Raw genomic sequence first — 57671 nt, 5'->3', positions numbered from 1 at the left:
GCGGTCGCCTCGGCTGGGCGGCGGTCGCCTCGGCTAGGCGGCCAGACCGAGCCGGGGATGCCGCCGACCGGTACGCAGCCCGGAGCGGATCGTCCGGATGGTCTCGTACCGGCCGAGTCCGCTGCGCCGGGCGGCGTCGGCGAGTACGGCGGTGATGTCGCGGTCGTCGAGCAGGTCCAGCGCGGCGAGCTGCCCGAGGTGGTACGCCGCCCGGTAGAGCGTGCTGTTCCGGGTGCCGACGACCGCGGCGGCGACCGTGTCGGCCTCGGCGGCGAGCGCGACGGAGGCGTACCGGCCCGGGTGCCGGACCCGGTCGCCGCTGCCCGGGGCACTGCCGCCCGGGCCGCCGTCGGGGCCCGGAAGGCTGTCGAGGCCCGGGCGGGCCGGCGGCGCGGGCGGGAAGAGCAGCACGGTCAGCTCCGGCGGGCAGTCGGCGAGCGGCACCTCCGGCGGGCGGATCCAGCGGTAGTCCCGGCCGCTGGCGTGCCTGGACGGCGGGGCGACGACATAGCCGCCGGCCCCGCGCCAGTCGACCCCGGGCAGCAGCCCGGTCCGGTTGCCGGCGCCGGTCGGGCGCAGGTAGAGGTGCCAGCCGCCGGATCCGGTCCGGACCACCGGCCCGGTGATCCGCCGGTCCCGCACCAGGGCGCGCAGTGCGGCGACCCCGCCGGGCTGGTCGACGTCACAGACGTCGAACCGGTCACCGGTACGCAGCGCCAGGTTGGCGTCCGGCCACCGGGTCCACCACCGCCGGATCAGCTCCGGACGGGTACTGGCGTCGTGCAGGCCGTGCCGGAGCAGGCTGCGATGCCAGCGCGGATGCTTGCCGGGCCGGTCGCAGTCGGGCCGCCGGCAACTGCAACCGGTGCCGGTCGGGGAGTGCAGCGGCAGCACCGGAATCCCGGCGGCGGCGTACTCCAGGGCGGCGCGCAGCAGCGGTGACGTCCCGAGCGGTCCCATCCCGACCTCCTTGCCGGCCGGATACCCACCACCAGGATATTCGAACACCTGTCCTATCGACAGTGGTGCCCGCGACCGGAATTCTCGATGGGGCCGGGACGGTGCGATGTGGAACGCTTGCCGCCATGAATACGAACACACGCGTGTTGGGTCGCAGCGGCATCGAGGTGAGCGCACTCGGCCTCGGCTGCTGGGCCATCGGGGGCGTATGGCACCTGGGCGACCAGCCGCTGGGCTGGGGACAGGTGGACGACGACGAGTCGATCCGGGCGATCCGCCGCGGCCTCGACCTCGGCGTCACCTTCTTCGACACCGCCGACGTCTACGGCACCGGGCACAGCGAGCGGATCCTGGCCCGCGCCCTGGCCGGACACCGGGACGAGGTGGTGATCGCCACCAAGTGGGGGAACACCTACGACGAGTCGACCCGGCAGATGACCGGGACGGACGGGTCGCCGGACTACCTTCGCCGGGCGGTGACCGCCTCGCTGCGCCGGCTGGAGACCGACCGGATCGACCTCTACCAGCTACACCTCGGGGACCTTCCGCTCGACCAGGCCGCCGAACTGCTCGGCACCCTGGAGGAGCTGGTCGCCGAGGGCCGGATCCGGGCGTACGGCTGGAGCACCGACCTGCCCGACCGGGCCGCCGCCTGGGGTGCCGACGGCAAGCACTGCGCCGCCGTGCAGCACTCCTTCTCGGTGTTGCAGGACTCGCCCGAGGTGCTCGCCGTCTGCGAGCGCCACGACCTGGCCAGCATCAACCGGGGGCCGCTGGCGATGGGGCTGCTCTCCGGCAAGTTCACCGAGTCGACCAGGCTGGCCGCCGACGACGTACGCGGGCTCGCCCCCGCCTGGCTGGCCTGGTTCCGGGACGGCCGGCCGGCGCCGGAGTTCCTGGCCCGGGTGGCCGCCGTCCGGGACGTGCTCGCCTCGGACGGCCGTACCCTCGCCCAGGGCGCGCTCGGCTGGCTCTGGGCGCGCAGCGGCCGGACGGTGCCGATCCCCGGCTTCCGGACCGTCGCCCAGGTGGAGGAGAACGTCGAGGCGCTGGCCCACGGGCCGCTGCCGGCCGACCAGCTCGCCGAGGTCGAACGGCTGCTGCTCCCCACCCCCTGAACGCCCCGGGTGTAAGGAAGGGCCCCCGCTTATCGTTTTCTGTTGTAGCGGGGGCCCTTCCTTACACCTCAGCGGTTGCCGGTGGTGTGCTCTTTGCGGATCTGGTCGGCGAGGTGGCTCGGCATCGGCTCGTAGCGGGCGAAGGTGCGCCGGAAGGTGCCGCCGCCGGCGGTCATCGAGCGCAGTTCGACGGCGTACCGGAGCAGTTCGGTCGCCGGCACCTCGGCCCGGACCAGCGTGTGGTCGGTACCGCCCGGATCGGGTTCGGTGCCGAGCACCCGGCCGCGCCGGCCGGACATGTCGCTCATCACCGCCCCCACGTTGGCGTCCGGCACCCGGACCACCACCTCGTCGACCGGCTCCAGGAGGGTGACCTGGCCCTTCTCCGCCGCGTCCCGCAGCGCCAGCGAGCCGGCGGTCTGGAAGGCGGCGTCGGAGGAGTCGACGCTGTGCGCCTTGCCGTCCACCAGGGTCACCCGCAGGTCCACCACCGGACAGCCGGCGACGATGCCCCGGCCCATCTGGGTGCGTACCCCCTTCTCCACCGACGGGATGTAGTTGTGCGGCACCGCGCCGCCGACCACCCGGTCGGCGAACTCGAACCCCGCGCCCCGGGGCAGCGGCTCCACCTCGATGTCGCAGACCGCGTACTGGCCGTGCCCGCCGGACTGCTTGACGTGCCGGCCGTGCCCCTTCGAGGCGACCGCGAAGGTCTCCCGCAGCGCCACCCGCACCGGCTCGGTCTCCAGGTCCACCCCGCCGCCACGGAGCCGGTCGAGCACCACCTCGGCGTGTGCCTCGCCCATGCACCAGAGCACCAGCTGGTGGGTCTCCGGGTTGCGTTCCAGCCGCATCGTCGGGTCACCGGCGACCAGCCGGGCCAGGTTCTTGGCCAGCGCGTCCTCGTCGGCCCGGCTCTTCGCCACGATCGCCACCGGCAGTAGCGGCTCCGGCATCTCCCAGGGCGCGATCAGCAGCGGATGCTCCCTGCCGGAGAGGGTGTCGCCGGTCTCCGCCGTACCCGACTTGGTGATCGCGCAGATGTCGCCGGCCACGCAGTACGGCACCTCGCGCAGCGCGGCGCCGAGCGGGGCGTAGACGTGCGCGATCCGCTCGTCGGCGTCGTGGTCCGGGTGGCCGCGCTCGGCCATGCCGTGCCCGGAGACGTGCACCACCTGGTCCGGGCGGAGCGTGCCGGAGAAGACCCGGACCAGGGAGACCCGGCCGACGTGCCGGTCGATGGTGGTCTTGACCACCTCGGCCACCAGCGGGCCGTCGGGGTCGCAGGTCAGCGGCGGCTGCGCCGAACCGTCGACGCCGGTGACAGTCGGCAGGTCGTGCTCCAGCGGGGTCGGGAAGGCCGAGGTCAGCAGCTCCAGCAGGGCGTCGAGGCCGAGCCCGGTCTCCGCACAGACCGGCACCACCGGATAGAAGTGCCCCCGGGCCACCGCCTTCTCCAGGTCGTCGATCAGGACCTGGGTCTCGATCTCCTCGCCGCCGAGGTAGCGGTCCAGCAGGGTCTCGTCCTCGCTCTCCGCGATGATCCCCTCGATCAGCTCGTTGCGGGCGTCACCGATCGCCGGCAGGTGCTCGGGATCGGGGTCGCGGACCGCCGCCGGCAACCCGGTCGAGTAGTCGAAGACCCGGCGGGTGATCAGACCCATCAGGCCGACCACCCGCACACCGTCGTCGTCGAGCATCGGCAGGTAGAGCGGGAGTACGTTGTCGCCGAAAACCCGCTGGCAGAGCGCCACCGTCTCGTCCAGGTCGGCCCGCTGGTGGTCGAGCCGGGTCACCGCGACGGCCCGGGGCATCCCGACGGCGGCGCACTCCTGCCAGAGCGCGGCGGTCGCGCCGTCCATCCCGTCCACGGCCGAGACGACGAAGAGCGCGGCGTCGGCCGCCCGCAGCCCGGCGCGGAGTTCACCGACGAAGTCCGCGTAACCCGGGGTGTCCAGCAGGTTGACCTTGACGTCGTCGTGCACCAGCGGGGCGCAGGCCAGGCTGATCGAGCGCTGTTGGCGTACCGCCGCCGGGTCGTGGTCGCAGACCGTGGTGCCGTCGACGACCGCACCGGGCCGCGAGATCGTGCCGGTCGCCGCCAGCAGGGCGTCGACCAGCGTCGTCTTCCCCGCCCCGGAGTGCCCGACGAGCACCACGTTGCGGACCCTGCCGGGCTCGTCCACCACCGGCGCCGGGCCGGTGACCCCTTTCTCCGAACTCTTCTGCGCCATGGGGGCGCACCTCCCTAAGCCGGTGGTTGTGGCGACCGCCGCGCGCGACGGGGGAGCTGCCCTGGCGACTCCGCGGCGATATCCTCGGGTGGCCTGCCGTGCTGCCGGAGACGTGCCGGGTGACAGGTGAGCGACGTCACGTCCCCTGCTCAGATCTCACACCCGTACAAGTCGTGACACAAGCCTGCGGCGTGAACTAGGCGCCACCGGGCGTACCGTGGCCGTTCGCGGCCCGTTATGGTGGGACGGCCATGGCGAAGATCTTCCAGGTGTCGGCCCGGGCCGGCATGACCCGCGTTGTCGAACCGATCGCCCGGACCCTGCTGCGGGTCGGGGTGACGCCGAACGCCGTCACCGTCGCCGGGACGCTCGGGGTGGTGCTCGGATCGGTGCTGCTCGGCGCCCGCGGCTATCTGGTGGCCGGGGCACTCGTGGTCACCTTCTTCGCCCTCACCGACCTGCTCGACGGCACGATGGCCCGGATGCGCGGCGGGTCGAGCCGGTTCGGCGCGTTCCTCGACTCGAGCATGGACCGGGTCTCCGACGGTGCCGTCTTCGGTGCCGTCGCCTACTGGCTGGCCACCCAGGACGACCGCGTCGGGGTCGCCGCCGCGCTGATCTGTCTGGTCGCCGGCGGCCTCGTCTCGTACGTCAAGGCCCGCGCCGAGGGGCTCGGGATGACCTGCAACGTCGGCATCGCCGAGCGGACCGAACGGCTGCTGATCGTCGGCGTCGGCGGGCTGCTCACCGGCCTCGGACTGAGCTGGGCACTGGTCACCGCGCTCTGGCTGCTCGCTGCCGTCTCGGTCTTCACCGTCGGGCAGCGGATGACACACGTCTACCGGCAGGCCCAGCGCGCCGAGTTGGGCGTGGACGCGTGAGAGTGCGGCGGGGCGGCCGGTGACCCCGGTCGAGTTCGCCTACCTGGCCGGCTGGCGGGCGGTACGCGCCCTGCCCCGGCCCGTCGCGGCCGGGCTGTTCCGGGCCGCCGCCGACCAGGCGTACCGCCGGCGTGGCCCGGGGAGTCGCCGGCTCGCCGCCAACCTGCGCCGGGTGGTCGGTCCCGAGCTGTCGGAAGCCGCCCTGGAGGAGCTGGTCCGCCGGGGCCTGCGCTCGTACGCCCGGTACTGGCTGGACGTGTTCCGACTGCCGTCGCGCAGTCGGGCGCAGCTCCGCGAGGACTTCCGGCTCCACGGCGAGGAGCTGCTCGTCGCCGACATGGCGGCCGGCCGGGGCGCGGTGGTGGCGCTGCCGCACTCCGGCAACTGGGACGCCGCCGGTGCCTGGGTGGCCGCGAACGGCTGGCCGATCGCCACCGTGATGGAGCGGCTCAAACCCGAGGGCGTCTTCGAGCGGTTCCTCGACTTCCGGCGCCGGCTCGGCATGGAGATCCTGCCCACCCACGGCGGCCCCCGGGCACCCTTCGAGGTACTCGCCGAGCGGGTCGCCGCCGGCTACCTGGTGCCGCTGCTCGCCGACCGGGACCTGTCGGCGCGCGGGGTGCCGGTGCGGTTCTTCGGCGGCCAGGCCCGGATGCCGGCCGGCCCGGCCCTGCTGGCGATCCGGACCGGCGCACCGCTCTACGTGGCGGCCCTCTGGTACGACCCGGCCGGTCCCCGGGGCCGGCTCGTCGGGCCGCTGGAGGTGCCGGCGCAGCAGACCGGGCCGCTCGGCCAGCGGGTCCGGGCGCTGACCCAGCGGATCGCCGACCACCTGGCCGAGGGCATCGCGCAGCGCCCGGAGGACTGGCACATGCTGCAACGGGTGTGGATCGACGGGCCGGTCAGGCCCGGGTCGGCCGGTCCGGGCGGGTCGGCAGGTCCGGGCGGGTCGGCCGGGGCGGTGCCGGGGACAGCGGGTACCCCGTCGATCTCCGAACCGGCCTGAGGGGAGAGCCGCAGTGCGGATCGGCATCGTGTGTCCGTACTCCTTCGACGTCCCCGGCGGGGTGCAGAACCACGTGGTCGACCTCGCCGAGGCGCTGATCGGGCTCGGCCACGAGGTGAGCGTGCTGGCACCGGCGGACGAGGACTCGCCGCTGCCGCCGTACGTGGTGTCGGCCGGCCGGTCGGTGCCGTTGCCGTACAACGGGTCGGTCGCCCGGATCAGCTTCGGGCCGGTCTCCACCGCCCGGGTCCGGCGCTGGCTGGCCCGGGGCCGGTTCGACGTGCTGCACGTGCACGAGCCGTTCACGCTCAGCCTCTCGCTGCTCGCCGTCCTCTCCGCCCGGGGACCGGTGGTGGCCACCTTCCACACCGCGATGACCCGGTCCCGGGCGCTGGCCGCCGCGCAGGGGGTGTTGCAGTTCGCCGTCGAGCGGATCACCGCCCGGATCGCGGTGAGCGCGCTGGCCCGCAAGGTCCAGGTCGAGCATCTCGGCGGCGGGGCGGTGGAGATCCCCAACGGGGTGGCGGTGGCGAAGTTCGCCGACGCCGAGCCGCTGCCGGGCTGGCCGGGTCCGTGCGGGCCGGGTCGGGGCGGCACGCTCGGTTTCCTCGGTCGCTTCACCGAGCCGCGCAAGGGCTTCGGGGTGCTCCGGGAGGCGTTCGTGGAGCTCGCCGCGCAGCGCCCGGGCCTGCGGCTGCTGGTCGCCGGTCCGGGCGACGAGGCCGAACTGCGCGAGGGCGTACCGGACGAGTTGCGGGACCGGATCACCTTCCTCGGCCGGGTCTCGGAACCGGACAAGGCGCGCATGCTGCGCAGCGTGCACCTCTATGTCGCACCGAACATCGGCGGGGAGTCCTTCGGGATGATCCTGACCGAGGCGATGGCCGCCGGGGCGGCGGTGGTGGCCAGCGACCTGGACGCCTTCCGTCGGGTGTTGGACGGGGGCCGGGCCGGGGAACTCTTCCGCACCGGGGACCCGGCGGCGCTGCGGGACACCCTCGCCAACCTGCTCGACGACCCGGTACGCCGTACCGAGCTCTCGGCCTGCGCCCGGGAGGTGGTCGAGGCCTTCGACTGGCCGACGGTCGCCCGCCGGGTCCTCGAGGTGTACGCCACGGCGATCGAGGCGACCGACGGCCGGGTGCTGGACGAGGAGTGGATCGAGCCGGTGTGACCGGATCGTCCCGGCCGGTGCCGGTGACGTGCCAGGAAGACGGAAATGGGGCCGCACTACGATGCCGGGCATGTGGTGGGTGGTGGGCGGTGCGGTGGCGCTCGTCCTGACAACGGCGTACCTGGTCTGGATCGCGGCCCGGGTCGACCGGATGCACCTGCGGGTACGTTCGGCCTCCCGCGCGCTCGACGCGCACCTGCTGCGCCGGGCGGCTGCCGCCGCGGTACTTGCCGAGGAGCGGTACGCGGTCGAGCTGTACGCGGCCGCCCGGATCGCCCTGGACGCCGAGGGGGACGAGCGGGAGGCCGCCGAGAACGACCTGACCCGGCAGCTACGGGCCGGCCCGCTGGACCCGGAGGAGCCGGCCGCCACGGCGGTGATCGGGGCCAGCCGGCGGCTCGCGCTGGCCCGTCAGGTGCACACCGACCTGGTACGCGACGCGCTCTCGCTGCGCCGCCGCCCCGTCGTACGCCTGTTCCGGATGTCCCGCAAGCACGAGCTGCCGCGCTACTTCGACATCGACGACCCGACCCTGAGCAGCCGTCCGGAACTCTCGGTCGGCTGATCGTCGGCTGCTCGTCGGTTGTTCGTGTGCTGGCGCCGCACCTGCGGTACCGGCGTGCACCGACCCGGCCAGCAGGGTGAGCCCGGCCACACGGCAGGCCACCCGGGGTCTGATTGGCTGTCGGTCCGGCGTTGCACCCCGCGTAGCATCGAGCGCGAATCCACCCCCGAACCACTGTCGAGGAGCGAGAACGCCGTGTCCGAATCCACCGCCCAGTCCGGTTCCGGCCAGCCGACCGCGGCTGGAGAGCAGACCGCCAGTGCCACCGGAGTGGTCGGCACCGCGCGGGTCAAGCGGGGTATGGCCGAGATGCTCAAGGGTGGCGTGATCATGGACGTGGTCACTCCCGAGCAGGCGAAGATCGCCGAGGACGCCGGCGCCGTCGCGGTGATGGCGCTGGAGCGGGTACCGGCCGACATCCGGGCCCAGGGCGGCGTCTCCCGGATGAGTGACCCGGACATGATCGACGGCATCATCAACACCGTCTCCATCCCGGTGATGGCCAAGGCCCGGATCGGGCACTTCGTCGAGGCGCAGGTGCTCCAGGCGCTCGGCGTGGACTACGTCGACGAGTCCGAGGTGCTGACCCCGGCCGACTTCGCCAACCACATCGACAAGTGGGCGTTCACCGTGCCGTTCGTCTGCGGTGCCACCAACCTGGGCGAGGCGCTGCGCCGGATCACCGAGGGCGCGGCGATGATCCGCTCCAAGGGCGAGGCGGGCACCGGCGACGTCTCCAACGCGACCACGCACATGCGGAAGATCCGCGACGAGATCCGCCGCCTCACCTCGCTGCCCACCGACGAGCTGTATGTCGCGGCCAAGGAGTTGCAGGCGCCGTACGAGCTGGTCCGGGAGGTGGCCGAGACCGGGAAGCTGCCGGTGGTGCTCTTCACCGCGGGCGGCATCGCCACCCCGGCCGACGCGGCGATGATGATGCAGCTCGGCGCGGAGGGGGTCTTCGTCGGCTCCGGGATCTTCAAGTCCGGCAACCCGGCCCAGCGGGCCGCCGCGATCGTCAAGGCGACCACCTTCTACGACGACCCGGACGTGCTGGCCAAGGTGTCGCGCGGGCTCGGTGAGGCCATGGTCGGGATCAACGTGGACGACATCCCGGTGCCGCACCGCCTCGCGGAGCGGGGTTGGTGAGCGCGAGGAGTGAGCCGGGTTTGCGAGCCCCGCAGTCGCGAGCGGACGGCGGGTTGGTGAGCGCGAGGAGTGAGCCGGGTTTGCGAGCCCCGCAGTCGCGAGCGGACGGCGGGTTGGTGAGCGCGAGGAGTGAGCCGGGTTTGCGAGCCCCGCAGTCGCGAGCGGACGGCGGGTTGGTGAGCGCGAGGAGTGAGCCGGGGGTTACGGTCGGCGTCCTGGCGTTGCAGGGGGACGTACGCGAGCATCTGGCCGCGCTGGCCGATGCCGGCGCCGCCGCCCGGCCGGTCCGTCGCCCGGAGGAGTTGGAGCAGGTCGACGGCCTGGTGATCCCGGGCGGCGAGTCGACCACCATCAGCAAGCTGGCCGAGACGTTCGAGCTGCTGGACCCGGTCCGCAAGCGCATCGACGCCGGCATGCCGGTCTACGGCTCCTGCGCCGGCATGATCATGCTGGCTACCGAGGTGCTGGACGGCCGGCCCGACCAGCAGAGTTTCGGTGGCATCGAGATGACCGTACGACGCAACGCGTTCGGTCGGCAGGTCGACTCCTTCGAGGCGCCGGTGGAGATCGCCGGTGTTCCGGGACCGAGCTTCCATGCCGTCTTCATCCGGGCACCCTGGGTCGAGCGGGTCGCCGACGGGGTGCAGGTGCTGGGCCGGGTGAGCGCCGGCCCGGCGGCCGGGCGGATCGTCGCGGTCCGGCAGGGCAACGCGGTGGCCACCGCCTTCCATCCGGAGTTGACCGGCGACCGCCGCCTGCACCGCTGGTTCGTCGACCTCGTCCGCTCGGCCGCTGACGGCGGGTAGTCGTCGGCGAGGTCGGGGCGGGGCGACCGGGACGGTCCGGCAGGGAAGGGTTGATCCGACCCGTGCCGGTCGTGAGCACGCCGCGACCGCGTCGGTAGGATTGTGGCGGAGTTCGGCGGTTCTTCGTGGAGAACATGACGCGCGGTGCAGTCGACACAGACGCCGGGTAGCGATGGAGGTCAGGTATGTCCGGCCACTCAAAGTGGGCGACGACGAAGCACAAGAAGGCGGTCATCGACGCCAAGCGCGGCAAGATGTTTGCCAAGCTCATCAAGAACGTCGAGGTCGCGGCGCGTACCGGCGGCGGTGACCCGGCCGGTAACCCGACCCTCTTCGACGCCATCCAGAAGGCGAAGAAGAACTCGGTGCCGAACGACAACATCGACCGCGCCGTCAAGCGCGGCTCCGGCCTGGAGGCCGGGGGCGCGAACTGGGAGACGGTGATGTACGAGGGGTACGGCCCCGGTGGCGTCGCGCTGCTGATCGAGTGCCTGACCGACAACCGCAACCGCGCCGCGACCGAGGTACGCACCGCGCTGACCCGCAACGGCGGCTCGCTGGCGGACGCGGGCTCGGTGTCGTACATGTTCTCCCGCAAGGGCGTCGTCATCGTGCCCAAGGCCGGGCTCTCCGAGGACGACGTGCTGCTCGCCGTACTCGACGCCGGGGCGGAGGAGGTGAACGACCTCGACGAGGCGTTCGAGGTGGTCTCCGAGCCGGGCGACCTGATCGCCGTGCGGACCGCGTTGCAGGACGCCGGCATCGACTACGAGTCGGCGGAGTCCTCGCTGGTGCCGAGCGTGACCGTGCCGCTGGACGCCGACGGCGCCCGTAAGGTCTTCAAGCTGATCGACGCGCTCGAGGACTCCGACGACGTGCAGAACGTCTACGGCAACTTCGACGTCTCCGACGAGGTCATGGCGGCGGTCGGCTGAGCGGCCGAGCAGGGATGACCGCCGAGGGCGTGGTGCGCCAGTTCGACGCCGACCGGGGCTGGGGAGTGCTGGACTCTCCCGAGACCCCGGGCGGCTGTTGGGTGCACTTCTCCGCCGTCGTCGCCCCGGGCTACCGCAGCCTGACGGCGGGCCAGCGGGTCTTCTTCCGGGCCGAGGCCGTCGGGGGACCCGGGCAGGACGGCTACCCGTACCGGGCGACGAAGGTCTGGAGCGACGGTCCGGTCGAGCCGCCGGACCGGCAGCCGGATCAGGAGGCGTCGGGCGCCTACCGCAGCACCCTGACCATCCGCTACGACGAGCCAGCCGGCTAGTCCGGCTCGACTGAGGCGTGTGAGCACGTAGCGTTGAGGCGTGTGATCACGTAGCGTCCGGCCTGCGGGAGCGAGCCGGACACTACGTGATCACGGAGGCGGGGTTCAGATCGTGAAGCCGCCGTCGACGTTGATCGACGCGCCGGTCACGTACCCGCTGTCGGGGGCGGCCAGCCAGGCGACCGCGGCGGCGATCTCGGCCGGTGTGGCGTACCGGCCGACGGCGGTGTGGCCACGGATCGTCTCCGCCATCGGACTGTCCGCCGGGTTCAGTTCGGTGTCGGTCGGTCCCGGGTTGACCACGTTCACGGTGATGCCCCGGGGGCCGAGGTCACGGCCGAGTCCCTTGGCCAGCCCGGTTATCGCGGTCTTGCTCATCGAGTAGAGCGCGAAGCCGGGGAACGGCGTCCGTTCGGCCACGTTGCTGCCGATCGTGATGATCCGTCCACCGTGGACCATGTGCCGGGCCGCCGCCTGGGCGGCGACGAACGGGGCCCGGACGTTCACCGCCACGGTCTGCTCGAACTCGGCGAGTCCCAGCTCCGCCACCGGCCCGACCAGGAACGCCCCGGCGTTGTTGACAAGTATGTCGAGTCGGCCGAACTCGCCGGCCGTCCGGTCCACCGCCGAGACGACGGCGGCCGGGTCGGCGCTGTCCGCCCGGATCACCAGCCCGCGCCGGCCGATCGCCCTGATCCGGTCCAGCACCGCGCCGGCCGCCCCGGCGTCGCGCTGGTAGCTGAGCGCCACGTCGGCGCCCTCCTCGGCCAGCCGTACCGCCACTGCCGCGCCGATGCCCGGCTGCCGCCGGTGACGAACGCGACCTTTCCATCCAGAACACGGGTCTTTGCCGAAATGCCGTCACTCATTTCAACCATCGTGATCGGCCGTCGGACCGGCGTCTGGCGGTGATCGGACGCCTCGTTCGGCCGTCCCCGTGGGGGGGCGTGAGGCGGCTCACAATACGATACGGAACGGTTCCGTTTCGGTTCTCTGTTCTCTAGTGTCGGTGCGGTCATGAAACTTCCCCGCGGCCGGATTCCGGCGAGGCGGGGTTTCGGGGGGACACAAAGGCATGGAGTTAACGGAAAACACCGGGCACCCGAGGCGCTGGGCGATTCTCGGCGTGCTCGTGGTCAGCCTGCTGGTGATCGTGCTGGACAACACGGTCCTGAACGTCGCGCTGCGCACCCTGGCGGACCCGGTGCACGGGCTCGGCGCCAGCCAGGGCGAGCTGGAGTGGTCGATCAACTCCTACACCCTGGTCTTCGCCGGGCTGCTGTTCACCTTCGGTGTGCTCGGCGACCGGTACGGGCGCAAGTGGTTCCTGCTGGTCGGCCTGGCGATGTTCGGGCTCGCCTCGCTGCTGTCGGCGTACGCGCAGAACCCGGGTCAACTGATCGGTGCCCGCGCCCTGATGGGCTTCGGCGCCGCCGCCGTGATGCCGGTGACGCTGTCGATCATCTCGAACGTCTTCGACCCCCGGGAACGCGGTCGCGCCATCGGGGTCTGGGCCGGCGCGATCGGCCTCGGCGTGGCGATCGGCCCGGTGCTGGGCGGGCTGCTGCTGGAGAACTACTGGTGGGGCTCGGTCTTCCTGATCAACGTACCGGTGGTGCTGATCGGGCTGGTCGCGGTCGCCCTGCTGGTGCCGGACTCGCGCGACCCGAAGCCCGGCCGGATCGACGTGGTGGGCGTACTGCTCTCGGTGATCGGCCTGGTGGCGCTCTCGTACGGCATCATCGACGGCGGTGAGCACGGCTTCGGCCGGCCGCTGGTCTGGGCCTCGATCGTCGGCGGACTCGCCGTACTGGCCGGCTTCGTGGCCTGGGAGCGCCGGATCGAGTTCCCGTCGCTCGACGTGCGGCTGTTCCGGGTACCCCGGTTCGCCGCGCCCGTCGCGGTGATCGGCCTGGTCTTCTTCGCGGCCATGGGTGTGATGTTCTTCAGCGCCTTCTACCTCCAGCTCGTCCGTGGCTACAGCCCGCTGGAGACCGGCCTGCTGATGCTGCCCTTCGCCGCCGCCCAACTGGTCTTCGCCCCGCGCAGCGCCGCCATGGTCAAGCGGTACGGCGGTCGGGCGGTCGCGGTGACCGGGTTGGCCCTGACCTCGGCCGCGCTGGTGGCGTTCGCCTTCGCCACCGCGAGCACGCCGATCTGGATCATCGGTCTGATCTTCTTCGTGCAGGGCGTCGGGATGGCCAACATCATGCCGCCGGCAACCGAGTCGATCATGTCGGCACTGCCCCGGGAGAAGGCCGGGGTGGGCTCGGCGGTGAGCAACACCGTCCGTCAGGTGGCCGGCGCGCTCGGCGTAGCGGTGCTCGGCTCGGTGCTCTCCGGGGTCTACCGGGACCAGATCGAGCCGGCCGCCCGGACCCTGCCCGCACCCGTACGGGACGCCGCGACCGAGTCGGTCTCCGGGGCGTACGCGGTCGCCGAGCGGCTCGGCCCGGCCGGCGCGGCGGTGACAAGCGCCGCCAACGACGCCTTCGTCACGGCGATGCACTGGGCCGCCGGACTGTCGGCAGTAATCGCCGCCCTCGGCATCCTGGTGGTGCTCCGCTGGCTGCCCGGCCGCTCGGCCGAGGAGCAGGTGCTGCCGCCGGAGCCGGTGGGCGATCCCGAACTGGTCGCCGCCTGAGCGACCGGGGACAATGGCCGACGTGACGACCGGGGACAATGGCTGACGTGACCGAGACGACGGATGCTCCGCGGGCGCCGGGACGCCCGCGGAGCATCCGCGCGGACGAGGCGATCCAGGAGGCTGCGCTCGACCTGCTGGCCGAGGGCAGCAGCATCGAGACGCTGTCGATCGAGGCGATCGCGGCGCGGGCCGGCGTGGGCAAGGCGACCATCTACCGTCGCTGGTCGGGCAAGGAGGCGCTGCTCCAGGACGCGCTGCGCAGGCTGAAGCCGCCACCGCCGCCACCGCCCGGCCGGTCCGTGCGCGAGGACCTCGTCGCGCTGGTCGGCAACACCGGGCACAATCCGGACCCCCGGATGCGGCAGATCATGCCCTGCCTGATGCCGGCGGTCAGCCGCAGTCCGGAGCAGTACCGGCTCTACCAGGAACTGGTCGAGCCGCGCCGGCGGATGATCCGTGACGTACTGCGCCGGGGCATCGACCTCGGCGAGCTGCGGGCCGACCTCGACGTCGAGCTGACCCTCGCCATGCTGACCGCTCCGCTGCTGATCCAGCGCCTGCTCCGGGCCCAGCCCGACCTGGACGAGCGGGACCTGCCGGCCCGGCTCGTCGACGCGGTGATCGCTGGCATCGCCGCCCGCTGAGGCGATCGCCCCCTCCTGAGGCGGCCCGCTGAGGCGATTGCCCCCTCCTGAGGCGGATTGCCACACCGCTGGGCCGACCGACGCTCGCCGCGACCGCGCCGGACCACCCCTGCCGAGCGCGTCAGAGTGGTTCGGTGCGGCCGTCCGGCCCGGTGGCGCCGCCGGTCGAGGCGCGCAGCCGGTGCAGGCGCAGCGCAAGCTGCACCTCCAGGGCCCGCTCCGGCTTCTGCCACTGCGGGCCCAGCAGCTGGCCGACCCGGTCCAGCCGCTGGGTCACCGTGTTCACGTGCACGTGCAGCAACTCCGCCGCCCGGGCCAGGCTGCCGCCCACCCCGAAGTACGCCTCCAGCGTCTTCACCAGCGCGGTGCCCCGCCGGGCGTCGTAGTCGAGTACCGGCCCGACGGTGTCGACCAGGAACCGGCTCACCTCCCGGTCGCCGCCGGACTCCACCGCGCCGAGCAGCAGCCCGACGAAACCGAGTTCGGCGCTGCTGGCGCCCTCGCCGGACCGGCCCAGCGCGCGCAGTGCGGTGAGACAGCGCTCCGCCTCCCGGGCCGCCCCGGCCAGTGACGCCGCCCCGGTCGCCGGGCCGCCCGCCCCGGCGGTGACCGGCCGGCCCAACGCCCGGGACAGGTCCCGGACCACCGTCCGGGCCGCCGCGCCCGCGTCGCCGCCGGGCAGCATCAGCACCGCCCGGCCGTCCCGGGCCGCCGCCAGCCCGCCCTGGGTCGAGGCGTACGTGCTGGCCCACGAGGTGACCCGCTGCCGGACCGAGGTGCTGCCGGTCATCGCGTCGTCCCCGACCGCCACCAGGACGTGCGGGGCGTCCAGGTCCACCCCGAGCCGGCGGGCCCGGTTGCGCAGCGCGGCGACGTCACCGACCGGCCTGGCGACCAGGTCGTCGAGCAGTTCACCCCGGACCCGCCCCTCCGCCTCGGCGACGCTCTGCCGGAACAACAGCAGCAGCGCGGTGACCAGCGCGGCCCGCTCCAGGATCCGCTGGTCGGCGTCGACCAGTTCGTCCTCCGGGCGGGAGACCAGGGCACCGAGGTTCTCGGTGCCGGCGACCACGGCGGCGTACCAGAGACCGCCCCGGCGCACGCTGCGCCCCTCGGTACGGGACGCCACCACCGCCTCGTCCAGCGCGGCCCGGTCCGGCTCGCCGATCTCGCCGACCCGGGCCAGCGTCCGGCCCTCGGCGTCCAGCGCCAGCAGTGCCCCGCCGAGCACCTCGGTCACCGCCGCCGCCACGTCCTCCACCCCTCCGCCGCGCAGCACCAGCGAGGTCATCCGGTCGTGCGCGGCGGCGGCCCGTTCCACCGACGCGCTGTGCGCCTGGATCGTCGAGTTGGCCGCCGACAGCTCCGCCAGCGCGGCCCGGGTCTCGGCGAGCAGCCGGGCGGTGTCGATCGCCACCGCCGCGTGCGCGGCCAGCGAGAGCAGCAGCGACACCTCCTCCCGGGCGAACGGCCGGGCCGACCGGTTGGCGGCGTAGAGCACCCCGATCACCCGGGAGCCGAGCCGCAGCGGCACCCCGAGGATGGCGACCAGCCCCTCCTCGCCGACCCCGGCGTCGATCTCCCCGGTGTGGTGGAACCGGGCGTCCTGCGGATAGTTCGCGGTCGCGTACGGGCTGCCGGTCTGGGCCACCAGCCCGCCGAGTCCGGCGCCCATCGGCAGCCGGAGCCCCTGGAACCGGGCCGAGACCGAGCCGTCGGTGACCCGCATGTACGTGTCGCCCCGGTCGTCGTCGACGAGCGTCATGTACGCCACGTCGGTGCCGAGCAGGTGCCGGGCCCGGTGCACGATCGCCCGGAGTACGTCGTCGGAGTCGCGCAGCCCGGCCAGGTCGCTCGCGGTGTCGTACAGGCCGGAGAGTTCCGCCTCGCGGCGCCGCCGCCGTTCCAGCAGGGCACGTACCCGCAGCGCCACCACCTTGGCCGCCTCCAGCTCGGCGAGCCGGTCGGCGGGCAGCCCGGCGGCCCGGGCGGCCACCAGCGGCCCTTCGAACTCGACCGGAGCGGCCTCCCGGGCCAGCAGCTCCAGAAACTCGATCGGCGCGGACACGGGCTCAATCCTGCCGGAGGGACCCGGAACCCTTCCGTGGGAGTCGCCGTGATCCGCTCTGCCGGAGTCGCCCACTCAGTTCGCCGTCCAGCCCCCGTCGAGCGGGATGGCGGCGCCGGTGATGAACGAGGCGGCCGGGGTGCAGAGGTAGGCGACGAGTTCGGCGACCTCCGCCGGTTCGATCAGCCGCTTGATCGCCGCCCGGGCCAGCATGATCCGCTCGATCACCTCGGTCTCGGCGATGCCGTGTGCGCTCGCCTGCGCGGCGATCTGCCCCTCGACCAGCGGGGTGCGCACGTACGCCGGGTTGACGCAGTTGGCCGTCACCCCGTGCGCCGCGCCCTCCAGGGCGACCACCTTGGAGAGCCCCTCCAGGGCGTGCTTGGCCGAGACGTACGCCGACTTGAACGGCGAGGCGCGCAGCCCGTGCACCGAGGAGATGTTGACGACACGGCCCCAGCCGCGGGCGTACATGTGCGGCAGGGCACGCCGGACGATCAGGAAGGGGGCCGTCACCATCACCCGGTGCAGATGGTCGAAGCGTTCCGGCGGAAACTCGTCGACCGGCGCCACGTGTTGCAGCCCGGCGTTGTTGACCACGACGTCCAGCTCGGGCTCGATCCGGTCGACGGCGCCGGGATCGGCGAGGTCCAGTGCCAGGGCCCGGCCGCCGATCTCGGCGGCGACCTGCTCGGCCCGGTCGGCGTCCCGGTCCAGCACCGTCACCTTCGCCCCGGCCGCCGCCAGCCGGGCCGCGCAGGCCCGCCCGATGCCGCTGCCGGCGCCGGTCACCAGGGCAGTCCGTCCGGCCAGGTCGAGCCGGACGACCTGGGCAACGGTTCCGCCGGTCTGCGCTGTGCTGCCGGTCTGCGGTGCGCCGCCGGTGTCCGGGGCCGTCTTGACCCGCTGTTGCGGCCGCCGCGCGGCCTGGTCGTCCGGACCGGGTTCTACCGTCATGGCCGAAAAGCTACGAGCCAACCGGGCGGGGGCACATGGGCGTCGGCCACATATCCCGGTGCCGGCCTATGTGGCGCGCTCCGGCGCCGCCGGGGCGAGCGCGCCGGTCGCCGGCCGGGGCTCGATGATCGGGTACGGGCGTGTCGGCGTTTCCGGCTCCGACCCAGGCCAGTAGGGTGTCGAACACACGTACGTGCTGCGGCGCGGGGAGGGGGCGGCGTGCGGGTGCTCGGCGTCGACCCGGGGCTGACCCGGTGCGGGGTCGGCGTGGTCGAGGGCGTCCCCGGCCGGCCCTGCACCCTGGTGGCCTACCACGTCGTGCACACCGACCCCGGCGACGAGCTGCCGCTGCGCCTGCTGCGCCTGGACACCGAGCTGACCCGGCTGGTTGCGGAGCACCGGCCGGACGCCGTGGCGGTGGAACGGGTGTTCAGCCAGCACAACGTCCGGACGGTGATGGGCACCGCGCAGGCGAGTGCGGTGGCGGTGCTGGCCGGGGCCCGGGCCGGGCTGCCGGTGCAGACGTACACCCCGAGCGAGGTCAAGGCGGCGGTCACCGGTTCCGGTCAGGCGGACAAGGCACAGATGATGGCGATGGTTACCCGGCTGCTGCGGCTGGCCGAGCCGCCCCGGCCGGCCGACGCCGCCGACGCGCTGGCGCTGGCGATCTGCCACGTCTGGCGCGGCGGCACCCGGGCCAGGCTGGCGGCGGCGGCCGGTGCGCTCCGGCAGCGCACGGCGACGTCGGCCGCGTCCCCGGACGGCACCCGGTCGGGTACGCCCCGCCGGGCGGCCCGGCCGGGTGCCGTCCGGGGTGCGGGTCCGACCCGGGGCGCCGGTCCGACCCGGGACGCGGATCCGACGCCGGGTGCCGGTCCGGCGCGGGACGCGGATCCGACCCCGGGGACCGGACCGAGGCGACAGGGAGGAACGGGATGATCGCGAGTGTCCGCGGGGTGGTCGCCGGGTTGTCCCCGGACAGCGCGGTGATCGAGGTCGGCGGGGTGGGTCTGGCGGTGCACTGCGCGCCGGGCACCCTGGCCGAGCTGCGGGTCGGCGCGACCGCCCGGCTGGCCACCAGCCTGGTGGTCCGGGAGGACTCGCTGACCCTCTACGGCTTCGCCGACGACGACGCCAAGCAGCTCTTCGAGCTGTTGCAGACCGCCAGCGGGGTCGGTCCCCGGCTGGCCCAGGCGGTGCTGGCGGTGCACCCCCCGGACGTGGTGCGCAAGGCGATCGCGACCGGCGACACCGGCACCCTGACCCGGGTGCCCGGGATCGGCAAGAAGGGCGCCGAGCGGCTGGTGCTGGAGCTGCGCGACCGGATCGGCCCGGTGCCGGTCGGCCCGGACGGTGCGGCCGGGGTCACCGCCGGGGCCTGGCCCGAGCAGGTCCGGCAGGCGCTGGTCGGGCTCGGCTGGACGGCGTCCCAGGCCGATCAGGCGGTGGCGGCGGTCGCCGAGACGGTCGAGGGTGCGCCGCCGCCGGTGCCGGTGCTGCTCAAGCAGGCGATCCGGTTGCTGGGTAGGACCAGGTGACCGACCCCGATCCGCTGGTCTCGGCGTACGCGAGCGACGCGGAGCTGGTCGCCGAGGTCACCGTACGACCCAGGCGGCTCGCCGAGTTCATCGCCCAGCACCGGGTACGCGACCAGCTCGACCTGCTGCTGCGCGGCGCGATGGGCCGGGGCAGCCCGCCGGACCACATCCTGCTCTCCGGCCCGCCAGGCCTGGGCAAGCCGGTCTCGGTCGAGGCTCTGGTGCTGCTCGCCGACGGCACCCGACGCAGGCTCGGCGAGATCGTGCCGGGGGACCGCGTGGTGACCCGGACCGGCCGGCCGGCGCTGGTCGAGGCCGTGCACGAGCAGGGCGAACTCGACTGCGTGCGGATCCGGACGACGAGCGGCCGGGAGGTGGTGGCGGCACCGGACCATCCGTTCTGGACCACGGACGGGTGGACGAAGGCGGGCGATCTGACCGACCGGGACGTGTTGGCGAACGTGTTGTGCCCTGAGCTCAGGGCCAGCGGCGCCGAGTCGACCGACGAGTTCCGGTTGGCCGGTTACCTGGCCGGCGACGGCTGCACGTCCAACCAGGTCACCTTCACCGGCGGCGATCCGGACGTGCTGGCCGACTTCCGGTCGGTGTGTGACCGACTCGGCCATCCGCACCGGACCCGGCCGAACAGCGTCCGCAGCTCCCTCGTCCGGATATCGGGGCTGCGGGGTTGGCTCGCCGAGCACGGCATGCTGGACAAGACGGCGTGGCACAAGCGGGTCCCGCCCTTCGTCTACCAGGGTGACGAGTGGCAGGTAGCCGCCTTCCTCGGGGCGTACTTCGCATGTGACGGGTCGGTGAGCCGGCGCGGGCGGGACCGGTACGACCTGGTGGTCGAGTTCTACAGCGTCTCGCACGGACTGCTCCGGGACGTGCAGCACCTGCTGCTGCGGCTCGGGGTCCAGTCCCGACTGAAGCTCAAGCGTGGCCGCTACCAGGGACGGCCGCACGAGTCGTGGCGATTGAGCGTGACCAGCCAGGACGATGTCGCACGATTCGTCGAACGGGTCACCGTGCCGGGCGAGCGCGGCAGGCGGCTTGCGGAGTGGGCGCCCCGCCGGGACAGGTTCGAGGAAAGTCTCGCCGCCGACCGGGTCGCGTCGGTCGAGCCCGCCGGTCTTCATCCCTGCCGGTGTCTGACCGTCGCAGACGACCACACCTTCACCGTCAACGACCTGGTGGTGCACAACACCACCCTGGCGAACATCGTCGCCGCCGAGCTGGGCACCGGGATCCGGGTGACCAGTGGTCCGGCCATCGAGCGCTCCGGCGACCTGGCCGCGATCCTGACCAGCCTGACCGAGGGCGACGTGCTCTTCATCGACGAGATCCACCGGATCGCCAGGCCGGCCGAGGAGCTGCTCTACAGCGCGATGGAGGACTTCCGGGTCGACGTGGTGGTGGGCAAGGGGCCGGGGGCGACCGCGATCCCGCTGGACGTCGAGCCGTTCACCCTGGTCGGCGCGACCACCCGGTCGGGGTTGCTGACCGGCCCGATGCGGGACCGGTTCGGCTTCGTCGCGCACCTGGACTTCTACACCCCGGACGAGCTGGACGTGCTGCTCCAGCGTTCGGCGAAGATCCTGGGGGTGCCGATCACCTCCGACGGCTCGGCGGAGATCGCCGGCCGGTCCCGGGGTACGCCCCGGATCGCCAACCGGCTGCTCCGGCGGGTGCGCGACTTCGCGGAGGTACGCGCCGACGGGACGGTGGACCGGGAGACCGCGCGGGCGGCGCTGCGGGTCTACGACGTGGACGAGCTGGGGCTGGACCGGCTGGACCGGGCGGTGCTGACCGCGCTCGTGGACTCGTTCCGGGGCGGCCCGGTCGGGCTGTCAACCCTGGCGGTGGCGGTGGGGGAGCAGCCGGACACCGTGGAGGAGGTCTGCGAGCCCTTCCTGGTCCGGGCTGGTCTGTTGGCCCGTACCCCCCGTGGGCGGGTGGCCACCGAGGCCGCTTGGCGACACTTGGGCCGTACTCCGCCAAATGGTACATTTGGTGCAGGCGGGCCGCCGGGGCCCGATCTCTTCTCCGCAGGGTCCCAGGAGGTGTGATCCGTTCGTGATCTGTGCCGCATTCGGCGTTCTCAGGTGCAGGGATTAGACTCGCCGCGGTTTGTACAGGACGTGAGTTCCTGCCTCCGCTCCGGCGCACCCGTGCCCGGACGAGGCCGATGGGAAGGTCGTAACCGTGCCTCTTTTGGCAGCACAGAGCGGCGGGGGCGCCAGCAGTTTCATGCCGCTCCTGATGATTGTCCTGCTCTTCGTCGTCATGTACTTCATGATGATCCGGCCGCAGCAGAAGCGGCGCCGCGAGGCCGAGCAGATGCAGTCCTCGATCGGCCCCGGCGACGAGGTGGTCACCATCGGCGGCCTCTACGGCACCGTCACCAGCGTGGACGACGAGACCATGATGCTCGAGGTGGCGCCCGGCGTGCAGACCCGGTATGCGCGGCCGGCGATCGCGCGGGTCGTCAACAAGGTCGAGCGGGTCGAGTCGGTGCCAGAAGAGGTCGTCGACGCGAAGGAATGAGCCGCTGTCGACCTCCGCTCGCCGTCGGTGCCGGCCGCGCGGGAGGTCGGAGCGCCCGCACCGGGGGAGTCCGGGTCGCGGGAGGTGCGATGGTCGACCCGCCCGGAGGGGCGGGTTCAGCATCGACAATAATAGATCGACGGGCCGGTGGGACCCCCACCGGTGCGGTACGCATGTCGCCGGGCTCCGCCGGCGCCCGACCCGCCGCCCACCACTAGCGGCCGAACCGCGCAGGGAGACACGAAAGCCGTGGCACCACCTCAGGGACAGATGCGACCCGGGCGGCAGCTGGCCGTACTCGGGTTGATCTTTACCGTCCTCTATCTCCTGGTGTTCTTCGCCGCCGGGGCCGAGGGCAGCTGGAAGGACCGGCTCGAGCCGAAGCTCGGGCTGGATCTCATCGGCGGCACCCGGATGACCCTGGAAGCGGCCACCGAGGCCGGCGAGGCGCCCCCCGCCGGCTCCCTGGAGGAGGCCCGGCAGATCATCCAGGCCCGGGTGGACGGCCGCGGCGTCGCCGAGGCCGAGGTGGTCACCGAGGGCAACCGGAACATCGTGATCTCGGTGCCGGGGCAGAACGCCGACCTCGACGACGTCGGCACCCCGGCCGAGCTGCGGTTCCGCAAGGTGCTCAAGACCGCCGACGGTGGTGGTCCGGTGAGCGCCGCCCCGTCGCCCGGCGCCTCGGCCAGCCCGGCACCGTCCGGCAGCCCGGCACCGTCCGGCAGCCCCAGCCCGTCCGGCAGCCCGGCCGCCGACGTGACCTCGTCGCCGGGTGCCGGCGGCGGCCAGGGCGGCGGTGCTCCGGCCCCCACGCCCACCCCGAGCGGCAGCGCCTCGCCGGCGCCGAGCGCCTCGGCGAGCGCCCCGGCCGCTCCGGTCGACCAGTCACTCGCGCAGCAGCGCGCGGCCGTGGAGCAGAAGGTCGGCCCCGAGGCGTGGGCCGCCGCCACCGCGCTCCAGGCGCCCGCGGACTACAACGCGGATCCGGCGCTCGCCGAGAAGCTCAAGCCGTTCGCCGATTTGACCCCGCAGGAGATCCGGGTCCTGCCGGCCGGCATCCAGTTCAACGTGCCGACCATCACCTGCGAGAAGCTCGACCAGCGGCCGCCGGGCTCGATCAAGGAGTCGGGCGAGCAGGTGGTCGCCTGTGAGGGTGGCCAGCAAAAGAACCTGCTGGACGTGGCCAAGGTGGAGGGCACCGACGTCGACGACGCCAGCGGGGTCCTCGACCAGACCAGCAGCCAGTACGTGGTCAGCCTGGACTTCACCGGCGACGGGCAGAGCAAGTGGACCAACCTGACCCGCGAGGCGTACAACAACACCGACAGCCAGTGCGACCAGGCGGCCCTGGGCGACGAGGGCCGGTGCCGGGTCGCGGTGGTGCTCGACAACAAGATCATCTCTTCGCCGGAGATCCAGGGCGTGCTGACCGGTGACTCGCAGATCACCGGCAGCTTCACCAACGCCAGCGCCAACGAGCTGGCCAGCCAGCTCCGCTACGGCGCCCTGCCGCTGACCTTCCAGCCGCAGGAGGCGCAGAACATCACCGCCACGCTCGGCACCGAGCACCTGCGGGCCGGCCTGCTGGCCGCCGGCATCGGCATGCTCCTGGTGATCATCTACGCCTTCTTCTACTACCGGCTGCTCGGCTCGGTGATCTTCCTCAGCCTGGTGCTCAGCGCCATCCTGGTCTTCGGCGCGCTGGTGGTGCTCGGCCGGCAGATCGGCTTCACCCTGACGCTGGCCGGAATCGCCGGCTTCATCGTCTCGCTGGGTGTCGCCGCCGACTCCTTCGTGATCTATTTCGAACGTCTGAAAGACGAGATCCGGGAGGGGCGCAGCCCGCGCAGCGCCGTACCCCGCGCCTGGGCCCGGGCCCGCCGCACGATCATCTCGGCGAACGCCATCTCGATCATGGCAGCGGTGGTGCTCTACCTCGTCTCGGTCGGCACGGTGCAGGGCTTCGCCTTCGCGCTGGGCCTGGCCACCGTCCTCGACCTGGTGGTCGTCTTCCTGTTCCGGCACCCGATCATGACGATGTTCGCGCGTACCCCGGCGTTCCTGTCGCCGAAGGTCAGCGGGCTGGGTCGGGCGTTGCAAACCGCGGACGACGAGACGCCGTCGACCGGCAAGACCCGCGTGAAGGAGGCCTGAGATGAGCAGGAGTGGGCTCGCCAGCCGCTTGTACCGCGGTGAGGCCGGTCTTGAGATCATCCCCCGCCGCAAGCTCTGGTTCAGCATCTGCGGTGGTCTGATCCTGCTGACCGTACTGAGCTTCGTGATCCAGGGCTTCCACCTGGGCATCGAGTTCAGGGGCGGGAACGAGTTCCAGGTGCCTACCTCGGTGGGCAGCATGGAGCGGGCCGAGAGCGCGATCCGCGACGCGCTGGCCGACGAGTCGACGCCGGACGGACCGGCCGAGGTGGTCTCCAGCCAGCAGGTCGGCGACACGACGTACCTGTTCCGGACCTCCCCGCTGGAGCAGCAGCAGGCATCCGAGGTACGCGCCGAGGTCGCCCAGGATCTGGGCCTCCGCGCCGACCAGATCAGCGACAACCGGGTCAGCGCGGCCTGGGGCGCCCAGATCACCCAGCGGGCGCTGATCGGTCTGGTCATCTTCCTGGTGCTGGTCACCGGCTACCTGGTGCTCCGGTTCGAGCTGCGGATGGCGATCGCCGCCGTCTCCGGTCTCGCCCTCGACCTGCTGCTCACCGCCGGCATCTACTCGGCGGTCGGCTTCGAGGTGACTCCGTCGACAGTCGTCGGCTTCCTCACCATCCTCGGTTTCGCCCTCTACGACACCGTCGTGGTCTTCGACAAGATCCAGGAGAACACCCGGGGCATCACCGGCGGCAGCAGCCAGACGTACGCCGAGGCGGCCAACCTGGCCCTGAACCAGACGCTGATGCGGTCGATCAACACCTCGGTGGTCGCGCTGCTCCCGGTCGGCGGCCTGCTCTTCATCGGTGCCGGGCTGCTCGGCGCCGGCACGCTGAAGGACCTCGGCCTGGTGCTCTTCGTCGGTATGGGCGCCGCGTTCTTCTCGTCGATCTTCTTCTCGACGCCGGTGCTGGTGTCGCTGAAGGAGCGCGAGCCGCGGATCCGGCAGCACACCCAGCGGGTGCTCGCCCGCCGGGCCGGTGGCCGGGACACCAGCGCGCGTCGCCCGGCTCGGCAGCCCGGCCAGGCCCGGCCGACCGCCGAGCCGCCGGCCGGCTCCGACGAGCCGGCCGCGGCCGAGGAGTCCGCGGTGCCGGCGGCCGGAACCGCACTGGCCGGGTCCGCGCCGAAGGTCGGCTCCCGGCCGTCGGGCAAGCGGTCCGGCGGCGGTGCCCGGGGCGGTCGTGCCGGTGGCAACCGGCCCGGCGGCAAGCGGCGCTGAGCCGGACGGACGCATCCTCCGAGCGCCCGACCCGCCGCCCAGGTGGTGGGTCGGGCGCTTTCGCCCGGGAAAGGACAGAGTGTGACGGAGACCCCCACCGAGGTACGCGGCGACAGCGGCCAGGTCACCGCCCAGTTGGTGGCAAGTCGGGTGCTGGACGTGCCGGACTTCCCGAAGCCGGGCATCGTGTTCAAGGACCTGATGCCGCTCTTCGCCGACGGTGCCGCGTTCCGGGAGGTGATCGACGACATCGTCGAGCACCACGGCCGGGACTCCTTCGACGTGGTGGTCGGGATCGAGGCGCGCGGCTTCGTGGTCGCCGCCGCGATCGCGTACGCCACCGGGGTCGGGGTGGTGCCGGTACGCAAGGCCGGCAAGCTGCCCCGGGCCGCGTACGCCGCCTCGTACGCCCTGGAGTACGGCGAGGCGACCCTGGAGGTGCACCAGGACGCCTTCACGGCCGGACACCGGGTACTCGTGGTCGACGACGTACTCGCCACCGGCGGAACGGCGCAGGCGACGCTGGACCTGGTCGAGCGGGCCGGTGGCACGGTGGCCGGATTCAGCGTTCTGTTGGAGTTGAGCTTCCTGAACGGGCGGGACCGGCTCGCCCCCCGGGGTGTTCATGCCCTGCTGACCGTCTAGTCCCCCGACTTCCACCTCGACCCCCCGGGTACGCCCGCCAGGACGGCCACCGGCCCCTCCGGCGGGTACGATTGCCCTTCGTGGCCGGCCCGGGTGAGATGCCCGTGACTGGCGGAGGACCGGGTGCACCGGCTACGGTCGGGGCATTCCCGGCGAAGTGTTGAGGAGGCCGGTGTCTTCCGATGTCGCCCCTCCGGCGGAGGGCATGGTGCAGTCCACCAACGAGGCTGATACTCCTGCCGACGTCCAGGCCAGCGCCGGTGGCGCCCCGTCTCCGGCCGACGGGCCCGCCCGTCCCGGTGGGCTCGCCGACGCCGGTGCGGCAGCTGCTGCGGCCGACACGGCCCCGGCCGGTTCCGGACCGGGCGACGGGTCGCCCCGGCCAATCGACGTGGCAGCCCAGCCGGCCGGGACCACCAGCCGCAGCGGCAACGGTGTCGCCACTGCGTCGACCGGCACCGCGAACGCCCCGCACGGCACCGCGAACGCCCCGCACGATGTCCAGGCCGCCCAGGTGGGCGGTCCGGCCGCTCCTGCTGGCGGTCCGCCCGCTCCTGGCGACGGTGTCGGGATGCCGGATGCGCCCGGCGGCGGTGCCGGGGTGCCGGCGGTACCGGCGGGCATCGGCGCCTCGGTGGGCACCGGGGCGGCCGGCGAGTTCGTCGGCGCGGCGGCCGGGGCGGCCCAGTCACCCGCGACGAGCTTCGCCCTGGCCAACGCGCCCACCGGGCGCCGGGTCCGGGCCCGACTCGCCCGGTTCAACGCACCCTGGCAGACCCCGCAGGTGAGCGAGGTGCTGGAGCCGCTGATCGCGACCCACCGCGCGGCACACCCCAAGGCGGACGCGCGGCTGCTGCAACGCGCCTTCGACATGGCCGCCCGCTGGCACTCCGGGCAGTACCGCAAGTCCGGCGACCCGTACATCACGCACCCGCTGGCGGTCGCCACCATCCTGGCCAACCTCGGAATGGACACCACCACCCTGGTCGCCGCGCTGCTGCACGACACCATCGAGGACACCGACTACGGGCTCGACCAGATGCGCGCCGACTTCGGTGCCGAGGTCGCGCTGCTGGTCGACGGCGTCACCAAGCTGGACAAGGTCAAGCTGGGCGACGCGGCCAAGGCCGAGACGATCCGCAAGATGGTCGTGGCGATGGCCAAGGACCCCCGGGTGCTCGTGATCAAGCTGGCCGACCGGCTGCACAACATGCGTACCCTGACCTTCCTGCCGCCGGCCAAGCGGGAGCAGAAGGCCAAGGAGACCCTGGAGATCCTGGCTCCGCTGGCGCACCGGCTCGGTATGAACACCATCAAGTGGGAGCTGGAGGACCTGGCCTTCGCCAACCTCTTCCCGAAGCGCTACGAGGAGATCAACCGGCTGATCGGGGAGCACCAGCCGCAGCGGGAGGCGCTGCTGCGGCAGGTGACCCAAAAGGTGCAGGTCGACCTCCGCTCCGCGAAGATCAAGGCGGAGACCACCGGCCGGCCGAAGCACCTCTACTCGATCTACCAGAAGATGATCGTCCGGGGTCGGGACTTCAACGACATCTACGACCTGGTCGGCGTACGCATCCTGGTCGACACGGTGCGGGACTGCTACGCGGCACTCGGTGTGATCCACGCGAACTGGCAGCCGGTGCCAGGCCGGTTCAAAGACTACATCGCGATGCCGAAGTTCAACATGTACCAGTCGTTGCACACCACGGTCATCGGGCCGAGCGGCAAGCCGGTCGAGATGCAGATCCGCACCTACGCGATGCACCGGACGGCCGAGTTCGGCATCGCCGCGCACTGGAAGTACAAGGAGAAGAAGGGCGAGACCGTCGTCGGGCCGCCGGCGCACATCGACGAGATGACGTGGCTGCGGCAGTTGCTGGACTGGCAGCGCGAGGCGGCCGACCCGAGCGAGTTCCTCGACGCGCTCCGCTTCGACCTGTCCAGCCAGGAGGTCTACGTCTTCACCCCCAAGGGGGACGTGATCCCGCTGCCGACCGCCTCGACCCCGGTCGACTTCGCGTACGCGGTGCACACCGAGGTCGGGCACAAGTGCATCGGCGCGCGGGTGAACGGCAAGCTGGTGCCGCTGGAGTCGACGCTCTCCAACGGCGACGTGATCGAGATCTTCACCTCGAAGTCCGACACCGCCGGCCCGACCCAGGACTGGCTCGGCTTCGTCAAGAGCCCCCGGGCGCGGACGAAGATCCGGCAGTACTTCAACAAGGAGCGCCGCGAGGAGGCGATCGAGGCCGGCAAGGACGCGATCGTCAAGGCGATGCGCAAGCAGGGCATGCCGTTGCAGCGGATGCTGAGCACGGACAACCTGATGACCATCGCCCGGGACCTGCACCTGGCCGACGTCGCATCGCTCTACGCCGCCGTCGGGGACAGCCAGGTCTCCGCGCAGTCGGTGGTGCAGAAACTGATGGCCGGGTACGGCGGCGAGGAGGGTGCCGCCGAGGACCTCGCCGAGACGGCGGTCGCCACCCGCCCGCAGCGTCGGGGCAACAGCAACGACCCGGGCGTGGTGGTCCGGGGGGTCAGCGACGTCTGGATCAAGCTGGCCCGCTGCTGCACCCCGGTGCCGCCGGACACGGTCTTCGGCTTCGTCACCCGCTCCGGCGGGGTGAGCGTGCACCGGGACGACTGCGCGAACGCCGAGGACCTCAAGGTGCAGACCGAGCGGATCGTCGAGGTGAGCTGGCGGCTCACTTCGGCCTCGACCTTCCTGGTCGCGATCCAGGTGGAGGCGCTGGACCGGCACAAGCTGCTCGCGGACGTCACCCGGGTGCTCTCGGACGAGCGGGTCAACATCCTCTCCGCCACCGTCACCACCACCCGGGACCGGGTGGCGGTGAGCCGGTTCAGCTTCGAGATGGCCGACCCGAAGCACCTGGGGCACCTGCTCGCCGCCGTACGCAAGGTGGACGGCGTCTTTGACGCCTACCGGGTCACCTCCGGCGCCTGAACCCCGGTTCGCCGACCTACCGGGTTCACGTCCGACGCCTGAGCCGGCCCGCCGGGACACGGACGAAGAGAACGGCGCCGCGCCCCCTGGACGGGGGAGGCGCGGCGCCGTTTCGTGAACCGGGCGGGCCCTGGTCTCAGCCGACCGGGGCGCTCATGGTCAGCGACTTGATCAGGACCTGCTTCTTGGGGTGGCCGCCGCCGGCCTGCTGCGCGAAGGCGCCGTCGTCACCTGCCGCGCCGACCTGGGCCACCAGGTCCAGGCCGTTGGTGACGGTGCCGAGCACGGTGTACGAGGCGGGCAGCTGCGAGTCGCCGTACACGATGAAGAACTGGCTGCCGGTGCTGCCCGGCTGACCGGAGTTCGCCATCGCGATCACTCCGGCCGGGTACGGCGGGCGCTTCTCCGTCGGCAGGTTCTCCTCGGCGAACCGGTAGGTCGGACCGCCGGTGCCGTCGGTCTCCTTCCACTTGTCACCGGTGACGCTCGGGTCGCCGCACTGGAGCACCTGGAGCCCCTGGGTGACCAGCCGGTGGCACTTGGTGTTGTCGAAGAACTTCTTCTCGGCCAGGTGGGTGAAGCTGGCGGCGGTGCAGGGCACGTCGCCCAGGTTGACCTTGGCGGTGATCTGGCCCAGGTTGGTGTCGATCGTCATCGTCTGGCTGCCGGTGTTCTTCACCGAGGTCGGCGGCAATCCGACGTCCTTGGTCGCCTCGTTGCGCTGCTCGGCCGGGATGTCGGTCCAGGCGCAGGTGGCCTGGCCCGCCTCCGTCGAGGCGTCCTTGTCGTCACCGAGACTCGTCACCAGCCACACCGTGCCGGCGACCACCAGCAGCAACGCCACGCCCGCGCCGATGCTGGCCTGCACTTGCCGGCGCTTGCGGGCGGCGGCGGCGCGCTCGGCCATCTCCCGTTCCAGCTTGGCCCGCGCCGCGGCGCGCTGCCGCTCTCTGGTGGACGTCACGGTGGCTCCTCCTGGACTATGTGCAGCGCGGCCGGGTCTGGCGCTACTGGGCTGGTCTCTGCGGTTCTCAGGACTGTCCGGCGACCGTCGGGCTGGCCGACGGCGCGGTAGGCGTCGGGGTCGCCGCCGACGGCACCGCCGTCGGGTCCGCCGACGCCGGTTCACCGACGGTGAGGCTCTGGATCACCACGTCGGTCTTCGGCTTGATTTTGACGCCGGAACCATTGTCCACGGTTTCCATGGCGCCGATCTTCTTGATCACGTCGAGCCCGCCGGTCACCCGACCGATGATCGGATAGTTCGGCTGGGCCGGGCTGAAGTCCTTGAAGAAGATCAGGAACTGGCTGCCGTTGGCGCCGGGCGGGTTGCCGATCATCGCGACGGTGCCGGCCGGGTAGAGCGGCGCGGCCGGCGTGCTGGCGCCGGGGCTGGGCGACGGGCTCGCCGGGGGGCTGGCGCTGGCCGACGGGTCGGCCGACGGGCTGGCCGCCGGGGCGTCCGGGGTGTTCTCGCTGAAGAACGTGTACGTCGGGCCGCCCTGACCGGTCCCGCTCGGGTCGCCGCAGCGCAGCGCCCCCTCGGTGGTCAGCTCGTGGCACTTGGTGTTGTCGAAGAACGACTTCCCGGCCAGGTGGGTGAAGCTGGCCGCCGCGCACGGCGCGCTCGCCAGGTCCAGCTCGACGGTGACCGGGGCGCCCTGGTCGGTGGTGACCGTCATCGGTCGGGTGCCGGTGGTGGGCAGGTCCCGGGTGGGCGGCTTGCCGACATCCTTGAGGTTCGTGTTCGCCTGGGCGTCCTGGGTGGTCCAGGTGCACGTCTCGGGGGCGGCGCTGTCCTCGGCCGGGTCGCGGTCGAAGCCGCCGAGCGCCCAGAACGAGCCCAGCACGATCAGCAGCAGCGCGACGGCGGAGCCGATGCCGGCCCGGATCTGCCGCCTGCGCCGGGCCGTGGCCGCCCGGCGGGCCATCTGCCGGTCGAGCTTGGCCCGCGCGAGTTTGCGCTGCCGGTCCCTGCTGGAAGCCACCCGAGCTCCCCTTTCCATCTGCCCCTGGCCGTCGTCTTGCCTCTGGTCCGCGCGTGCCGGCGGTCGTCCCGGTCGACGGCACGATCCGCCGCGCCGGCGTCAAGTGCGCCACGCCACACGCCCGCCAGAGTGTACGGGTACCGACTGGGAAAGTGTTGTACGAGGTCACTTCGAAACCATCGGAGATTATCACTGTGTCTCCTGGTGGCTGCCGGGGCGGGCGGATACGGGCGGCCGGTCGCGCGGTGCGCCCGATATGGTGGGGTCGCACCGCCACTGGGACCTGAGGTCACACCGCTGCTGGAGACCGAGGGTCACACCGCTAACGGAACCGTCGGATGGGAGGAGCGGACGTGCTCGTCGCCGGCTTTCCCGCGGACGCCTTCGGCACCAACTGCTATGTGCTGGCCACCGCGCCCGGGGAACAGTGTGTCGTCGTCGACCCCGGCATCGGGGTGCTGGACCGGCTCGACGACGTGCTGGCCGAGCACCGGCTGCGGCCGGCCGCCGTCCTGCTGACCCACGGTCACCTCGACCACACCTTCTCGGTCGCGCCGGTCTGCGGTGCCCGGGGCATCCCGGCGTACGTGCACCCCGGCGACCGCGAGCTGCTCGCCGACCCGGCCAAGGGGCTCTCGATGGACCTGGCCCAACTGTTCGGCGGCCGGCTGCTCTACACCGAGCCGGAGGACGTGGCCGAGCTGACCGACGGGGCGACCCTGGCGCTGGCCGGGCTGGAGATCACCGTCGACCACGCGCCGGGCCATACCGGCGGGTCGGTGCTGTTCCGGCTGCCGGGCACGGGCCCGGCCGTCCGGTCCGGCCTGCCCCTTCCACCGGGCGTGGACTGGGCGGCGGAGCAGATCTGCCTGGCGGGCGACGTGCTGTTCGCCGGGTCGATCGGCCGCACCGACCTGCCGGGCGGCAGCCCGTCGACGATGGTGCGCAGCCTGCGGGAGAAGATCCTTCCGCTGGCCGACGACACAGTCGTGCTGCCCGGCCACGGCCCCGCGACCAGCATCGGCCGCGAGCGGGCGAGCAACCCCTACCTGATCGAGGCCGCCGGCCTCGACGGGCCGGCGGTCGCACCCTCCCGGGGCTGGTGATCCCCGCTCGCGCACCGGCGCGAGTCCCGACAGGAGCATGATGAGCAAGCCAACACCGATCTCCGGCTTTCCGGAATGGGCGCCGCCGCAGCGGATGATCGAGCAGTACGTCCTCGACCGGATCCGGCGCACCTTCGAGCTGTACGGCTTCGCGCCGCTGGAGACCCGCGCCGTCGAGCCGCTGGAGCAGTTGCTGCGCAAGGGCGAGACCTCCAAGGAGGTCTACCTGGTCAGCCGCCTCCAGGAGGAGGGGCCGGCCGGCACCGGCGAGGGCACCCTGGGGCTGCACTTCGACCTGACCGTGCCGTTCGCCAGGTACGTGCTGGAGAACGCCGGTCGGCTCCAGTTCCCGTTCCGGCGCTACCAGATCCAGAAGGTCTGGCGGGGGGAGCGCCCGCAGGAGGGGCGCTACCGCGAGTTCCTCCAGGCCGACATCGACATCGTGGACCGGGACACGCTGCCGCCGCACCACGAGGCCGAGATCCCGCTGGTGATCGGCGACGCGCTCGGCGGCCTGCCGATCGCCGGCACCGACGGCCGGCTGCCGATCACCATCCAGGTGAACAACCGCAAGATCCTGGAGGGCTTCTACCGGGGCGTCGGGCTGGCCGACCCGCTGGCCGCGCTGCGCGCGATGGACCGGCTGGACCGGCTCGGGCCGGACCGGGTGGCGGCGCTGCTCGCCGAGACGGCCGGGGCGACCGAGGCGCAGGCCAAGGCGTGCCTGGCGCTGGCCGAGATCGCCACCCCGGACCCGTCCTTCGCCGACGCCGTACGCGCGCTCGGGGTTTCCGACCCGATGCTCGACGAGGGGCTGGCCGAACTCGTCGCGGTGCTGGAGAACGCGGTGGCGCACGCCCCCGGGCTCTGCGTGGCCGACCTGCGCATCGCCCGGGGGCTGGACTACTACACCGGTACGGTCTACGAGACCCAGTTGCGCGGCTACGAGCGGTACGGCTCGGTCAGCTCCGGCGGCCGGTACGACAACCTGGCCAGCGACGCCAACTCGCGGTTCCCCGGGGTGGGCATCTCGATCGGGGTCACCCGGCTGCTCGGGCTGCTCTTCGGCGCGGACGCGCTGACCATCTCCCGCAGCGTGCCGACCTGTGTGCTGGTGGCGCTGGCGGCGGAGGAGCGCCGGCCGGAGAGCAACCGGATCGCCGACGCGCTGCGCCGCCGGGGCATCCCGACCGAGGTGTCGCCGTCGGCGGCGAAGTTCGGCAAGCAGATCCGGTACGCCGAGCGGCGCGGCATCCCGTACGTCTGGTTCCCCGGCGCGGAGGGCGGCGGTGACGAGGTGAAGGACATCCGCTCCGGCGAGCAGGTGGGTGCGGCACCGGAGGTGTGGCAGCCGCCCGCTGCGGATCTCTGGCCGACGGTGGGCTGAGCTCGCGGCCCCCGGGGGGAGGTTCCCCCGGGGGCCGCGTCGCGTCACCGGGACGCCCCGGGCCGGCGCCTACTCCGTACGCAGGCCGGTGGGTCGGAGCAGTCGCCACAGCACCGGCAGGCTCGCCCCGGTCACCAGCAGGACCATGGCGGCGGCGATCCCGGACATGGTGCCGATGCTGGGCCAGTCGAGGCGTACGGTCTGGTTGACGATCCTCAGCAGGATGGCGCCGAGCGCGGTACCCAGCACGATCGCCAGGCCGAGCCCGAGCAGCACCGGTACGGCGGTCTGCCAGAGCACCGAGGCGCCCAGCGTGCCGCGCCGGGTGCCGAACGCCACGAGTACGGCGAGGGTGCGGCGCCGTTCCCGCAGCTGCTCCAGGATGCCGACCAGCAGGCTGGCGCCGAGCAGCAGCAGGGTGACCACCACCCCGAGGTAGAGCCCCTGGCGGATCTGGGCGAACCGGTTCGTCTCCTGGGTGACCCGCAGCCGCTGGACCTGGACCGTCGGTCCGATCCCGGCGGCCGCGTTGCGGACCAGTTCGATGGTGTCCGGGTTGCTCGGGTGCATGGTGAGGTAGACCGTGCCGCGCAGCCCGCGCAGGGCGGCCGGGTCGAGCGCGCCGGGGGTGGCGAACAGCCCGGCGTTCCGGTTGCCGGCCGGGTCGCCACGGCCCGGTACGCTGCGCAGCCCGGCCGGTACGGTCCACCGCGTGCTGGTCTCCGGGTCCCCGACCTCGATCTCCCGCCCGGGACCCGGCAGCTCAACCGTCGACTCCGCCGACCGCCCCTCGCCGGTGTCCTCGACGATCCGGAAGGCGTCCCCGTCCGCGCAGCGGTCCGGGTCGGCGATCTCGCGCAGTGCCGCGCAGTCTCCGATCCGGAGCAGGAACGCGGGCCGCTCGCCTGACTCGTCGGGTGTCGCGCCGACCGGCGACGCGGCGGTGTCGAGGATGGCGAAGGCCCCGTCGACCTCCGGTATCGTCCGGAACCGTTGCGCCAGGTTGCCGGCGTCGGCCCCGGCGAGGCCGTCGTTGACCGAGACGATCGTCTGGGCCCGGCTGACGTCGTGGCCGGTGGCCCGGACGTAGTTGTGCTGGACTCCGGCGAAGAGCATCTGTAGGGCGATCCCACCGGCCACCGCGACCGCGACGCCGCTGACCATCCGGGCCGAGGACTCGGTGTCCAGCTGGAGCCGGCGGACGGCGAGCTGCCAGGCGACGCCGCCGCCGCGCAGCCGGCGGACCACCGACTCGACCAGCCAGGGCAGCAGCGCGGCGACCCCGACCAGCAGCAGCACCACCCCGATGATCACCTGAGCCTGGTTGACCGGGCCGCCGGTCCCGTCGATGCCGGCGCGCAGCGGGGCGAGCAGGGCGGCACCGGCGACCGGCAGGGTCAGCCGCCACCAGAGCCGCCGTCGGCGGTTCGCGGACCGGCGGACCACACCGAGCGGCTCGACGACGATCCGGCGCAGCGTGAGTTCGGCGACCAGGACGGCGACGGCCGGCACGGCCAGCACGATCAGCGCGGCGAGCAGCGGGCTGGGCCGGACGTCCCCGGCGAAGACGCTGATTCCCTCCAGCGTGACGAGTTCGACGAGTTGCCGGCCGAGCAGGAAGAGCACCGCACCGGCCAGCAGTCCGACCAGCGCCCCGACCAGCGCCTCGCCGGCCGCGATCCGGCGGGTGGTGACGGCGTCCGCCCCGACCAGCCGGAGCGCGGCGAGGCGCCGGTCCCGGGCCTCGCCGCCGAACCGGACGGCGGCGCCGACGAAGACCGCGATCGGCAGCAGCAGCACCACGAAAATGATCATGACCAGCAGCATCAGTACCGGGTCGAGCCCCTCCGGGTTCGGCTCGGTGCCGAAGTGGTCTATCCGCACCGTGCTGCCGCCCGGCCGGAGCTGGTCCGTGCCGAGGTAGTAGGCGTACTCGTTGGGCCCGGCCAGGCCCTGGTCACCGATGGTGCCGACGACCCGATGGTCGAGCCGGGGCCGCAGCAGCGCACCGTCGGGCGAGTCGAGCAGCCGGGCCAGCGCGGGGGAGACCACCATCTCCCCGGGGCCGGGCACCCGGGTCAGCCCCGGCGGCACCGGCGGGTGCGCGCCGTCCGGCTGGAGCAGACGGCCCCGGATGGAGTCGTCCCAGTAGCTGGTGTCGACCGTCGCGACGAGCAGGGTCCGGTCGCCCGGCGGCGGCTGGTCGACGCCGAAGAACTGGTCGTCGCGGGCGGTGGTCCGCTCCGACCGGTGCTCCAGCATGGTGGAGATGGAGGTACTGGCCAGCAGCAGGGCCACCCCGAGGCCGACCCCGAGGGCCGTCATCAGGGTCCGGAGCAGTCCGTTGCGGCCACCGGCGAAGACCAGCCGGGCGCCAAGGGCCAGGTCGGCCAGCCAGCCGGTGCCGCGGTGCCGGCTCACCGGTCCGCCAGCACGGTCTCGCGGGTACGTCCGTCGCGCACCACGATCTCCCGATCGGCGTACGCGGCGACCCGCGGCTCGTGCGTGACCAGTACGACGGCCGCTCCGGCCTCCCGGGCGGCGCCGGTGAGCAGTCGCATCACCTGCTCGCCGTTGAGCGAGTCCAGCGCGCCGGTGGGCTCGTCGGCGAAGACCACCCGGGGTGCGCTGACCAGGGCACGGGCCACCGCTATCCGTTGCCCCTGCCCGCCGGAGACCTCGCCGGGGCGCTGCCCGGCCACGTCGGTGACCTCCAGCCGGCCCAGCCACTCGGCCGCCCGGCGTTCGGCCTCGCGCCGGCGTACCCCGGCGAGCCGCAGCGGCAGCGCGACGTTCTCCAGGCAGCTCAGTTCGGGCACCAGCTGGCCGAACTGGAACACGAATCCGAACTCGCCGCGGCGCAGCGCGCTGCGCTCGGCGTCGGACATCGCGGAGAGTTCCCGGTCGCGGTAGCGGACCGTGCCGGCGTCCGGCGTCACGATGCCGGCCAGGCAGTGCAGCAGGGTGGACTTGCCGGAGCCGGAGGGGCCCATCACGGCCACCACCTCGCCGGCCCGGATCGCCAGGCTCGCCCCGTCCAGCGCCGGGGTCGAGCCGTACGCCTTGTGCAGCGCGAGGGCGGCGAGCAGCGGCTGTTCGTCGGTGCTCACGCCGGCACCTCGCTTCCGGTCGAGCCGGCCGGGCGGCCCGGTGCGTCCCCGGGCCGGGGCATCGTGCCGGTGGGCGGCGCCGGTGCGTCCTCGGGCGGCGCCGGGGCGCCGGGTCGGGGTGTCGGGGGTGGCGCGGCGAGGGTGGCGGCGAGCTGGTCGAGGCGGGCGGCGGTCAGCTCCAGCCAGCGCAGGTCGGCCTCCAGGTGGAAGAGCGCGAAGTCGCAGACGAGCTGGTCGGCGAGGTCGCCGTCGAGCTTGCGGCGGGTGAGGGTACGCATCAGTCGCAGGTGTTCGGCGCGCTGCACGTCCAGGATGTCGGCGGCGTCCCGGCCGGTGAGCAGCCCGAGCACCACCTTGGCGTAGAGGGTGTTCTGGAGGTAGGCGTCCGGCTTCTCCGGCTGGGCCAGCCAGCGCTGCACGTCGGTGACCCCGGCCGTGGTGATCGCATAGCGCTTGCGCTCGGGCCCGGCGCCCGGCTCGACCGCGTCGACCTCGACGAGGCCGCCCTTCAGCAGCCGGGCCAGCGTCGAGTAGACCTGGCCGTAGTGCAGCGGGCGGTCCTGGCCGAACCGTTCGTCGTAGACCCGTTTCAGCTGGTAACCGTGCCGGGGGCCGGCCTCGAGGAGGCCCAGGAAAGTCTGTCCGATCGACATGCGGCGGACTCTACACCAAGGGTATACACGCGTTGTATAGCCGGGGTGGATACCGCCAGGGTGACCACGGTGATCCAGTCGCGTTGTGAGGGTTCGTTAACACGGTGGACATCGATGCACTCAGATTTATGAAATCCGCCATTCCTACGGTTCGGGGCACCAGGCAGCGGTCCTGCGACGAAAAGGGGAGAGGCGGATGCCACGAGGCGTACGGGAACGGCTGGTCATGCTGGCCGCGGCGGCGATGGTGCTGACCGCGGGCGGATGTGCCGCAGATCCGACGACGGCGTCGGGTGCTGGCAGTGGTAGCACCATCAAGGTCGGCATCCTGCACTCGTTGAGCGGCACCATGGCGATCAGCGAGGTGACCGTGCGGGATGCCGAGCTGCTCGCCATCGAGGAGATCAACGCGGCCGGCGGGGTACTCGGCAAGAAGCTCGAACCCGTCGTCGAGGACGGTGCCTCGGACTGGCCCACCTTCGCCGAGAAGGCGCAGAAGCTCATCTCCGCCGACAAGGTCGCCACGGTCTTCGGCGGCTGGACCTCGGCCAGCCGCAAGGCGATGCTGCCGGTCTTCGAGCGCAACAAGGCGCTGCTCTGGTATCCGGTGCAGTACGAGGGGCTGGAGAGTTCGCCGTACATCTTCTACACCGGGGCGACCACCAACCAGCAGATCGTGCCCGGCCTGGACTACCTGAAGGAGCAGGGCAAGAAGACCATCTTCCTGGTCGGCAGCGACTACGTCTTCCCGCGTACCGCAAACAAGATCATCAAGGCGTACGCGGCGGCGAAGGGGATGACGGTGCTCGGCGAGGAGTACACCCCGCTGGGGCACACCGAGTACAGCACGGTGGTGAACAAGCTCCAGCAGGCCAAGCCGGACGCGGTCTTCAACACCCTGAACGGGGACAGCAACGTCGCCTTCTTCAAGCAGCTGCGCAGCAGCGGCATCACCGCCGAGACGATGCCGACCGTCTCGGTGAGCGTCGCCGAGGAGGAGGTCGTCGGGATCGGACCGGAGAACGTCGCCGGGCACCTGGTCGCCTGGAACTACTACCAGACCACCAGCGGGGCCCGGAACGAGAAGTTCGTGCAGGCGTTCAAGGGCAAGTACGGCGGCAGCAAGGTCACCTCCGACCCGATGGAGGCCGGCTACAACGCCGTCTACCTCTGGGCGGAGGCGGTCAAGAAGGCCGGCAGCGTCGACGTCGAGGCGGTGAAGAAGGCGTCCGCCGGCATCTCGCTGGAGACCCCGGAGGGGACCGTCACCATCGACGGCGAGAACCAGCACGTCTTCAAGACCGCCCGGATCGGGCTGGTCCAGCCGGACGGCCAAATCAAGGAGGTCTGGAACTCCGGCAAGCCGATCAAGCCCGACCCCTACCTGAAGGGGTACCCATGGGCCGCCGGACTCTCCTGAGCAGCGCACGGATTCCCGACTGACGGCCGCGAACCCGGACGGAGGCGCCGACGCATGGCGACACTCAACCAACTGGTGATCGGGGCGAGCATCGGAGCGGTGCTGCTCCTGATCGCCCTCGGTCTGACCTTCACGTTCGGTCAGATGGGCGTGATCAACATGGCCCACGGCGAGTTCATCATGGCCGGCGCCTACACCGCGTACCTGCTGCAACCGCTGGTCGGCAGCCAGTCGGTGCTGGTCGCCCTGCCGGTGGCGTTCGCCGTCGCCGGGGTGCTGGGGCTGATCCTGGAACGGCTGGCGATCCGGCACTTCTACGGCCGGCCGCTGGACACCCTGCTGCTCACCTGGGGGATCAGCCTCATCCTGCAACAGGTCGCCCGGGACATCTTCGGCGCGCCCAACGTGCAGGTACGCGCACCGGGCTGGCTCACCGGCGGGCTCGACCTCGGTGGCGTGCGGCTGCCGTACAACCGGGTCTTCATCATGCTGCTCGCGGCCGGCTGCGTGGTGGCGATCTGGCTCTACCTGACCCGGCTGCGGCACGGCCGGCGGATGCGCGCGGTGATGCAGAACCGGCAGCTCGCCGCGGTCAGCGGGGTGGCCACCGAACGGGTCGACCAGCTCACCTTCTTCATCGGCTCCGGCCTGGCCGGGGTGGCCGGGGTGGCGCTCACCCTGATCGGCCCGGTCGGGCCCACCCTGGGCACCAACTACATCGTGGACGCGTTCCTGGTGGTCGTCGCCGGCGGCCTCGGGCAGCTCCGGGGCGCGGTCATCGCCGCCTTCGCCCTCGGCATCCTGAACGGTTTCGTCGAATTCTGGGTCGACAACGGGGCCAGCTTCGCCAAGGTGGTGGTGTTCGCCGTGATCATCGCATTCCTCCAGTTCCGCCCGCAGGGGATGTTCGTCGTGCGTACCCGGGCGCTGTCGTGACCGCCGCGGTCACGGCCGCGCCCGCCCGGTCGGCCGGAACGGGCACCCCGCCGCCGCGGTCCCGGCGCCGACTGGCCGGGCCGGCACTCTTCGTCGCGGTCGGCCTGCTGCTGGTACTCGTCGCTCCGGCGGTCCTCTCGCCGTTCCGGCTGGACCTGCTCGGCAAGTACCTCTGCTATGCCATCGTCGCGGTCGGGATCGGCCTGGCCTGGGGCCGGGGCGGCATGCTCACCCTCGGCCAGGGCGTCTTCTTCGGCCTCGGCGGCTACGCCATGGGCATGCACCTGAAACTGCGCGAGGCCGGGCCCGGCGGGCTGCCGGACTTCATGGTCTGGAGCGGGGTGGAGAGCCTGCCCGCGCTCTGGCGGCCGTTCGCCAACCCGGTCTTCGCGCTGGCCATGGTGGTGGTGCTGCCGGTCACCGTCGCGGTCCTGCTCGGCCTGCTGGTCTTCCGGCAGCGGGTCCGGGGCGCCTACTTCGCGGTGCTCTCCCAGGCGCTGGCCGCCGCGTTCGTGATCCTGCTGGTCGGCCAGCAGGGGCTGACCGGCGGCACGAACGGGCTCACCAACTTCCAGATGTTCTACGGGCTGGACCTCTACCAGCCCGGCGACAAGCGGATCCTCTACCTGGTCGTGGTCGGCGTGCTCGGGACGATGTTCCTGCTCGCCTGGCAGCTGTCCCGCAGCCGGTTCGGGCAACTGCTGGTCGCGGTCCGGGACGGCGAGGACCGGGTGCGCTTCCTCGGCTACGAGCCGGCCGTGGTGAAGACCATCGCGTTCGCCGTCTCCGCCGGGATGGCCGGGATCGCCGGTGCGCTCTTCGTGCCGATGGTCGGCCTGCTCAGCCCGGCCAACCTGGGCATCGTCGCCTCGCTGGAGCTGCTCATCGGGGTGGCGATCGGCGGCCGGTTCTCGCTGGCCGGCGCGGTCGGCGGCGCCCTGCTGGTCAACTACGCCAAGACCATCTTCAGCGAGGAGTCGGCGGACAACTGGGTCTATCTCCAGGGCGCGATGTTCGTGGTCGTGATGCTCTGGGCGCCGCGCGGCATCGCCGGGCTCTTCGCCGACCTCCGGGCCGCCGTCCGGCACCGGCGCCTTCGCCGGACCGGGCCCGTTCCACCCCCGTCGAGTACGCCGGCAGCCGACGTGCCGGCCCCGACCACCCCGGTCGACTCGGCCGCTGGCGTCGACTCCACCGCTGCGGTCGACCCGGCCGCTGCGGTCGACGCCGCCGACCCGGCCGATGCCAATCGTCAGGGCGGTCCGGTCGACCCGCGCGGTCCGGCCGGGCGTCCGGCGGCCGGGGTGCCGGCCGGGGTCGCCAACCGGGGAGAGGAGTCGGCATGACCGAGCTGTTGCGGGTACGCGGGCTGAACGTGGTCTTCTCCGGCTTCCGGGCCGTGACGGACCTGGACTTCACCGTCCGGGCCGGTGAACTGCGCTTCCTGATCGGGCCGAACGGGGCCGGCAAGACCACCCTGATCGACGTGATCACCGGGCTGACCAGGCCCGCCTCCGGCTCGGTCCGCTTCGCCGACACGGAACTGCTGGGCCGGCGGGAGCACCAGATCGTCCGGCTCGGCATCGGCCGTACCTTCCAGACCTCGGTCGTCTTCGAACAGCTGACCGTACTGGAGAACCTGGATCTGGCGGCGACGTTCCGGCGGCCACTGCGCACTCTGCTGGGCCGGCGGAGGGGGACAGCCGACCAGGTGGCGGAGGCGCTGGAGACCACCGGACTGACCGAGTTGGCAAACCGGCCGGCGGGAGTGCTCTCGCACGGCCAGCGGCAGTGGTTGGAGATCGGCATGCTTCTCGCCCAGCGGCCCAGCCTGCTGCTGCTGGACGAGCCGGTGGCCGGGATGAGCCGGGACGAGCGGGCCCGGACCGGCGAGCTGCTCCGCCAGGTGGCCAGGGAGCACACGGTGATCGTGGTGGAGCACGACATGGACTTCCTGCGCCGGTTCGCCAGTACCGTCACCGTGCTGCACGAGGGCCGGTTGCTCTGCGAGGGGACGGTGGCGCAGGTGCAGGCGGACCCCCGGGTGCAGGAGGTGTATCTCGGCCGGACCCGCAAGGAGAGCGCCGAGCTGGTCAGGGAGGCGTCGTGATGCTGACGGTGCAGGGCCTGGACGTGGCGTACGGGCGGGCGCAGGTGCTCTTCGGCGTGGACCTGGAAGCGCCGGCCGGCGCGCTGGTCTGCGTGATGGGGCGCAACGGTGTCGGCAAGACGACCCTGCTCAAGGCGATCATGGGCGTACTCCCGGTCCGGTCCGGGCGGGTCCACTTCGCCGGTGCGGACATCACCGGGTTGAAGACCCACGAACGGGTCCGCCGGGGACTCGGCTACGTGCCGCCCGGCCACGAGACGTTCCCGCAGCTCACCGTCGCGGAGAACCTCCAGGTGGCGGCGGAGGCGGCCGGAGCGGTCAGCCGGGGTGCGGTGGACGAGGCCCTCGACCTCTTCCCGGCCCTGCCGGGGCTGCTGAAACGGCGGGCCGGCTTCCTCTCCGGCGGGCAACAGCAGCAGCTCGCGATCGCCCGTGCGCTGGTCAGCCGGCCGAAGATGCTGCTGCTGGACGAGCCGACCGAGGGCATCCAGCCCTCGATCATCCTGGAGATCGAGGAGGCGGTGCAGCGGCTGCACAAGGAACTCGGACTCGCCATCCTGCTCGTCGAGCAGTACCTGGAGTTGGCACTGCGGCTCGCCGACCGGTTCGTGATCCTCGACGCCGGGGAGGTGGTCCGGGCCGGCGAGCGCGCCGACCTGCGCGACCCGTCGGTGCACTCACTGCTGTCCGTCTGACCGACCGCCGGTCGGTGCCCGCCCGTCGGCTGGTGCCGCCCGGCGGGTCCGTGTTGCCGGTCGGTTGGTGTCCCACCGGCGGGGTGGTGTACCGGCCGGTTGGTGTGCCGGCCGATCGGTTGGTGTCCGCCCGGCCGGTCGTGTCGGGCATGCCACCCGTGTCGGGCATGCGCCTCCTTTCGCGGGCTCCGACCCGGGGGTGGCCCGGACTAAAATGCCGAAAATGATCCTCGATGCGGTGGCGTCGCCGGATCATCTCCGATGACCGGGGGGACGGACCGGCGTGCGCCGGACTGGTCCACCCGCCGGGTCGCCGCCGAACCCGCCTGGACCGGACGACCACTGTGGACCTGGGGGCCGCCCGGCCGGCGACCACGACCGCTGCCGGCACGCCCCGGGCCGTACCAGCCGGTGCCGGCCTGGGTCACCGGGCTGGTCGGCTTCACCGACGACCGGACCGGCCGGCCCCGCGCGCTGGTCACCAGCTATGCCGGGGCCCGGGTGGTGCTGGACCTGCCCGAGGGCCGCCTGGTCGGCGCGGTGGACGAGCGGGCCCACGCGCGGGTCTCCGCCGTCACCCGGATCGACGGCGAGCAACTGGTCGTCTCGGGGGCCGGTGCCGGCTACCTCCAGGTCAGCGACCTGGACAGTGGTCGGTCCCGCTGGCGGCAGTGGTGCGGCGACGTACGCTGCCTGGCCACGGTCACCCTTGGCGGCCGCCCCTGCGCGGTGCTGACCGGCGGATCGCCGCACCTGGAGATCTGGTCACTCGGCGCCGACCGGGGTACCCGACTGCACACCCTGCGCACCGGCGGGGAACGGATCAGCGTGCTGGCCGGCAGCGTGGCGGGCGGGGCAGCCGGGGCGGCCCTGCTGGCCGTCGGCACCGGCGCCGGCCGGGTGTCCCTGTGGCGGCTGGAGTTGGCGTCGGGCGGCGGAGAGGTCCGGGCCGAGCCGGTCGGCGGGTACGACTTCGAGGTCCCCGGGCTGGTCACCCTGCTCGACTTCGCGGACTGGCACGGCCGGCCGATCCTGCTCGCCGCCGCCGGCCGGGTGGCCCGGGTCTGGGACCTGCGCGACGGCCGCCCGCTCGGACCCGCCTTCACGGCGCACACCAGTCAGGTCAACTCGGTGCTGGTCGGCCGGCTCGGCGACCGCACGGTGCTGTGGAGCGGCGACGACGCGACCGTACGGGCCTGGTCGCCGGAGTCCGGCCGGCAGCTGGGCGAACCGTTCCGCTATCCGTACGAGGCGGCACCGACCCGGACGATCGGGGTCGAGATCGCCGGCCGGCCGGTACTTGTCACCGGGGACGGTGCGGGTCTGGTCTGGGTCTGGGACCCGCAGCGGCCGTACCCGTTCCGGCGCGACCGGCCGATACCACCCGAACCCGACTCCGACGAGCGGCACGACGCCCCGCACGAATTGCCGGACGACGCCCCGGACGACGCCCCGGGGCGGCCCCCGGACGGCCCTGGCTACCGCCTGGCCTTCGGCGGACCGGCGGACCGGCCGGTGCTGCTTGCCGCGCCGCCCGGGGAACACGTCCGGGGCTTCGAGCCGGCGACCGGGGCCGAGGTCGAGTTGCCGCGCGACGGGATTCCGCCAGGGTCGAAGTTGCTACCGGGTGAGCCGCCGGTGCTGGCCTGGCTCGGGCCGGCGCACCTCGAACTGTGGGACCCGGTCACCGGAGACCGGATCGGCGCGGTGCCGCTCGACGGGTCTTCCGCGAGCCCGTCCGGAACGGAGTCGCCCTCGCCCGGCACCGAACCGCCCCCGTCCGGGACGGAAACGCCGGGCCGGACCGGGACGGGACCGCCGGGTCTGGTCGGGACGGGACCGCCGGGTCCGGTCGGCGCGGGACCGTTTGCTTCGGTCGGGGCGGAACGGTCGGGCCTGGCCGGGGCGGTGGGCGGCCATGGGTTGACGGGTCCGCTCGCGCTGTGCCGGTGGGAGGGCCGCCGGGTGCTGTTGGTGGCGCGGGGAGCCACGCTGTTCCGGCTCGACGTCGACAGCGGCCGGCTGGGAAGGACGGAGACCGGGCACTCCGGCCGGATCCGGGTGGTCGCCGTCGGCGAGCTGGCCGGGGCACCGGTCGGGTTGACGGCAGCCGAGGACGACACCGTACGACTCTGGGAGCTGGACTCGCGGAAGCCGGCCGGACGGCGGGTGCTGGACGGCCACGGCGGTGTGGCGTACGGCGTGCGGGTCGCGACCGTCGACGACCGTGCCCTGGTCTTCGCAGCCGGCCGCAACGGGCAGGTCCGCTGTGTCGACGTCACCGACCTGGTCCGGACGGCACGAGCCGGCGAGGCCGGACCCGACCCCGTCGGCGCTCTTCCCGGGCGCCCGGCCGCTGCGACGGCATCCGGTCCGGTCGACGGTTCGGCTGTCGGGACGGTCGGTCCGGCCGTCGGGACGGGTTCGGCTGTCGGGACGGGTTCGGCTGTCGGGACGGTGGACGGTCCGGCCGCCCCGGGCGCCGACGAGTTGCCGCCGGAGCCGGTGGTCGTGCTGACCGGCACCGGGCCGGTGCGGTCGCTGGCCGTGGTCGGCGGAGGCCGGACCAGTTGGCTGGTGGCGGCGGACGGGAGCGTCCTGCGGTGGCAGGCCGTCGGCGAGCCGGGCACACCGGGACAGACGATCGAGGTGGGTGCTCCGGTGACCGATCTCGTGGCGCTGCCCGGGTTGCTGGTGGTGGCGACCGGCGACGGGCTGCTCGGCTACCGCCCGCCGCCCGACCCGACGGGATAGCACCGGTCGGGCCGGGTCGGCGGATGCCCCGCACGGGCGGGCCCCGGACGGAGCGGACGGGTACGCCGGGCCGGTGGCCTGGGTACCCGCCCGACGGCTGTTACCAGCGGAATCCGGCGGCGTACGAGGTCTCGGCCAGGGCCCGCTGCCCGGAGGCGTTGGGGTGGAAGTAGTCCCAGCCGGACAACTGGCCCAGCGTGAACGGATAGTTGAACACCGCATTGCCGTCGAAGAGGCAGTTCGACCCGTACGCGGCGCAGGCCTGGGCGAGCTGGGTGTTGTAGTCGGCCACCCGCTGCCGTACCCGGTTGCGTCGGTCGACATCGGCCTGGGCGTTGGAGGTGGGGTTGGCCAGCATCGACTGGCAGATGCCAAAGAGCGACCAGGCCGAACGGGCGGCGAGGTTGCCCCGGCCGACCGACCAGAGCCGCTGGATGTCGGGCACGCTGATCACGAAGACCCGGGCGTTCGGCAGCCCGGACCGCAGCCGGCCCAGCGCGGCGTCGATGTTGCTCCGGAAGGTGCTGACCGGCGTCATGCTCGACTCGGAACCGGTGCAGGCGTCGTTCGCGCCGATCAGCATCGTCACGTAGCCGACGCCCTGCGAGACGGCGGAGTCGGCCTGACCGGCCATGTCCGCGGACTTGGCGCCGGAGCGCCCGTCGTTGTGGTTGCGCCCGTTGATCGCCGGGTTCACCGCGCGGATCCGCAGGTAGTGGCTGTTGATCCCGGAGTCGTCGCCGGTGCTGAACGAGCGGGACGGGCAGTCGACGTACCAGCCGCAGGCGTTGAAGCCCCGGGTGATCGAGTCACCGAGGCTGGCCATCGAGGCGGGCGGGGGACCGGGATCGGCGTGTGCCGGGCTGGCGACCAGCCCGACCGAGGTGACGGAGACGACGGTGGCGAGGAGGGTGGCGAGCAGGGTGGCGGTGCGGCGTGCAGCGGACATGGGCGGCCTCCGGATCGCGGTTGCCTTGAGCCAGCTGGTTTCCGTGCGCCAGCTGAGGTGGGCGAATCATATAGACCGGCCTGAGTCTCCACAACGGAGCTGACCATAAGACGAAAGCCCTGTAGCAGGCGATATGTTAGGCATCTTGTTCATGATCTTAGATCTCTGAATACTCATAACAGATCTGCCTACTCGGCGCAGACACCTCCAAACCCCCCATGGGAGGCTCTACATGCGACCCACGAGGTCCTCGATCCGCCTTGTCGCGATCGCGTCCGCGGCCGGATCCCTGGTGGCCGGCATGCTGATCGGCGTACCTGCGCAGGCTGCTCCGGCGGCCACGCCGGACGCCGCGACGGCGCTCTCCGAGCGGCTCGGCGCCCGCTCCGCCGGCACCTACCTGAACGCCGACGGCAAGATGGTCGTCACGGTGACCGACGAGGCGGCGGCCAGTCAGGTCCGGGCCTCCGGCGCGGTCCCCAAGATCGTCACGCGCGGTTCCGCCGAACTGGCCCAGGTCACCGCCGAGTTGGACAGGTCGGCCCGGATCCCCGGCACCGCGTGGTATGTCGACCCGGTCACCAACCAGGTCGCCGTGGACGTCGACAGCACGGTCACCGGCGCCAAGCTCGCCAAGATCAAGGCGGTCACCGCCCGCTTCGGTGGCGCCGTCCGGATCCAGTCCGTCCCCGGCACGTTCAGCACCACCATCTCCGGCGGCAACGCGATCTACACCGGCGGCAGCAGGTGCTCGCTGGGCTTCAACGTGCGCAGCGGCAGCACCTACTACTTCCTCACCGCCGGGCACTGCACCAACGCCGGGGCGAACTGGTCGGCCAGCTCGGGCGGCTCGGTGATCGGCACCCGGGCCGGCAGCAGCTTCCCCGGCAACGACTACGGCATCGTCCGGTACGCCAGCGGCATCGCCCAGCAGCCGGGTGACGTCTACCTCTACGGCGGCTACCGGGACATCACCAGCGCGGCGAACCCGACCGTGAACCAGTCGGTGCAGCGCAGTGGCAGCACCACCGGGCTGCGTAGCGGCCGGGTGACCGCGCTGAACGCCACCGTCACCTACCAGGGCAGCGGCACCGTCTCCGGCCTGATCCGGACCACCGTCTGTGCCCAGCCGGGCGACAGCGGCGGCCCGCTCTTCGCCGGCAGCACCGCACTCGGCCTGACCTCGGGCGGCAGCGGCAACTGCTCCACCGGCGGTACGACCTTCTTCCAGCCGGTGGTCGAGGCGCTCAACGCGTACGGCGTGAGCATTTACTGAGCCGACAGCAACCCCGATCGGCGTGATCGGGACCGATGGGCCGCCGGCACCTCCCGGCACCCACCGGCCCGGTCACGCCGATCGGCGCTGTCCAGGGTCATGTCGGGCTGGGACACCCGCCGTTGTCCGGGGTCCTGCCGGGCTGGGTCACCCGTCCTTGTCGGTGGCGGTGGGTCGGCTGCCGCGCCGGAACAGGGTCAGCGCCACGACAAGCGGCCACAGTGCCTCGGAGCCGGCGGTGAACCGTTCGGCCAGCCCGGCCAACTCGCCGTCGGGCAGCTGCGTCGCCAGCCAGAGCCCGAAGCCGAGCATCAGCACCGCGGTCGCGTACCCGACCCCCGAGCGCAGCACCCAGGGCCGGTCCCGGGCCGTGCCGGGCGGCTCCGGCCAGTGCCGAACCGGCGCGGCCCGGTGCGGCAGCGGCAGTACGGCCACCGCCGGCCAGACGGCGAGCCCGACGAACGCGACCACGGCGGCGACCCCGTGTGCCGGCGGAGTGCTGGAGTCGACCTTGGGTACCCCCGCGACGACGACGGTGGCCAGGCCGCCGGCCGCGTACACCAGCCGGGCGAGCAAGCGGACCGGACGCAGTCCGATCGCGGTGACCAGGTGGGCCACGCCGAGCCCGGCGAGTAGACAGACCAGGATCAGCCGGTCCAGGGCGCGGTACGAGGAGAGCGCGCTGATCATGTCGGCCCACGGATCGTATCCGGGCGGCTGCCGCACGGCCGCGACGGTCCAGCCGATGACCAGCAGGCCGGGCAGCGCCGCCGCCGAGAGCACAGCCCACCAGGGCACCGCAGGCATGCTGTCACCATACGTGACCGGATTGTGCTGAAGGGTTGTTCCGGGCCCTCGGCCCGGGTGGACGTCGCTCCGCCGCCTGCGGGCTCCGCCCTCCGCGTACGCGCTGGCCGGCCTGATCGTCCTGTTGCCGCTGAGCTATCTCGGCGGGCGGCTGGCCTTCGCCGTGGGGGTCGTGCTGCTGCTCCTCGGCTCCCAACCCGTCGTCGGCTACGGGCCGATTCCGGGGCTCCTCGCGCTCGGTTACGCCCTGGCGATGCTCGACGTGCCAGCCGCGCTCGAACGTCGTACCGGTCGGATCGCGGTTGCCTTCGTCGTCTTCGCCGCGTTGACGGCGACCTGGATGGTCCTGGTCCTGCGTGCCGTGGAGCTTCCCTTCGTCAACCTGATCGGCGGACCCGGCGGCGGGGTCAGCCTGCTCCCGCCGCTGGCGGGAATCGTCACCGGCCTCGCCTACTGCTGCGGCCTCCTCCTCCTGCTGCGTACGCCGGCCGGCCCCGTGCTGTCCGGGGTGCTGTCCCCGATGGGCCGGATGGCGCTGACCAACTACCTCAGCGCGACCGTCCTGTTTCTCGTCGCCGGTCCGCTGCTCGGCATCGACAGCACCGCCGACCTGCCCCAGATCGTCGGCCTGACCATCGGCATCATCGTCGTGCAGGGGTTGTGGAGCGTGTGGTGGCTCAGGTCGTTCCGGTACGGGCCGGCCGAGTGGATCTGGCGGTGCCTGACGTGGGGACGACGGGCTCCGATCCGGCGTGCGGTCGAGCCGGCGACGTGAGATCGGCCCCGTGGCGGGGCGACTGTTCCGGCCCGGACCAGCGGGCCGAGAGCCGGTCGAGCTGGGCGCGAACCGAGCGCGGATCGGCGGCGACGGCGCTGACCAGCACCGCCGGTCCGCCGGCCAGTGGCAGCACCGCCGCCGCGCAGCCGTCCGGCTTGCCGTCCCGCGGCTCGATCGGGCCCCCGTCTGGACCCGCCGCCCCGGCGTGCGGGGGCGGGAGGGCCGTCCAGGCGGGGTCGACCACCAGGACGGTCCCGGCGGCCCGGGCGTCGCCGAGCACCGCCGCGCCGGACCAGCCGACCGCGCGAGGTCCGACCGCGAGATCGTTGCGGAGTAGCGTACGGCCGCCGTACCGCAGCGTCGTCTCGACGCGTACGTCGCCGACCGGCTCGGCGTGCCGGCCACAGACCAACTCCTCCCGCCAGAGCAGGGCGGCGCCCTCGGCCAGCTCGATCTCGGTGACGGTGCGATGGTCACAGCCGGCCGCCCCGATCAGCGGCTCGACCAGCCAGCGCAGTCGACCGCCGGCCGCCACCCGCACGGTGACGTGCAGCCGGGACTCCACTCCGGTCCGTCCAGGGAGCGCCAACGACGCCGCGACGCTGCGTACGCAGAGTCGGGCCCCCGGGCCGACCTCGACGTCGATCCGCAGATCGTCGCCGCCGAGCGGTCCGGCCGCCCCGCCGACCAGGTGTACCCGCAGTTCACCGTCGTCCCAGCCGGTGCGCCGGGGCAGCAGCGGCGGTTCGCCGCGCAGCGTGTCGAGCCGGGTGCCCCGGACCGGGTCGGCGGTGACCGCGATCCGGGCGTATGCCCGCATCAGGACGAGGCGGGTTCGGCGGACTGCTCGAGCGGGCCGCGATCGGGTAGCAGCTGCCGGACCCAGTCGGCGACCTCGCTCGCCTTCGGGTCCTCCACCAGGGAGAGGAAGACGGTACGCAGCTGGCCGCGCCGGGCGGCGGCGTCCCGGGCCATCACCGACAGGTCGGCGCCGACCAGCGGGGCCAGGTCGGTCTTGTTGATCACCAACAGGTCGGCGGAGGTGACCCCGGGGCCGCCCTTGCGCGGCACCTTGTCCCCGCCGGCCACGTCGACCACGAAGATCTGCCGGTCCACCAGCCCACGGCTGAAGGTGGCGGTCAGGTTGTCCCCGCCGCTCTCGATCAGCACGAGGTCGAGCGGACCGAGGGTCACCTCCAGTTCCTCCACCGCGTCCAGGTTCGCCGAGATGTCGTCCCGGATCGCGGTGTGCGGGCAACAGCCGGTCTCCACCGCCCGGATCCGGTCCGCCGGCAGTACGCCGTTGCGGAGCAGGAAGTCGGCGTCCTCCGTGGTGTAGATGTCGTTGGTCACCACGGCCAGCCGGATTTCGTCGGCGAGGGCCCGGCACAGCGCCGCGACCAGCGCGGTCTTGCCGGAGCCGACCGGCCCGCCGATGCCGACCCGGACCGGCCGGGCGGCCCCCGGGGCCGTGGCGGCCAGCGGCGCGTGCGGGTCGACGCCTGGATCGGGGTGCGTGTGCGGCACCTCCGCCACGTGCTGCCGTTCCCCCGAGCCGCTCCCGTGCTCGTGTGGCCCGGTGCCGTGCTCGTGTGGCCCGGCCGGGTGCTCGTGTGGCCCGGTTCCGTGCTCCGCCAGTGGTTCAGGATGCAAAGAGACGCACCTCCCAGTTCGCATGTGCTTCGGCGCCGATTTCCAGCAGCGGGGTGGAGTCGGCGGGTAGCAGGTCGACCGGATCGCCGACCCGCTCGGCGACGATGCCGGCGAGCCGGTCACACTCGTCAGCCAGCTCGGCGAGCAGGGCGTGTACGGCGTACGGGTCGAGGCCGAGCAGGCGTACCGCCGCTCCGGCCGGCCCGGTCACCGTCCCGTACACCCCGGCGGCCGCCGCCGAGGCCGGGGCGAGTCCGGCCGCCGCCGCCACGATGCCGAGCGCGACCGGTTGGTGCCGGTCCCGGTGCACCGGGTCGACCGACCAGATCGCCCGGCCGGCGCGGAGCAGGGCCCGACCCTGGGTCCGGGACGCCCGGCGCAGTGCCGGGGACGGGGTGCGGGCGTCCAGCCCCTCGTCAAGCTCGTCGAGACGGTGTCTGGCCACCCGCGCTGCGACATCGACGTGCGGGACACCGGCGTCGTTCGGGACACCGGCGTCGTTCGGGACACCGGCGTCGTTCGGGACACCGGCGGTGTGTGGGACACCGGCGGTGCCGGGATGGCTGGCGGCGGCGCAGGAGGCGGCGGCGAACGCCGCGGTGACCCGGCCGGTGGTGGCGAGCCGCCCGCGCAGGAATCCGGCGAGATCGTCCAGGTCGCGGAGCCGGCCGCCGGTAACCGCCGCCTCCAGCCCGCCGGAATGTGCGTGACCACCGGCGGGCAGCCGGCCGTCGGCGAGGAGCAGCAGGGTGGCGAGACCGCTGACGGTGCCGAGGCGGCTGACACTGGCGAGCGGGACGGGCGGCTCGGTCATGTTCAGAACAGGAAGTAGCGTTGCGCCATCGGCAGCTCGGTGACCGGTTCCGGCTCCACCACCTCGCCGTCGATGCGTACGGTGAAGGTGTCCGGCTCCACCTCGATGCGGGGCAGGGCGTCGTTGCCCGGCAGGTCGGCCTTGCCCCGGGCTCGGGTGTCGGCCACCGGGGCCAGCAGCCGGCGCATGGCGATCCGATCGGCGAGCAGCGCGTCGATGGCGGCCGGGGCCACGAAGGCGAGGCTGGTGGCCGACGGTGCCGCGCCGTAGGCGCCGAACATCGGCCGCGGCAGCGTCGGCTGCGGGGTGGGAATCGAGGCGTTCGCGTCGCCCAGCTGGGCGTACGCGATCATGCCGCCCTTCACCACCAGGTGCGGGCGTACCCCGAAGAAGGCCGGGTCCCAGAGCACCAGGTCGGCGAGCTTGCCCGGCTCGACGGAGCCCACCTCGCCGTCGATGCCGTGCGCGACGGCCGGACAGATCGTGTACTTGGCGACGTACCGGCGGGCCCGCAGGTTGTCGGCGGCACCGTCACCGGGCAGCGCCCCGCGCCGGGCCTTCATCACGTGTGCGGTCTGCCAGGTCCGGATGATCACCTCGCCGATCCGACCCATCGCCTGCGAGTCCGAGCCGATCATCGAGATCGCGCCGAGGTCGTGCAGCACGTCCTCGGCGGCCATCGTGCTGGGCCGGATCCGGCTCTCCGCGAACGCCAGGTCCTCCGGCACCGTCGGGTTGAGATGGTGGCAGACCATCAGCATGTCGAGGTGCTCGTCGAGGGTGTTCCGGGTGTACGGCCGGGTTGGGTTCGTCGACGACGGCAGTACGTTCGGCTCGGCGGCGACCCGGATGATGTCCGGCGCGTGCCCGCCGCCCGCCCCCTCGGTGTGGTACGCGTGGATGGACCGCCCGCCGATCGCCCGCAGCGTGTCCTCGACGAAGCCTGCCTCGTTGAGCGTGTCGGTGTGGATCGCCACCTGCACCCCGGAGGCGTCGGCGACCCGCAGGCAGGCGTCGATGGCGGCCGGGGTGGTGCCCCAGTCCTCGTGCAGCTTGAAGCCGCCCGCACCGCCGCGCAACTGCTCCCAGAGGGATTCCTCGCTCACCGTGTTGCCCTTGCCGAGCAGCAGCACGTTCACCGGCCAGGGGTCGAGCGCCTCCAGCATCCGGCCCAGATACCACGGGTTCGGGGTGACAGTGGTCGCCTTGGTCCCCTCGGCGGGGCCGGTGCCACCGCCGATGATCGTGGTGATCCCGCTGGCCAGCGCGGTCTCCAGGAGCTGCGGGCAGATCAGGTGTACGTGGCTGTCGACCGCACCGGCGGTGAGGATCTTGCCGTTGCCGGAGATGATCTCGGTGCCCGGCCCGATCACCAGGTCGGGATGCACTCCGTCCATGGTGTCCGGGTTGCCGGCCTTGCCGAGGGCCACGATCCGGCCGTCCCGGATGCCGACGTCGGCCTTGACCACACCCCAGTGGTCCAGCACCAGGGCGCCGGTGATCACGGTGTCCGGTGCGCCGTCGGCCCGGGTGACCAGGGACTGCCCCATCGACTCGCGGATCACCTTGCCGCCGCCGAAGACGGCCTCGTCGCCGTACCCGCAGTGGTCCTGCTCGACCTCGATCAGCAGGTTGGTGTCGGCGAGCCGGACCCGGTCGCCGACGGTGGGACCGTAGAGGGCGGCGTACCGGCGCCGGTCCAGGGTGCTCACGCCACCTCCCCGGCGGAGTCCGGCCCGGTCGGCGTGCTCGGCTCGGTCGACTCCGCCGCCTCGGTCTGGGCGGCCTCGGCGGGCTCGGTCGTGTCGAGCGGGCCGGCGCACTCGCCGCGCAGTCCGGGGACGATCCGGGCGCCGCCGAGTGGCACCAGGTCGACGTCCCGGTCGATGCCCGGCTCGAACCGCACCGACGTGCCGGCCGGTACGCCGAGCCGGTGCCCCCAGGCCGCCGCACGGTCGAACTCCAGTGCCGGGTTCGCCTCGGCGAAGTGGTAGTGCGAGCCGACCTGGACCGGTCGGTCCCCGGTGTTGCGCACGCTCAGGGTGCGGACCGGACGGCCAGCGTTGATCGTCACGTCGCCCGTACCGGGCAGCAGTTCGCCGGGGATCACGCCCGCCCCCGTCACGGAATCGGCTCGTGTACGGTCACCAGCTTCGTACCGTCCGGGAAGGTCGCCTCCACCTGCACCTCCGCGATCATCTCCGGAACACCGTCGAGTACGTCGTCACGGCCGAGCACGGTGCGCCCGGCCTCCATCAGCTCGGCGACGGTACGCCCGTCCCGGGCGCTCTCCAGCAGGAACGCGGTGATCACGGCGACCGCCTCCGGATGGTTGAGCCGCAGCCCGCGCTCGCGCCGGCGCCACGCGAGATCGGCGGCGACGTGGACCATGAGCCGCTCCTGCTCGTGACGGGTGAGGAACATCAACAACCTCCGCAGCGGGGCCGAACTCTGCGGATCGTGTCAGTCAGAGATTTCGATGAGGTTACAGCGGCCGCGCTTCGGGACCGACCCGCCGACGAGTCCGAGGCGTCCCAGGCGTCGGCGCTGACCAGCGCTGGCCTGCCGCCAAGGGCCGGCTGGCCGCTGGTAGCGGGTGGCGGCGGGCGTCGTCCCGTCAGTACTGTCGCCGCCGTGATCGAAGTTCGGCGGGCCGGTGTTGCGGACGCGGCGGAGTTGGCGCGGCTGCGTGGGGTGATGCTGGCGGACATGGACGGGGCCGCGCCGGAACCGGGCCGTTGGTCTGAGATCGCGGCCACGACGCTGCGCGAGCGGCTCGCTGATCCGCTCGACTCGCTTGCGGCATTCGTGGTGGACCGGAACGCGCCGCCCGGTGGGTTGGCCGCGTGCGCGATCGGTGTCATTGAACGCAGCCTTGGTGGTCCGGAGAACCCGAGCGGTGACGTGGGATACGTCTTCAACGTCGCCACCGATCGTGACCACCGTAGACGTGGCTGTTCGCGGGCCTGCATGGTGGCGATGCTCGGCTGGTATCGACAGCGGGGCGTTGTCAGAGTGGAACTGCGGGCCTCCCGAGACGGCGAGCCGCTGTACCGGGCGTTGGGTTTCGCGCCCACTCATCCGGTGACCATGCGTCTGGTGCTACCTGCGCCGCTGTAGCCGTCGACGGATGTCGGAGGCGGCGCTGTCGATCTGTGAGGGAGTTTCGTTGACACGTTCGGGACCAGGCATTTCGCTGCTCGCCCGCATGTCGCTGCTCGTCGGAATGCTCGTGGCCGGGCTGACCGCGTGCGGCGGACCGAAGGCGCCGGCGCCACCGTCGGAGCTACCGGACCCGTGTGCGCTGATCAGCGAGGACCTGCTGGCCCGACTCGCGCCCGGCTCCAAACCGGAGCTCTCGTCGCACCTGGGTGAGTTCAGCGGCACCCGGACCTGCGCCGTGGACCTGACCTCCGGCACCGGCGGGCTGCGCGGCGACATCGGGTTCACCATCGCGATGGACGGCACCGAGAGCTACGACGAGGCATGGCGGGCGAAGCAGTGCGCCAGGGGCGGCGTCCAACCGACCAGGGACGGACCGGGGGACCACTCCTGTTTCGCGGTCCGGCCGTACCAGGACGGGGAGGCGCGGATCGACGGGTGGGCGTGGGTCGGCGCCGACTTCGAGGTCTACGTCGCGTACCAGTTGATCAGGCCGGAGACCTTCCCGCCCGGCGCCGAAGAGGACTTCCGTGACCTGCTCGCGGCCGGGGTGGCGGCGTTGCCGACCGGGTGACCGGGCAATGGACCAGCCGGCACGGCCCGCCCGCTGTCCTGATGGATCTCATCGCAGATGCCTGCGCAGGAAGGCGAGGATCTCGCGGCGCGCGGGTCGGGCGGCCGGCACCAGACCGGGTGTACTCAGAAAGGTGTGGGTGGCCCTCGGATAGCAGCTCAACTGGGCTTCCGTGCCGTCCTCGCGGAGCCGTTCGACATAGCGGCTCCCATGATCGGCCAACGGGTCCAGCGCGGCGGTGACGACAAGCGTCGGCGGCAGGTCGGCGAAGTTGTCGAACTTCAGCGGGGAGACGCTGCGCGGGTCGAGGGCCGCCGGCACGCTCAGCCTGCGGGCCGCGCGCAACCGGGACGACGGGAGGGTGGGGTTGTCGGCGTTCTGCGGGAACGAGGGATAGTCGTCCATCGTCTCGGTCCAGTCCGTGCCCGGGTAGTTCAGCACCTGGGCGCGCAGCGCCGGGCCGTCCTTGCCGGCGCGCAACGCGATGAGCGCGGCGATGGTGCCTCCGGCGCTCTCGCCCAGGACTGCGACGCTGGCCGGGTCGATGCCCCAGCGGCCGGCGCCGTCGACGATCCGGACCAGCGTGTCGTAGCCGTCCTCGACCGGCGCCGGCAGCGGGTGTTCGGGAGCGAGCCGGTATTCCACCGACACGACCACCGCCGGACAGCGGGCCGCGAGGTGACTGTTGAGCCAGTCGTTCTGTGCGGCGGTGCCCCCGATGAAACCTCCGCCGTGGAACGAGAGGACAAGCGGCAGCGGCTGGTCGAGCTGCTTCGGTCGGTGCACCCGCAGCACCAGGCGACGGCCCGGGAGTTCGACCGACCGCTCCTCGATCCGGGCGTTCCGGTCCGGCCAGCCGGTGACGAGCCGGGCGGCGGGAGACGACACCTTCCGGTTGGCCTTCTCCCGTGCGGCGATCACCTGGCCGTCGGTGAAGGCCTCCCAGTCCTGGGTGTCTTTGAGGATGCGGGTGCCCAACGGTGCCTTGTCGCGCATGATGCTCCTCCGGATCGGTCCGATTACGCTACCGGCGGTATCGTAATAGCTAGCGTAGCCTGACCGGGTGCCGGTCTCCAACCCGTCCGCGGCGGGACGTCCCCGCTCGGACCTGCACGCGACAGTGTTCGCGGCCACCCTGCGCACGGTGCACGAACTGGGCTACGTGAACGCCACGATGGACCGGATCGCGGCGGCGGCGGGTGTCGCGAAGACCACGATCTACCGGCGGTGGCCGTCGAAGGGCTCCCTGATCACGGACTGCCTCGTCGACACCTTCGGCGAGGTGCCGCTGGCCGGCGCCACACGTGCGGAGATCGTGACGTCGGGCGTCCACTTTCTCGTCGCGAAGATCGGTGAGCCCGGGGTGGGTGCGGCGTTCGCCGGCGTTTTCGTCGAGGCGATAAGCGATCCCGCGCTGCGCGAGGTGCTCTCCACCCGGCTCCAGGATCCGTACCGGCTGCTGCTCCAGGAGGTGCTGGGCCAGCCGGAGCACCGGGTCCTGCTGCTCATCGACGTCCTGGTCGGCACCATGCTGCACCGGATGGGGATGACCGGCGGTCCGATGGGCGAGGCTGACGTAGCTGCGCTCACCCGGATGGTCCTGCACCTGCTCGACGACTGAGCGGGTCGCACGCCTCGACCGGGTCGATGGCTCAGGCGACGCCGGTCGGCCGGAACTGCACGCTTACCCGAGGGCCGACCGGCCGGGACGTCTTCGGGATGGCGTGCTCCCAGGTGCGTTGGCAGGAGCCGCCCATCACCACCAGGTCGCCGTGGCCGAGCGGAAAGCGCAGCGTCGACGATCCGGCGCCCCGACCTGCTCCCTCCCGACCTGCTCTGTCCCGGTCCGGCGTACCGCCGCGCGGTCGCAGCAGTAGCGGTCGGGGCGAGCCGAAGGAGACGATCGCAACAATGGTGTCCTCGGTGGCGGATCGGCCGATGGTGTCGCCATGCCAGGCGACGCTGTCCCGCCCATCCCGATAGAGGCACATCCCGGCGGTGACGAACGGCTCGCCCAACTCGGCGGCGTAGTGCCGGGTGAGGTCCTGCCGGGCCGCCGTCAGCACCGGGTGCGGAAGCCGCTCGCCGCCCGCGTACCAGCGCAGCAACCGGGGGACGTCGACCACGTCGTCGTACATCCGGCGGCGCTCGGCCTGCCAGTCGACCTCGTCGAGCAGGACCCGCAGTACGGCGTCGGAGCCGTTGACCCAGCCGGGCAGGTGGTCCACCCAGGCGCCCGAGCCCAGCTCGTGCCGGCGGAGCGCGCCGCCGAGCGGGCCGAGGGTGGCGCCGTCCCCTGCGATCCCGTCACCGGTAGCCAGGTCCAGCATCGAGGGCTGGTAAGCGCCGACTGTCATCCGCTCATCGTATCCCCTGGTCGAACGCACGTACGATCACCTCTATTTACTCGGTAACTACTTATCGAGTAAGGTCTCGACCATGCAGCGAAACGCGGTGCGCTGGGGGTTGCTCGCCCTCTTCGCCGACGGACCGAAGTACGGCTACCAGCTCAGGACAGAGTTCGACACCCGCACGGGCGGCAACTGGGCGCTCAACGTCGGCCAGCTCTACACCACGCTGGAGCGGCTCGGCCGGGACGGCCTGGTCGCCGCGACCGGGGCGAACGACGGCGGGCGGACGGTCTACGCCATCACCGACCAGGGCCGCGCGGCCCTGGCCGAATGGTTCGCCACCCCGGTCACCGACACCGACCGGCCACGCAGCGAACTGGCCATCAAGCTGGCGATGGCGGCGACGACCCCGGACGTCGACGTGACCGCCGTCGTCCAGACCCAGCGCACCGAGTCGATGCGGCAGATGCGGGACGTCACCGACCTACGCCGCAGCGCCGAACGGGATGGCGACGACATCGCCTGGCTGCTCCTGCTCGACCACCTGGTCTTCGCGCTGGAGAGCGAGCTGCGCTGGCTCGACCAT

The 57671-nt window shown here is 72.6% G+C and carries 50 protein-coding genes and 5 pseudogenes (1 of these 55 only partly in view); 35 read left to right on the top strand and 20 right to left on the bottom strand.

The window, feature by feature from the left end:
• Positions 1-33 precede the first annotated feature (33 nt).
• Entirely contained in the window at positions 34-960 is a 927-nt protein-coding gene (locus O7626_RS20680) for a bifunctional DNA primase/polymerase (RefSeq protein ID WP_278062794.1), read from the bottom strand.
• A gap of 125 nt (positions 961-1085) precedes the next feature.
• Here O7626_RS20680 and O7626_RS20675 point away from each other — a divergent pair, with 125 nt between their 5' ends.
• A complete protein-coding gene (locus O7626_RS20675) occupies positions 1086-2078 on the top strand; it encodes an aldo/keto reductase (protein WP_278062793.1) in 993 nt (330 codons plus the stop codon).
• A gap of 68 nt (positions 2079-2146) precedes the next feature.
• Here O7626_RS20675 and O7626_RS20670 read toward each other — a convergent pair whose 3' ends face one another.
• Complete coding sequence (locus O7626_RS20670) at positions 2147-4312, bottom strand: elongation factor G-like protein EF-G2 (protein WP_278062792.1); 2166 nt, start codon at positions 4310-4312, stop codon at positions 2147-2149.
• Between the two features lie 251 nt (positions 4313-4563).
• On the opposite strand from O7626_RS20670, the gene pgsA reads away from it, so the two are divergent.
• The 8 genes from pgsA to O7626_RS20630 all read left to right on the top strand — a co-directional run bounded on the left by pgsA (position 4564) and on the right by O7626_RS20630 (position 11160).
• The gene (gene pgsA / locus O7626_RS20665; protein ID WP_278062791.1) at positions 4564-5193 is read left to right on the top strand and encodes a phosphatidylinositol phosphate synthase; all 630 of its coding nucleotides are present in this window, start codon (positions 4564-4566) and stop codon (positions 5191-5193) included.
• 19 nt (positions 5194-5212) lie between these two features.
• A complete protein-coding gene (locus tag O7626_RS20660) occupies positions 5213-6199 on the top strand; it encodes a phosphatidylinositol mannoside acyltransferase (RefSeq protein ID WP_278062790.1) in 987 nt (328 codons plus the stop codon).
• A 13-nt stretch (positions 6200-6212) separates the two neighbouring features.
• Positions 6213-7373, top strand: coding sequence for a glycosyltransferase family 4 protein (locus O7626_RS20655; protein WP_278062789.1), 1161 nt, complete (start codon positions 6213-6215; stop codon positions 7371-7373).
• Between the two features lie 61 nt (positions 7374-7434).
• Entirely contained in the window at positions 7435-7938 is a 504-nt protein-coding gene (locus O7626_RS20650; RefSeq protein WP_278062788.1) for a hypothetical protein, read from the top strand.
• A 270-nt stretch (positions 7939-8208) separates the two neighbouring features.
• A complete protein-coding gene (gene pdxS, locus O7626_RS20645; protein WP_278066233.1) occupies positions 8209-9087 on the top strand; it encodes a pyridoxal 5'-phosphate synthase lyase subunit PdxS in 879 nt (292 codons plus the stop codon).
• 176 nt (positions 9088-9263) lie between these two features.
• Positions 9264-9893, top strand: coding sequence for a pyridoxal 5'-phosphate synthase glutaminase subunit PdxT (gene pdxT / locus O7626_RS20640; RefSeq protein WP_278062787.1), 630 nt, complete (start codon positions 9264-9266; stop codon positions 9891-9893).
• Positions 9894-10078: 185 nt separating this feature from the next.
• Positions 10079-10828 carry a YebC/PmpR family DNA-binding transcriptional regulator gene (locus O7626_RS20635; protein ID WP_278062786.1) on the top strand — a complete coding sequence of 250 codons (750 nt, stop codon included), beginning with the start codon at positions 10079-10081 and terminating at the stop codon, positions 10826-10828.
• 14 nt (positions 10829-10842) lie between these two features.
• The gene (locus tag O7626_RS20630) at positions 10843-11160 is read left to right on the top strand and encodes a cold shock domain-containing protein (protein ID WP_278062785.1); all 318 of its coding nucleotides are present in this window, start codon (positions 10843-10845) and stop codon (positions 11158-11160) included.
• A 105-nt stretch (positions 11161-11265) separates the two neighbouring features.
• Here the strand turns inward: O7626_RS20630 and O7626_RS20625 are convergent.
• A pseudogene (locus O7626_RS20625) lies at positions 11266-12029 on the bottom strand (SDR family oxidoreductase).
• A gap of 206 nt (positions 12030-12235) precedes the next feature.
• On the opposite strand from O7626_RS20625, the gene O7626_RS20620 reads away from it, so the two are divergent.
• Positions 12236-13804 carry an MFS transporter gene (locus tag O7626_RS20620; RefSeq protein WP_278062784.1) on the top strand — a complete coding sequence of 523 codons (1569 nt, stop codon included), beginning with the start codon at positions 12236-12238 and terminating at the stop codon, positions 13802-13804.
• A gap of 38 nt (positions 13805-13842) precedes the next feature.
• A complete protein-coding gene (locus tag O7626_RS20615; RefSeq protein WP_278062783.1) occupies positions 13843-14451 on the top strand; it encodes a TetR/AcrR family transcriptional regulator in 609 nt (202 codons plus the stop codon).
• 121 nt (positions 14452-14572) lie between these two features.
• On the opposite strand, the gene O7626_RS20610 is transcribed toward O7626_RS20615, so the two are convergent.
• Together O7626_RS20610 and O7626_RS20605 are read right to left on the bottom strand one after the other, a co-directional pair.
• Entirely contained in the window at positions 14573-16528 is a 1956-nt protein-coding gene (locus O7626_RS20610) for a helix-turn-helix domain-containing protein (protein ID WP_278066232.1), read from the bottom strand.
• Between the two features lie 66 nt (positions 16529-16594).
• The gene (locus O7626_RS20605; protein ID WP_278062782.1) at positions 16595-17476 is read right to left on the bottom strand and encodes a 3-hydroxybutyrate dehydrogenase; all 882 of its coding nucleotides are present in this window, start codon (positions 17474-17476) and stop codon (positions 16595-16597) included.
• Between the two features lie 219 nt (positions 17477-17695).
• Here O7626_RS20605 and ruvC point away from each other — a divergent pair.
• The 10 genes and pseudogenes from ruvC to O7626_RS20555 form a co-directional block, all read left to right on the top strand.
• Positions 17696-18193, top strand: a pseudogene (gene ruvC / locus O7626_RS20600) (crossover junction endodeoxyribonuclease RuvC); the annotation flags it as partial.
• 218 nt (positions 18194-18411) lie between these two features.
• Positions 18412-19014, top strand: coding sequence for a Holliday junction branch migration protein RuvA (ruvA, locus tag O7626_RS20595; protein ID WP_278062781.1), 603 nt, complete (start codon positions 18412-18414; stop codon positions 19012-19014).
• A pseudogene (locus O7626_RS20590) lies at positions 19011-19214 on the top strand (Holliday junction branch migration DNA helicase RuvB); the annotation flags it as partial. The gene ruvA and the pseudogene O7626_RS20590, both read left to right, overlap by 4 nt.
• A gap of 507 nt (positions 19215-19721) precedes the next feature.
• Positions 19722-20030 (top strand): annotated as a pseudogene (locus O7626_RS20585) (LAGLIDADG family homing endonuclease); the annotation flags it as partial.
• A gap of 15 nt (positions 20031-20045) precedes the next feature.
• Positions 20046-21086 carry a Holliday junction branch migration DNA helicase RuvB gene (gene ruvB / locus O7626_RS20580; protein WP_278066231.1) on the top strand — a complete coding sequence of 347 codons (1041 nt, stop codon included), beginning with the start codon at positions 20046-20048 and terminating at the stop codon, positions 21084-21086.
• A 181-nt stretch (positions 21087-21267) separates the two neighbouring features.
• Complete coding sequence (gene yajC, locus O7626_RS20575; RefSeq protein ID WP_278062780.1) at positions 21268-21564, top strand: preprotein translocase subunit YajC; 297 nt, start codon at positions 21268-21270, stop codon at positions 21562-21564.
• Between the two features lie 249 nt (positions 21565-21813).
• Positions 21814-23721 (top strand): protein translocase subunit SecD, encoded by a 1908-nt coding sequence (secD, locus tag O7626_RS20570; protein ID WP_278062779.1) that lies wholly within the window; start codon positions 21814-21816, stop codon positions 23719-23721.
• Position 23722: 1 nt separating this feature from the next.
• Positions 23723-24949, top strand: coding sequence for a protein translocase subunit SecF (secF, locus tag O7626_RS20565; RefSeq protein ID WP_278062778.1), 1227 nt, complete (start codon positions 23723-23725; stop codon positions 24947-24949).
• 81 nt (positions 24950-25030) lie between these two features.
• Positions 25031-25594: an adenine phosphoribosyltransferase gene (locus O7626_RS20560; RefSeq protein WP_278062777.1), complete on the top strand. Its 564-nt coding sequence runs from the start codon at positions 25031-25033 to the stop codon at positions 25592-25594.
• A gap of 571 nt (positions 25595-26165) precedes the next feature.
• A complete protein-coding gene (locus O7626_RS20555) occupies positions 26166-28562 on the top strand; it encodes a bifunctional (p)ppGpp synthetase/guanosine-3',5'-bis(diphosphate) 3'-pyrophosphohydrolase (protein WP_278066230.1) in 2397 nt (798 codons plus the stop codon).
• Between the two features lie 136 nt (positions 28563-28698).
• Here O7626_RS20555 and O7626_RS20550 read toward each other — a convergent pair whose 3' ends face one another.
• Positions 28699-29526: a peptidylprolyl isomerase gene (locus tag O7626_RS20550; RefSeq protein ID WP_278062776.1), complete on the bottom strand. Its 828-nt coding sequence runs from the start codon at positions 29524-29526 to the stop codon at positions 28699-28701.
• Positions 29527-29593: 67 nt separating this feature from the next.
• Complete coding sequence (locus O7626_RS20545) at positions 29594-30550, bottom strand: peptidylprolyl isomerase (protein WP_278062775.1); 957 nt, start codon at positions 30548-30550, stop codon at positions 29594-29596.
• Positions 30551-30903: 353 nt separating this feature from the next.
• On the opposite strand from O7626_RS20545, the gene O7626_RS20540 reads away from it, so the two are divergent.
• Both O7626_RS20540 and hisS read left to right on the top strand, forming a co-directional pair.
• The gene (locus O7626_RS20540) at positions 30904-31656 is read left to right on the top strand and encodes an MBL fold metallo-hydrolase (RefSeq protein ID WP_278066229.1); all 753 of its coding nucleotides are present in this window, start codon (positions 30904-30906) and stop codon (positions 31654-31656) included.
• A gap of 40 nt (positions 31657-31696) precedes the next feature.
• Positions 31697-33043, top strand: coding sequence for a histidine--tRNA ligase (hisS, locus tag O7626_RS20535; protein WP_278062774.1), 1347 nt, complete (start codon positions 31697-31699; stop codon positions 33041-33043).
• Positions 33044-33112: 69 nt separating this feature from the next.
• Here hisS and O7626_RS20530 read toward each other — a convergent pair whose 3' ends face one another.
• The 3 genes and pseudogenes from O7626_RS20530 to O7626_RS20520 all read right to left on the bottom strand — a co-directional run.
• On the bottom strand, positions 33113-35464 hold the full coding sequence (locus O7626_RS20530; RefSeq protein ID WP_278062773.1) for an ABC transporter permease: 2352 nt from the start codon (positions 35462-35464) through the stop codon (positions 33113-33115).
• Positions 35461-36153: an ABC transporter ATP-binding protein gene (locus O7626_RS20525; RefSeq protein WP_278062772.1), complete on the bottom strand. Its 693-nt coding sequence runs from the start codon at positions 36151-36153 to the stop codon at positions 35461-35463. The genes O7626_RS20530 and O7626_RS20525 overlap by 4 nt, the downstream gene beginning before the upstream one ends.
• 137 nt (positions 36154-36290) lie before the next feature.
• Positions 36291-36806, bottom strand: a pseudogene (locus O7626_RS20520) (PadR family transcriptional regulator); the annotation flags it as partial.
• 196 nt (positions 36807-37002) lie between these two features.
• On the opposite strand from O7626_RS20520, the gene urtA reads away from it, so the two are divergent.
• From urtA to O7626_RS20490, 6 genes are all read left to right on the top strand, one after another.
• On the top strand, positions 37003-38226 hold the full coding sequence (urtA, locus tag O7626_RS20515; protein ID WP_278062771.1) for an urea ABC transporter substrate-binding protein: 1224 nt from the start codon (positions 37003-37005) through the stop codon (positions 38224-38226).
• A 54-nt stretch (positions 38227-38280) separates the two neighbouring features.
• Positions 38281-39162, top strand: coding sequence for an urea ABC transporter permease subunit UrtB (gene urtB, locus O7626_RS20510; RefSeq protein WP_278062770.1), 882 nt, complete (start codon positions 38281-38283; stop codon positions 39160-39162).
• Positions 39159-40508 carry an urea ABC transporter permease subunit UrtC gene (urtC, locus tag O7626_RS20505; RefSeq protein ID WP_278062769.1) on the top strand — a complete coding sequence of 450 codons (1350 nt, stop codon included), beginning with the start codon at positions 39159-39161 and terminating at the stop codon, positions 40506-40508. Before urtB ends, urtC begins: the two co-directional genes overlap by 4 nt.
• Positions 40505-41272, top strand: coding sequence for an urea ABC transporter ATP-binding protein UrtD (gene urtD / locus O7626_RS20500; RefSeq protein WP_278062768.1), 768 nt, complete (start codon positions 40505-40507; stop codon positions 41270-41272). Before urtC ends, urtD begins: the two co-directional genes overlap by 4 nt.
• On the top strand, positions 41272-41967 hold the full coding sequence (gene urtE, locus O7626_RS20495) for an urea ABC transporter ATP-binding subunit UrtE (protein ID WP_278066228.1): 696 nt from the start codon (positions 41272-41274) through the stop codon (positions 41965-41967). Before urtD ends, urtE begins: the two co-directional genes overlap by 1 nt.
• A 261-nt stretch (positions 41968-42228) precedes the next feature.
• Positions 42229-44721, top strand: a complete 2493-nt coding sequence (locus tag O7626_RS20490) for a hypothetical protein (RefSeq protein WP_278062767.1) — start codon at positions 42229-42231, stop codon at positions 44719-44721.
• 100 nt (positions 44722-44821) lie between these two features.
• Here O7626_RS20490 and O7626_RS20485 read toward each other — a convergent pair whose 3' ends face one another.
• On the bottom strand, positions 44822-45670 hold the full coding sequence (locus O7626_RS20485) for a GDSL-type esterase/lipase family protein (protein WP_278062766.1): 849 nt from the start codon (positions 45668-45670) through the stop codon (positions 44822-44824).
• 232 nt (positions 45671-45902) lie between these two features.
• Between O7626_RS20485 and O7626_RS20480 the strand changes: the two genes are divergently transcribed.
• Entirely contained in the window at positions 45903-46946 is a 1044-nt protein-coding gene (locus tag O7626_RS20480; RefSeq protein ID WP_278062765.1) for a S1 family peptidase, read from the top strand.
• Between the two features lie 147 nt (positions 46947-47093).
• Here O7626_RS20480 and O7626_RS20475 read toward each other — a convergent pair whose 3' ends face one another.
• On the bottom strand, positions 47094-47753 hold the full coding sequence (locus O7626_RS20475; protein WP_278062764.1) for a DUF998 domain-containing protein: 660 nt from the start codon (positions 47751-47753) through the stop codon (positions 47094-47096).
• A gap of 124 nt (positions 47754-47877) precedes the next feature.
• On the opposite strand from O7626_RS20475, the gene O7626_RS20470 reads away from it, so the two are divergent.
• Positions 47878-48528: a DUF418 domain-containing protein gene (locus tag O7626_RS20470; RefSeq protein WP_278062763.1), complete on the top strand. Its 651-nt coding sequence runs from the start codon at positions 47878-47880 to the stop codon at positions 48526-48528.
• On the opposite strand, the gene O7626_RS20465 is transcribed toward O7626_RS20470, so the two are convergent.
• The 6 genes from O7626_RS20465 to O7626_RS20440 all read right to left on the bottom strand — a co-directional run bounded on the left by O7626_RS20465 (position 48431) and on the right by O7626_RS20440 (position 53422).
• A complete protein-coding gene (locus O7626_RS20465) occupies positions 48431-49351 on the bottom strand; it encodes an urease accessory protein UreD (RefSeq protein WP_278062762.1) in 921 nt (306 codons plus the stop codon). The two genes, O7626_RS20470 and O7626_RS20465, sit on opposite strands and share 98 nt — an antisense overlap.
• Positions 49351-50013, bottom strand: coding sequence for an urease accessory protein UreG (gene ureG / locus O7626_RS20460; protein ID WP_278066227.1), 663 nt, complete (start codon positions 50011-50013; stop codon positions 49351-49353). The genes O7626_RS20465 and ureG overlap by 1 nt, the downstream gene beginning before the upstream one ends.
• Positions 50014-50173: 160 nt before the next feature.
• Positions 50174-50998: an urease accessory UreF family protein gene (locus O7626_RS20455; protein WP_278062761.1), complete on the bottom strand. Its 825-nt coding sequence runs from the start codon at positions 50996-50998 to the stop codon at positions 50174-50176.
• A 2-nt stretch (positions 50999-51000) separates the two neighbouring features.
• Positions 51001-52710, bottom strand: a complete 1710-nt coding sequence (locus O7626_RS20450; protein ID WP_278062760.1) for an urease subunit alpha — start codon at positions 52708-52710, stop codon at positions 51001-51003.
• A complete protein-coding gene (locus tag O7626_RS20445; protein ID WP_278066226.1) occupies positions 52707-53108 on the bottom strand; it encodes an urease subunit beta in 402 nt (133 codons plus the stop codon). Before O7626_RS20445 ends, O7626_RS20450 begins: the two co-directional genes overlap by 4 nt.
• 11 nt (positions 53109-53119) lie before the next feature.
• The gene (locus O7626_RS20440; RefSeq protein WP_278062759.1) at positions 53120-53422 is read right to left on the bottom strand and encodes an urease subunit gamma; all 303 of its coding nucleotides are present in this window, start codon (positions 53420-53422) and stop codon (positions 53120-53122) included.
• Between the two features lie 210 nt (positions 53423-53632).
• Here O7626_RS20440 and O7626_RS20435 point away from each other — a divergent pair, with 210 nt between their 5' ends.
• On the top strand, positions 53633-54118 hold the full coding sequence (locus O7626_RS20435) for a GNAT family N-acetyltransferase (protein ID WP_278062758.1): 486 nt from the start codon (positions 53633-53635) through the stop codon (positions 54116-54118).
• A gap of 49 nt (positions 54119-54167) precedes the next feature.
• On the top strand, positions 54168-54734 hold the full coding sequence (locus tag O7626_RS20430) for a hypothetical protein (protein WP_278062757.1): 567 nt from the start codon (positions 54168-54170) through the stop codon (positions 54732-54734).
• Between the two features lie 48 nt (positions 54735-54782).
• On the opposite strand, the gene O7626_RS20425 is transcribed toward O7626_RS20430, so the two are convergent.
• The gene (locus tag O7626_RS20425) at positions 54783-55730 is read right to left on the bottom strand and encodes an alpha/beta hydrolase (protein WP_278062756.1); all 948 of its coding nucleotides are present in this window, start codon (positions 55728-55730) and stop codon (positions 54783-54785) included.
• 67 nt (positions 55731-55797) lie between these two features.
• Here O7626_RS20425 and O7626_RS20420 point away from each other — a divergent pair, with 67 nt between their 5' ends.
• The gene (locus O7626_RS20420; RefSeq protein ID WP_278062755.1) at positions 55798-56355 is read left to right on the top strand and encodes a TetR/AcrR family transcriptional regulator; all 558 of its coding nucleotides are present in this window, start codon (positions 55798-55800) and stop codon (positions 56353-56355) included.
• A gap of 31 nt (positions 56356-56386) precedes the next feature.
• On the opposite strand, the gene O7626_RS20415 is transcribed toward O7626_RS20420, so the two are convergent.
• Positions 56387-57091 carry an alpha-ketoglutarate-dependent dioxygenase AlkB gene (locus O7626_RS20415; RefSeq protein WP_278062754.1) on the bottom strand — a complete coding sequence of 235 codons (705 nt, stop codon included), beginning with the start codon at positions 57089-57091 and terminating at the stop codon, positions 56387-56389.
• Between the two features lie 82 nt (positions 57092-57173).
• On the opposite strand from O7626_RS20415, the gene O7626_RS20410 reads away from it, so the two are divergent.
• A protein-coding gene (locus tag O7626_RS20410) for a PadR family transcriptional regulator (RefSeq protein ID WP_278062753.1) crosses the window boundary here: on the top strand, positions 57174-57671 show its 5' portion. The gene runs 138 nt beyond the window's last position; only the first 498 of its 636 coding nucleotides appear in the window; the start codon lies at positions 57174-57176; the stop codon falls past the right edge of the window.

It is taken from the genome of Micromonospora sp. WMMD1102, assembly GCF_029626265.1.
In the GTDB taxonomy this organism is placed as follows: Bacteria; Actinomycetota; Actinomycetes; order Mycobacteriales; family Micromonosporaceae; genus Plantactinospora.
The sequence above is the reverse complement of the archived record's forward strand: the minus strand, read 5'-3'. Positions and strand labels throughout refer to the sequence as shown.

Excerpts from the sequence above, each read along its gene's own strand:
- secF (WP_278062778.1), top strand. The coding sequence starts at position 23,723 with ATGAGCAGGAGTGGGCTCGCCAGCCGCTTGTACCGCGGTGAGGCCGGT.
- O7626_RS20650 (WP_278062788.1), top strand. The coding sequence starts at position 7,435 with ATGCCGGGCATGTGGTGGGTGGTGGGCGGTGCGGTGGCGCTCGTCCTG.
- O7626_RS20425 (WP_278062756.1), bottom strand. The coding sequence starts at position 55,730 with ATGCGCGACAAGGCACCGTTGGGCACCCGCATCCTCAAAGACACCCAG.
- O7626_RS20440 (WP_278062759.1), bottom strand. The coding sequence starts at position 53,422 with ATGTTCCTCACCCGTCACGAGCAGGAGCGGCTCATGGTCCACGTCGCC.
- urtA (WP_278062771.1), top strand. The coding sequence starts at position 37,003 with ATGCCACGAGGCGTACGGGAACGGCTGGTCATGCTGGCCGCGGCGGCG.
- ruvA (WP_278062781.1), top strand. The coding sequence starts at position 18,412 with ATGATCGCGAGTGTCCGCGGGGTGGTCGCCGGGTTGTCCCCGGACAGC.
- urtB (WP_278062770.1), top strand. The coding sequence starts at position 38,281 with ATGGCGACACTCAACCAACTGGTGATCGGGGCGAGCATCGGAGCGGTG.
- urtD (WP_278062768.1), top strand. The coding sequence starts at position 40,505 with ATGACCGAGCTGTTGCGGGTACGCGGGCTGAACGTGGTCTTCTCCGGC.
- hisS (WP_278062774.1), top strand. The coding sequence starts at position 31,697 with ATGAGCAAGCCAACACCGATCTCCGGCTTTCCGGAATGGGCGCCGCCG.
- O7626_RS20475 (WP_278062764.1), bottom strand. The coding sequence starts at position 47,753 with ATGCCTGCGGTGCCCTGGTGGGCTGTGCTCTCGGCGGCGGCGCTGCCC.
- O7626_RS20670 (WP_278062792.1), bottom strand. The coding sequence starts at position 4,312 with ATGGCGCAGAAGAGTTCGGAGAAAGGGGTCACCGGCCCGGCGCCGGTG.
- O7626_RS20630 (WP_278062785.1), top strand. The coding sequence starts at position 10,843 with ATGACCGCCGAGGGCGTGGTGCGCCAGTTCGACGCCGACCGGGGCTGG.
- O7626_RS20415 (WP_278062754.1), bottom strand. The coding sequence starts at position 57,091 with ATGACAGTCGGCGCTTACCAGCCCTCGATGCTGGACCTGGCTACCGGT.
- O7626_RS20555 (WP_278066230.1), top strand. The coding sequence starts at position 26,166 with ATGCCGGATGCGCCCGGCGGCGGTGCCGGGGTGCCGGCGGTACCGGCG.
- O7626_RS20675 (WP_278062793.1), top strand. The coding sequence starts at position 1,086 with ATGAATACGAACACACGCGTGTTGGGTCGCAGCGGCATCGAGGTGAGC.
- O7626_RS20680 (WP_278062794.1), bottom strand. The coding sequence starts at position 960 with ATGGGACCGCTCGGGACGTCACCGCTGCTGCGCGCCGCCCTGGAGTAC.
- O7626_RS20455 (WP_278062761.1), bottom strand. The coding sequence starts at position 50,998 with ATGACCGAGCCGCCCGTCCCGCTCGCCAGTGTCAGCCGCCTCGGCACC.
- O7626_RS20465 (WP_278062762.1), bottom strand. The coding sequence starts at position 49,351 with ATGCGGGCATACGCCCGGATCGCGGTCACCGCCGACCCGGTCCGGGGC.
- urtE (WP_278066228.1), top strand. The coding sequence starts at position 41,272 with ATGCTGACGGTGCAGGGCCTGGACGTGGCGTACGGGCGGGCGCAGGTG.
- yajC (WP_278062780.1), top strand. The coding sequence starts at position 21,268 with ATGCCGCTCCTGATGATTGTCCTGCTCTTCGTCGTCATGTACTTCATG.
- O7626_RS20485 (WP_278062766.1), bottom strand. The coding sequence starts at position 45,670 with ATGTCCGCTGCACGCCGCACCGCCACCCTGCTCGCCACCCTCCTCGCC.
- pgsA (WP_278062791.1), top strand. The coding sequence starts at position 4,564 with ATGGCGAAGATCTTCCAGGTGTCGGCCCGGGCCGGCATGACCCGCGTT.
- O7626_RS20490 (WP_278062767.1), top strand. The coding sequence starts at position 42,229 with ATGACCGGGGGGACGGACCGGCGTGCGCCGGACTGGTCCACCCGCCGG.
- O7626_RS20605 (WP_278062782.1), bottom strand. The coding sequence starts at position 17,476 with ATGACGGTAGAACCCGGTCCGGACGACCAGGCCGCGCGGCGGCCGCAA.
- O7626_RS20480 (WP_278062765.1), top strand. The coding sequence starts at position 45,903 with ATGCGACCCACGAGGTCCTCGATCCGCCTTGTCGCGATCGCGTCCGCG.
- O7626_RS20620 (WP_278062784.1), top strand. The coding sequence starts at position 12,236 with ATGGAGTTAACGGAAAACACCGGGCACCCGAGGCGCTGGGCGATTCTC.
- O7626_RS20615 (WP_278062783.1), top strand. The coding sequence starts at position 13,843 with ATGGCTGACGTGACCGAGACGACGGATGCTCCGCGGGCGCCGGGACGC.
- O7626_RS20635 (WP_278062786.1), top strand. The coding sequence starts at position 10,079 with ATGTCCGGCCACTCAAAGTGGGCGACGACGAAGCACAAGAAGGCGGTC.